Source organism: Chryseobacterium sp. 22458, from assembly GCF_052044975.1.
GTDB lineage: Bacteria > Bacteroidota > Bacteroidia > Flavobacteriales > Weeksellaceae > Chryseobacterium.
Genome location: NZ_JBQEOA010000001.1, coordinates 326,854 through 384,524, shown reverse-complemented (window position 1 = coordinate 384,524; position 57,671 = coordinate 326,854). Strand labels below are relative to the sequence as shown.

Sequence of the window (57,671 nt, the reverse complement as noted above, 5' to 3'; positions counted from 1 at the left end):
TTTTCCAATTCTTTGCGGTTCCTACTTGTACAGGAACATATCTGTAAGACTTGGTTCCGTCTCCCAATTGCCCATCGGTGTTAACGCCCCATGCCCATAGTGTTCCGTCTGTTTTCAATCCTACCGAATGGTCTCCTCTTGTGATCAGAGTTTGCCAGCATCCGGTAAAAGGTGTAGCCTGTACATCAATCACATTTCCAAAAACAGGTCCCCAAACACCCGTATTGTCTTTGATACGGACATTAAATACATGCAAACCGTTAGCCGGCAGAGCAATTCCTGAATCAGTCAGCTGCTCAAAAGAGCTGTCAAAACTGGCGTCAGCAGCCAGTAAAACGGTTCCATTTCCTTCTCCCGGATCAGTATCCCAAAAATATTCCGCCTGAGAAATAGTTATTAGTGGAGATGCTGAAGTCTGCTGAATATTAATAACATTGGTAAAAACAGGGCCCCAAACTCCCATATTATCTTTGATCCGGATATTGAATTTATGCAACCCGCTACCCGGTGTGGAAACTCCTGTTTTACTGAGCTGTTCAATCACATTGTCAAAAGTTCCATCAACAGCCAGTACAGGGGTTCCGTTTCCTGTTCCCGGATCCGTGTCCCAAAAATATTCTGCCTGAGCAACAGCAATCACCATAGAAGACTGATTGGACTGAACATCAATGACATTGCTGAAAACCGGACCCCAAACTCCTGTATTGTCTTTGATACGGATATTAAATTTGTGAAGACCTGTACCTGGTGTGGCAATTCCTGTTTTATTGAGCTGTTCAAAAACGCTGTCAAAATTTCCATCAGAAGCCAGCACTGGATTTCCGTTTCCTGTTCCCGGATCGGTATCCCAAAAATATTCTGCCTGAGCAACAGCAATCACCATAGAAGGCTGATCGGACTGAACATCAATGACATTGCTGAAAACCGGGCCCCAAACTCCTGTATTGTCTTTGATACGGATATTAAATTTGTGAAGACCTGTACCTGGTGTGGCAACCCCGGTTTTAGTGAGTTGTTCAATCACATTGTCGAAAGTACCATCAACAGCCAGTACAGGGGTTCCGTTTCCTGTTCCCGGATCGGTATCCCAAAAATATTCAGCCTGGCTTATCAATACCTGTGCCGGGCACAGCATTGCCATAAGCAAAGCAATAATACTATAGATATAATTTTTCATAAGTTATATCATTTGGAATTACTTAGAAAAACCAGATGCGTTGATATTAAAAGTTCCGCTGGTGATGGATCTTGGAGTTGACAGATAGTTGACCCTAGGTCTGTTGCCATTGCTTGCCGGCCAATAATTATACCAGTTGTTGGATCCTCCGCCATTTCCGGCATCGTTCCTTGTTAAATCCAAATCTGTATATTTTATATCAGGATTTCCGGCATTTACATTCATCCCGGTTACAACATACGTTAAGGTATCGAATACCAGACTCATTGATCCGGAATTGTCACTTTGAGTCATGTTACCTTCTGTTACGAAAGTGTTGGTAAACACATTGTAGTTAGCAGCTATGCTGACACTATTGCTTTTATTTTGAATACAGGCATTGGTTCCTCCCACTACAAAAGAAGAAGCATTGTTCATAATGGCAATACTTCCCGGGTTTGTATTATTTGTCCCCAGGTTCACATAAAACGGAGCCGTATCTGCAGCAACAGGATTATAGACGGTATTGTTTATGATTTCGTTAGCGCTTCCCGGTTTAATATTATAAACATAAATCCCGGCGCAGAAATTATTGTTAAATTTAAAATTATAATTGGCTTGTGAATTGGATATAAACGAGTTGGATATATTACCATACACCTCAATGTCTGATCCTATAGGGCTGTTATCCTGTGTAGCTACCACAGCAATACTCTGGGCTTTATTGGCGGTACATCTTCCATGAGAGAACTTCAGGTTTCCACTGATTGTACAACCGGAAATGTTGGTTGTGAAATTGACTTTATCTGTTAAAACATTATGCAGGTCACAGTTCACAATATTAAGGAAAGTTCTTCCCGTACCTATTGGAAAAGTAGCCTCTACATTATAGCTGCCATAATTTCCTGAGCTCAGGTTACTGATCGTCACCGTTCTTCCTGTTGCCGGATTGATGCTCACATTTCCCTGAATGATATATTTTGTATAACTGGTTTCGGAAACAAGAGTCAGTGATTTGTTGATAATCAGATTTTCTATATAAGCCTCTCCGTTTGCTTTGGGCTGAATGATGATACGATCGCCATCTGAAGCCGCTGTAATTGCTGTGCTTACGGTAGGATAAGCGCCGCCTGCTCCCCCGTTTCTAACATATAAATCGGCTGCAAAAGCCATGGTACCTGATAAGCCTGTGAAGGCCATGATGAGTAGTTTCTTTTTCATAATAGTAAAAAATTAATGAGTTTAATGTGAATTATATTATTTGGTTTCTGAATAATCAGCTTACTTCTATTTTTTCATACATCCCTTTTATTGTAAACAAAGGATTATGGTAAAAGTATTCTCGTGGACAATAGTAATGCCGCATTATAACTGACAGTATAAAGCTTCCCCAGGCTTCAATAAAATCATTTTTCACCCAGGATTGAAAATAAAATCCCGGCAGTAACTTTTCATACCGGATATTCTTTGCCTCTGATGGCCGGAAATCATCCGATACCCCTTATAATGTTCTATAAGACTGGTAGCTTTAAAGGAAATTTTGAGAATTACTGTTGTTAAATTACCGGAAACAATTTAGCTCCGAGGTATTTGTAAAGATAAATACTGTGTCGTATTGTTTGTTTTCATGGTTTAATGAGTTTTGAAGTTTGGTTTTTAGTTTTTAGTTTTTTATTGAAAACAACATAATCAGTGATAATGGTTTTATGTTGTTGATTGCAAAAGTATATTTTTATTATGGATCATCAAATAGTGTTTGAAAAATAATAAGACTATCGTCTGACTTTTCTTCCAAAAGATAAAAAATCCTATTTTTTTAGAGATAATTTATTTAACATTGTAAAAAAATACCATGAAAAACTCAAAACTGATTATAGCAGCTGCTGTGATGCTATTCTCAACAATGAATGTAACGGCACAAAAAAAGAAACCGGCAGGTTCTGTAAAACGCCTGCCATTAGAAATGCCTAAAGATGCCCAGGTACAGGTAATGAACGGAGGTGATAAAGCCCTGAGTGATCTTTACAGCATCGGTGATCGGGTTGAACTTAAATTTGATGCCAGCTACCTTAATGCAGATATATATATTACTGAAGGTGGCACCCCAAAATTAATGTATAAAGCAAAATTTGATGAATCAGGTCTTGACGCAAAATTAAATGCAAAAATCAATACCTATAAAGTATACAGCTTAGACCGCAAAACCCTTTTATTCATTTACGAAACAGAAGCAACAGCCAGCAGCTTAATAAAAATGATCGCTTTATCGCCTGCAAAAACCTCAACCATTCTTGATTTTTCCCAGGTATTCGGACCTGATGAATATACTATCGGTAAATCAGAAACGTTTGAGAAGTTTCCTATTTTCTTGTATTATTCAGTATTTGATGCACCTAAAAAATAAGGGTAAAAAAAATTGTAATTTCAGGTTCAAAGAAGCTGTTCAAAAATGGCAGTTTCTTTGAACTCTCTTCCTGATATGTAAAAATTATTAAAAATTCCTATGAAAAAAGATGAAATAGCCAGACAAAAGTTATTTGACGGACATGAAGAAAAATGCTTACAAGAAGTTTTTGAAATTAAAAATCTAAAAATAAAATTAACTGATTTCTACAATAGCCCGCTAACAGCTTTAAAAAAGGAAACAGATAATACCAATTTTGACATCCTCATTAAAGAGAGTAAATTCAATCTGATCAACAGTTTTACTGAAAAATATATTTCTGAAGATGGATTGGAAATTCATTACCTGAAAAACAATGACATGATCTTCCTGTTTTCATACGGAGAATATCAACCGGGAAGGTATATGCTTTTTTTAGAAAGTATCTGGTATTACAACTTATCATGAAATGAAAATACATCTGTCCCGGCGCTCCATATCTCAATTAAGATCAGATCACCGTTCAGAAATGCTGCTATTTCCAGGAGTTCATTTCATACTGCAACGCATTTATTCTCATGTCTTCTATCCTTCCTTCAAGAGCTTCAATACCTCTGTGCAGATAGTCTTCCTTCTCAGATACGTTTAATGTATAAAGGACATCAAATCCCAGTTTTGACCAGATAACCGGAACAGACAGCTGGATATTATCATCATGCTCGAACACATAATATTCCCATTCTTTTTTTTCAAGGATTTTTTTGTCATTTACCCTATCAATAATGACTTCCAGCCTGTTGGAGGGGATCCCTAAAAAATCAAAAGTGATATAAAATTTTTCATTTCTGGGAACTCTGAATGAGATTCCTTTGAAAGATAAAATCAGTTCACTTTCCTCTTCAAAAATCCTTGCAGGTAACTCAAAGCGTTGCCTCTCATCGGGAAGCAGTATATTCTCAGGAGCCTGTTCAGCATTATATGCAGGTGATAAAAAAGCTCTTTCGCAGGCTTGTATTTCCTCATCTTTTGTATTGAAGAGTCTAATGCCGTTCCTGGCCAGTCTGCCGGTATCATTGGAAAAGTAAAATCTCCGTTCCCCTCCACTGTGGTTGGTTATTTCCAGACAGAGTATAAAACGGTTCGCTTCAAGATGATAGGAAATATCATGTTTCATATTTTTAGCATTCATTATAACCTTATTTTGCATTGTGAATTCAATAAAGGATAATATTGGGTTTCAAAGACACAGCATTACAACAGATAAATAGTTTTATGCGTCAGTATTTGTAAATGTACGCATTGCTGATGTAAAATAGAGCGACTATACATAATTTTACACCGTTGTCATTCTGAAGAAGGAAGAATCTCATATAAAGCCAGGTTCTTCATTTCACTGTTACATTAGGAATGGCAGAGTCATAATAATAAGATGGCAGCATTAATGTAAAATTGTATGTAATTCCCTAAAATAATTCATTTAAGAACAGGAAATAAAAGGTCTGCCGATCATTTTTAATAAAATCGTTTTAAAGCTTCCCTATTGAGTTACAATCCGAGGCGGATTAAAAAAAAAATCAGAATAGAACATTTTCTATTCTGATTGATATTGGTTAACAAGCCGATTCTTATCAGAACCTGTTATGAGTTTTCTGAAAAGGTCATATCGTTTTCAGTCACTACTTTTTCATTATGATCTTTCACATAAACAGGGACACCTCCCACCCAGGTTTCCAGTACCGGAATGTTTCGCATTTTCATATATTGTGAAGACTGAGTCTGTAATGAAAGAGGATCCTGCTTCAGTATCACGAAGTCAGCAAAGAGACCTTTATCCAGTGAGCCTACCCACTTATCTGCATAGCATTGCCATGCTGCATCATAAGTAACAGCAGTTAAAGCCTGCTCCGGTGTAAGGCATTCAGCACTGTTTAAAACTTCAATATTTGCCGTATTCTTTTCCATGATCCGGGTAACCGATTGCTCCATCATTCTCAAAGGACCTAGCGGGCTTACCTCGATGTCACTATGAAGCGTAATTCTCATACCGGCGGCAAGTGTTGAGCCGCAAAGATCAAGCATTTGTGCCTTTTCACCGAATATGACATTCTTAAATGCGTATCCCCAGTAGCCTACGTGCCCGATAAGAAAACTTGGTGAAACTCCCATTTGCAGCATATTGGTAATTTGTCCTGCTGTGAGAAGTGAACAATGTTCTATACGGTTACGAAGCTCAGGACCTTTGTAGTGTGCAAGAGTACGCTGATAAGCATTGATGGCAAACGTTACCGCCTGATCACCGTTGGCATGAATCATGAGCGGCCAGCCTTTTTTAGCTACTGCAGTATTGATTAATGTATTATAGCTAGGGGGAATCGTATGAGCGGGAATACCTGCCTGTGGAAAGTTAAATACTCCTGTATTATTGGCAGGATTACAAAGATAAGGAGCACTCTGATACCCGGTAAGTCCTTGATTTGAGCCGTCGGATACTATTTTAATATGCCCATGATATACAGGCTTATAGTCTTCAGGCTCTTTATAATGTCCCATCTGGTCTACCTCTTCCTGGCTGGAGCAGATATAAGCTCCTCCTGTTCTCACCCGCTCCTGATGAGTTGCAAAATATTGGGTTAAAAGGGTGTCCGAACCTTTATTCAATCCTGCATCATACATAAAGGTAACTCCTCTTGAATTGGCCAGTTTATAAAGTTCGGTAAGATAAATATTAATCCGCAGACTCATTTCTATGATCTGCAGTTTTACCACCTTCAGCGCAGGCATCATCTGTAAACCTTCCTGTAGCTGGCCATTTGTTTCTTTGATATAGTTCTCAACTGAATTGTATTGCTCCTTTACTTTTTCATTATGATTGAATACATACTCAAATGCCTTGGTATTGAGATAAAGTGTATGCATTGATGCACTCAGCACCATTACAGGTTTTTCAGCATTGATATTGTCAAGTACCGTATTGTTAATAGTTATCAGTTCTTTTTTACCATTTATTTCTTCAAAAGGCATTAATGATGGGTCAAGGCCTCTTCCTAAAATAACATTCCAGTCTTTAGAAGCTCCGTTGATTTTTGAACCGACAAAATCCAAATCGTATACCGGCCGTAAAACCTGTCCTTCAAAAGGGCTCACATCTACCCACTCATGCATCATTGCCGTAGGAATCATATGAACATGGGGTTCAATAAGCCCTGGAAGCAAAGTTTGACTCTGGGTTAATTCTTTTTTATCAAATCCCGGATGATTCTCCTTCATATAGGTTTTCACATCATCTTTTTTGCCTGTGATAACAACTTTACCATCGGCAATTCCAATGGCTTCAACCTTTTCTGTTGATCCACCAATCATAGGCCTGATATTATCTCCGCTGATCATCAGAGTTTGTGGTTTTTCGTGAGTCGCTTTTCCGGAAGCGGGGTTTATTTTCGCCAGATTTTCTGCACTGAAAAGTTCGTCTTTAAGAATTTTTAAAACTGGATTGTCACAAGAGCAATGGGTGCATCCATGCGTGTGGTGGTGTAAATTTTTCATAGGAACAATTGGGTTTAGTGGATTTATGTTTAATTCTATTGATTATTTAAGGATGATGATCTTAATGCGCATGAAAAAACAAGTCTATTGCATATAAGACTTATGACATAATTAAAATTTAAAAGAAATATTTTTAGAATATTATTTCAAATTAAATATTTGATTATGAATAAATTTCATTTGTTTTCATGTTTTAGTTTATTTTATAAAATTAAGAAAAATATTCTCTCAAAATTCATTTTTTTCACCGAATGTTGATTAATTTTTTCTATCTGAAATTTTAATTCACGGTTGCAAAAGTTTATTTTTTAGTATTTGAAACCTTTTCTTGTTCTTTTATAGTTAAAAAACGAAAAAGAAATCATCGTGATAATGAAGGACACCTTTCTGATCTATTTCTTTCAAAATAAGAGATTAAATATCATTTTCAGAGCCTTTAAATGACTAAATTAGCCATGAATTAAAATGCGTTAAGGTTTTTATGAAAAATATATTCTGTCTATTGCTTCTTTCCGCTGTACAGCCTGTACTGGCACAAACTAAATTAGAAAAAGCAATCACCAATCTTGAGGATAATTACGAACAGGAAAAAGTATACTTACTTACCGATAAATCACAATATGCTGCGGGTGACAAAATCTGGTTTAAAAGCTTTGTATTTAATGGCTACAACCGTTCTCCTTTATCTACCACCCTGTTTGTAGAATTGTACGGTTCTGATAAAAAGCTGATCGACTGGAAAACGGTACTACTGAGCAATGGTGAAGGCAGCGGAGATTTTCAGCTGAAAGAAGATCTTCCTGAACAGGTTTATTTTGTAAGGGCTTACACGCCTTATATGACCAATTTTAGTGAAGATTTTCAGATCGTCAAAACAATTCCGGTCTATAACCCGTCTTCTTCAGAATCATTAGTGATCTCCAAAAGTTCCGACTGGTCTGCAAAAGCTTTTCCCGAAGGCGGAACTTTCATTACCGGCATCCCTACTAAGTTTGCCGTAAGGTTATCAAGCGAAAATTCTTTGCCGGAAAACTGGACCGGAAAAATAGTAGATGCCCAAAACCCCAATGTTTCTATCACTACGTTTAAATCTTTTGATAGAAATGTGGGAGCTTTTACAATAACTCCTGCTTCCGGAAAAAAATACCAGGCTGTTATTCAGGACAATACAGGCAAAAGCAAAACGATAGATCTGCCGCAAGCTACAGACACCGGTCTCCATCTGGATGTGAACAGCTCTAAAGAAGGAATACATTATACTTTAAAAGGAGCTAATCTGAAACAGCAGCTTCAGAATTATAAAATTGTAGGAACCATCAACAATCATCTTGCCTACAAAGCCAACATCAAACAGCTTACCAACGAAGCGTCCAGTCTTATTCCTGTGAAAGTAAGCAATGGTGCTAACGGTATTTTACAATTAGCCATTTTTGATGATCAGGATAATCTGGTAGCGCAAAGACTGTGTTTTATAAAACCCGATGATTTAAAAATTGAAAAAGCAGAAATTATAGGCCAGAGTATAAAACCTACACCAAGATCTTTCAACAGTATAGATCTTTCCCCGGAGTCTTATTTTAAAAATTATACCGTAGTGGTAAGTGAAGATGACGGAAGCAATAAGCCAGAGGAAGAGAATATCCTGAGCGGGCTCTGGTTAACTGGAGATTTTACCACAAAAATAGACCGTCCGGCACAATATTTTTCTAAAAATACCAATAGTGAAGCGCTGGACGCCCTGCTTATTTCTGAAAGCTGGAAGAGATTTGACTGGAATTCTGTGCTCAGCGGGGCAGCCCCAACTATAAAAACCGAATCTCCCAAGTTTCTTTCTTACAGGGTAAAGCCTATTAAAAATAATGCCCTGCTCATCAACACCAATGTCAATTTATTGTTGAAGTTAGGTAAGAATGAACCTGCTTTCAATCAGTTTAAAACCGATCAGAACGGATACATCTATTTAAACAACCTCAGCAATGATGAGCCTTTGGAAGTTTCAGTATTTGTTAATTCAGAAACCAATAAAGAAACCAATGCCGGTAATCTCTTCGTTACGATAGAACCATTGGTGAATCCCACACCATTTACAGGCAATTTGCCCGGTACAGATTATAAACTGGTAAAAGCCAGTGGAAGCAAAACGGTGCCTGCAACAATTTCCAAAGCTATCAACACTCAAAAAAACATAAAAAAAGCAGAGGGTGCCGATATACAGATTGAACAGGTGAAGTTAACCGGGAAAAAGAAAGATCCAAAAGCAGAACTGGATAAGGAGCTATCCACCGGAATGTTCAGTTCCGGCAATTCTACTGTATTTGACTTCGTGAATGAGGATCAGCATGTATCGGGATCTTCCAATATATTGGACTGGCTTCAGGGAAGGGCTGCCGGATTATCCTTCCAAAGAAACAATTCGGGGGTAAATGTACCTTATATCCGTGGAAAACAAGCTAAACTCTATCTGGATGAGGTACTTACCGACCCTTCGATGATTGCCAATCTCCCTGTGATTAATATTGCTATGGTAAAAATTATCAAAGGATCAGGATTAATAGGTGATGCAGTAGCTGTCTATACATTAAAAGGAGATATGAAATCTAAAAATAGGGAAAAACCGACTCAGAATACCAATAATTCATCTGTTATAAAAGGCTATGACAGACCTTCGGAATTCATTGTTGAAATGATAGATGACGATTCTCCGGCGAAAATTGAAAGTGACACCCGGGAAACCCTGTACTGGAATCCTAATTTATTTGACAGTGATTATGTTCCGCCAAGAATTAAATTCTTCAACAATGACAGTGCGAAACAATATAAGGTGAAAATCATAAGTTTCGATGAGGATGATCATATTCTTTATCAGAATGAGATTTTCAAATGATATTTTCTCCATAACAAAGCCTTTCAGAAAGACTGAAAGGCTTTGTTATTTTTTTATGTCTCTATCCGATTTAAAAAGAAATAGATTCACTCCTTCACATTGTCTGGTTTCAGAATATAATATCTTTGATCAAACGATCTGTTCCGGATTAATGTATTCTGGAATTTGAAAATATTTTAAAATCATCTTATAGTTATCCTGTGCAGTCAGGCAAGTATCTAACAGATACCCTCTGATATTTTTCCATTCTTGTAATCCTCTGTAATAGAAAAGCTTTAACTCCTCATCAATGATAAAAGGAACAACATTATTAGCTAAACATTCCTTGAACATAATCAGCCTTCCTACACGTCCGTTTCCATCCTGAAAAGGGTGTATGATCTCAAAATTGTAATGAAATTCAATAATGTCTTCAATTGTTTTGTTTTTAATAATATTGTAGTCACGCAGGATCTCTTGCATTCTGTTTTTTACCTCATGAGGAGCTGTAGTTTCATTTCCTCCTACTTCATTGGGAAGCTTCTTATATTCACCCACATTAAACCAGTCTTTTGCACTATCCGATGTCCCGGATTTTAATAAAAGATGTAATTCTCTAATCAATGACTCTGTTAATTTCGATTTTGCTTTATCAATGATCATATCAATAGCTCTAAAATGGTTAGCAGTTTCGATAATATCATCAACATTAATACTTTCTTTAGACGCTCCAATGGTATTTGTTTCAAAAATAAATCTTGTCTGATCATGAGATAACTTACTTCCTTCAATTCTGTTAGAATTATAGGTTAATTCAATTTGAGTCTTATGATAAATACCACCTTTAAGTTTCATATCCTTTTCTTCCTTTAGTTTGTTCAACAAAGGGTTATTGCTAAATTTCTTTTTGTTCTCCTTCATAGGAGGTAATGCATCTTCCGGAATATTCCAGGTTTTACCAGTTAAAAAAGTACCTTTTAGCACTCCTTTAGCACAGTAATTCCTTACTGTCCTTTGAGGGATATTCCATTTCTTAGAAAACTCGGCTACTGATATATAATTCATAAATAGAAACGCCGCTACCGGCAAAAAAAAGATTATTCAACTAAGTAAATATAGCAATTTTTGCCGATAAAGGCAATATAATACGATCTTAAATGTTAAATTACCATCATACAATTCATTTAGAAAATCATTTTTTATTCATCAGCCGGCCACCACTTTATACGTTCAGTTCCTGGAGATCAATTAAGTTTTTTTAAAGTAAATAATGATATTCACATTTGCGTTGAAAATTTTGATACATTCATATCAGAAAATAAATTATGAAAAAATCTCTTCCTATTGTCCTGTTTTTTCATTCAGCAACAATCGGTTTGTATGCACAACAAACGGTTCATAAGAATAATTACACTTTCGAAATACAAAATACAGAGGGAGATCTGAATAAAGACCAACTCAAAGACAAAGTAGTGATAGAAATGGATGTAAAGGATGAAACCAGACCGCTGAGGGTACAAATATTCCTCTCGCAGCCTGATAAAAAGCTACAGCTTGCAGTTTCTTCCACCCAACTCATTGAAAGCGAATATCCGATTGATAAAAAAGGAAAACATAATGGTAATCCTCTCCCGATGTTTATCATTGAGGAAGGCAACTTAAAAATGCTTACTGATATTAACGACCGGAAAAGCTGTTATGAGTTCAGATACCATCAAAATAATTTCGAACTGATTAAAATTTCCCGGGTATATTGGAACGGAAAAAATACAACCTTTGAAACTGAAATCGATTTATTGGCACAGACTCAGTTAAATTTTGAGCAGGAATTAGGCTCAGATGAGATCTTCAATAAAAGGACAAAAAAGATCAGAATCACTCCATTACCCAAAATTCAGGATCTGAGTTTTTCCGATTTGGAAAAATATTAAAACCTGTAGGACAACAAAAGCCTCCCATATCACAGGGGAGGCAGAAAGTGTAAATTTTAGAAATATGAATTTTTCAAGTTTCCAAATATAATACAGGTGCTATTAAATATTTATGATCCTGATCACAAAAGAATCCTAGGAAACCGGGGAGAAAATTGTATTTATCTACTACAGATTAAATATAGAATCATGCTACGGAAAACCGTAAGGGTTGCTTTTGAATTGTTGTTATCTTCGAATAAATAAATTTTATAACATGAACCTACAACAATTGCAACAATTAAGAGATTCTATTCAAAAATATCGGAATAATCCTGCATTAAATAATGCCGAAGAACATGTCACACACATGCAGAAAAGTAATAGCCAGGAATACAATTTAATTAATGGAAGCTTTGTTTTAACCGAAATCAATAATAGCAGGCAAGCTTCTGAAGATCTATTAATTCAATTTGAAGACTTAATTACTCAACTAGAAAATATTTTGAAACAAAATCCGTAAAACAAAATCCCCCTCTTTATTAAACGAGGGGTTTATTTCGCAAAAAACAGATCAGCTTCCGCCTTTCTTCTTCTGATCAGCCCATTTAAAGTTTTTCCGCCGGCGGTAATGTATTTCCTTGTAAACCAGCTCCGGATCTCTGCCTCACCTGCTTTTTTATTGATCAAAGAAAATAAACCGTCTGATCCTCCGGTATTATAGGTGTGTGATACAAGAGCGTCAAACTGATTCTGGGTCAGTGGTATTTTCACTTTGGCATTCACTATTTTTTCATAAGTGGGTAAAACCGCTGAGAATAACTCTACTCCTTTTTCCCTGGTGATCGCGGGATCTTTCATGGTTACTTTCTTTCCGCCCGGATAATAGGTGTTTCCATATCCGATTGTGGGAATTCCTGCTGAGTCCAGATAAGGATGGGCACTGAAGCCTTCAAATGATATGATCAGATTGATTCCTTTTTGTGATGTTTTCATTTCTTAAAATATGTATAGGTGAAAAAGAGAAGGATTAAAGTAATTCCCATGATGGTAATAAAAACCCAGGCTGCAGCATCTAATCCATTCAGTTTTATATTTTTTGTTTCTTCAGAGATTTTAGCATCCACTTCTTTGATGGTTTCTTTGGAAACAGATTGCTGAGCAGAATCCTGAATCATGTTTACAGATTCGTCTTTTTTAATTTCCTGCTTCCTGTAGTCGCCTTTTGTGTAACGGTTACTGATTGAATATTCCGCAGTTCCTTTGATAGAAATACTTTGAACGGTGTCGCCGCCTACCACCTGATGAAAAGTAAATGGATTGGATACATCGGATTTTCCCTGTATGAACAGATCCCCGGATATTTCATCCTTATTTTCCGATACCAATACCTCATCGGTTTTACCCTCAACTGACTGTATGTTCCGGAAGCCTGAAGAATCAACTTCTACTTTTTCCTTTTCTTTTGTATTTTCTTTGTATGTGGTGGTAATTTTATGTTTACTCCGGCAACCCATCATGAGACTGCTGAATACTATTAATAACAGAATTTTTGCTTTCATCGGTTTATTTTTGAGATTGAAGAATGATCAGATTGTACAGGAAAGGAAAGTTAAAAGTTGATCATACCTTCAGACTTTCCTTCTCCTGCTTCAACCATTTATATATTTGCTTGTTTTTACAACAGACGCTGCAAGAAACAGGGGTTTGAATCTGAGCAGTTACATGAATATTTTATCTTCTTTTACAAATTCTTTTTTGATGCTTTCGAGTAGCATATCCGGATTTACTTTGTAACCGGAGTCTTTAGATGCAATTGTTTTTAAGCTGACATCCTGAATGATATTCATGATATTGGAGCCGGTGAGCTCGTATCGTTTCGCAATCTGGTCCAAATCAATATTTTCAAGTTGTAATTGTTCCGGGAGATTTTGCTGCCAGATACGCAGACGCTCTTCATGCTTTGGATTATTGAATTGTATGCAGCTATGAAAGCGTCGCGTAAAGGCTTTATCCATATTATTTTTAAAATTGGAGGCCAGAATGATGAGTCCTGAGAATGTTTCTATCCGTTGCAGCAGATAAGAAACTTCCTGATTGGCATATTTGTCATGGGCATCTTTTACAGAGGTTCGTTTTCCGAAGATTGCATCTGCCTCATCAAAAAATAAAATCCAGTTTTTATTTTCTGCTTTGTCAAATAGTTTGGCCAGTTGTTTTTCTGTTTCGCCAATGTATTTGGAGATCAGCATAGAGACATCCACTCTGAAAACAGGTCGTTTGGTATATTTCCCTAAAAGGCTGGCTGCAAGAGTTTTTCCGGTTCCCGGTTCCCCATAAAACAATACTCTGAAGCCCGGCTTAAGTTTTTTCTGCATGCCCCAGTCTTCCATAAGAATATGGCTGCTGTTGTACCATGCTTCAATACTCTGAAGCTCATCTAATGTGGCCTGGGGAAGGATTAAATCTGACCACGCTCTGCCGGTCTGTATCTGCTCTGCCGGAAAGTCGTTGCTCATTTTCGGTAATAATTCCAATCCAAAGATGATCTTATTAAAAGCTTCGTGATCAACATTGATCTGGCTGTTGACTGATGTATGCTCGTGGGCTGATAAAACAAGAATATCTTCTTTTATCAGAACCGAATCCGGACTGAGATGATTCAATGCTGCCAATCGTTCTGAGATGCTGTCACCTCCTAAAATATACTGCACAGCCTGAATGGTTGGATTAAAGAGCCTACCGTTATCACTGGTTGAACAAAAATCAAACAGCTCATTACCGGGAAACTCCAGATAAAGGCGTTTGAGCAATAACGGGTCTAATCTTGGCATCAAAGCCATTAAAAGAACAACAACTTCATGATGGGTAAGCCCTTTCTCTGAAATATAGTTTCCTAATTGAAAGCCTTCATGGTCATTAGTATTAAATTCAGGGGCTCCTATATTAAAATCTTCCGAAGAATTGTTGATACGCCATGTAATAACCTCTTCTAAATGAGTGAATAGTTTTTGTAATTGTTTCGCCTCCATTGATTTTTTAGTCTTTTTTATTTTGGAAATAGTTTATACCGTATCTTAAAGACAGGTTTATTGTATTTTGTAATTTGTTTAAAGAAACCTCAGCCGGAAAGTGACTCACGTTTAGATTTGCCATAGCAATTGATTGAGGGAAAGTCATCCCTTCACAAGAGTCTTTGTTTTAAAGAATTGATCTAAGTTTGAAAAGAGAACAGCAGATCTGCGGGGCCTGCTATCCTATTCCTGGTATAGCTGATTTCCGGGCTCCAATCGGCTGATGGTTTAGAGTTCAAAATTGATATTTTTTCAGTTGATATGAAAGTTTTTCACCTTCCCTGTCCTGTAGTTGCAGCAGATCTTATTTTTGGTTTTCAATGATTATATTATGTTTTTAAAGTCCGAAACTCATTTTTTTATAAAGAGTTTCTGCTTTTCTATTCTGTAGCAGAGGTATTGGTACAAATTTTTAAGATTTCACCTTTTATTGTTCAGCGATATAGTAATCACATTCGATTCTGATATTACGGCATCTATCTGCATTACCTCCCGGAATATTCACATTTTTGAACCCTGGACTCAGCCAATTAGTCGCTAAAAGCTCTCCTGTATCATCATTATACAGCCTGCATTCAATACGTTTATCATATCCTGTAAGGTCAGCCTTAAAATTAAAGGTCAGGTAATCTCCTAAATTATAATGCTCAGTAACGATGTTTTGATCTGTATATTCGTGGGACCAATAGCCTGCATATATCATATACTCAACAGAGACTGACGTCTTATTAACCAACCTGATATTTGTATTAATAATTTCTGCTTTTTCTCTTACGCTAACTTTTTGTATTTCTATCGTAAGCCACTTCCTCTTAAGTGCTCCCATCTCAAAACCATCAGGAATTGTAGGGAGGTTATTTCCAAAAAGCCTTGACAGCATGTAGGTATAATCTCCATCTGTCTGGTAACGGAAATAATAGTATTCATTTTCGCCTAAGTTTTTCGCTGAAAATTCTTTTGTTGTAATGGTATAAGGTGGCTTACCATAAAAATATTGCCTTATGATGTCTGAATTATTTAATCCCACATCAATGATCTGATCTTCTTCATCCTGTGATCTCACAACGATTGGAAAATATTCTTCTGCAGGTATATAATTTATATAGGCAAGAAACCCGTTCCTTATGGTATTCAAAGTATTGGCAAGCGTTATTGTTTCCTTAGTGGTAAGGCCGTCCTGCTTATGTTTTAAAGAATCTATCAAATCCGAAAATTGATTCTGCGTCGGATATTTTCCGGTTTCAAAATAGGTTTTGAGCTGGTCTCTGGTAATTAGTTTATGTTCGTCCATAATGCTTTATTGATTATGCTTCTCGGCATAATTATTTTTGGTTTTCAATGGTTACTTATATGATATTTTTTAAGTTCAGCGCCATCTTTATCGGAAAAACTTTCTGTTCTTTCTATTGGGCTGGTGCAGTAATCTTTGTTTCTAAGAATTGGGGAATTTCAACAATTTTTTATTTCAGGAATTTTAAATCTTTTAAAGTAGTTGTCTTTCAGATACTTTTTAATGGATATAATCACATTCGATTCTTATATTTCTGATTCCTTTTATTTCATTCCCGCCAATCATCTCATAGTTTTGCCCCGCTTCCAAATTTACTGTCGTTAAGAGTCTGTTATGATCTGTATCATAGATATTGCATGCTACAGGCCGTTCTATTCCCCGAAGGTCAGCTTTGAAATAAAGATTTAAAGAATCCCATGCATCATAATGATCTGTAACAATGTCTTCCAAGGTAAAAGGATGTCCCCAGTAATTTGCCTGTACGCCGTATTGAACAGGTAACGGGGTTTTATTAAAAAACTTAATTGCTGTATTGACAATGTTCAGTTTTTGCCCCATATCTTGTCTGTATATTTGTAGCATCAGCCTTTTACCTTTCAGTATACCAAATACAAATCCCTCAGGAATCTTTGGCAGTGAATTCCCGATCAATCTGGCAACTGTAGAACTGTCTTCCAGACCGAACGATATATGATAGTATTCGGTTTCCCCCAAACCTTCTGCCGGGAGTTCTTTTGCTTTAATGAGGTAAGGTGCTTTCCCAAAGAAATATTGTTTTTTATCATTATAGGAGAAATCTTCTATGATGAGTTCCTGGTCTTCTTCATCCGCCGGGCTTATGGTGAACTGAAACCTTGCACCGTTAAGATTGGATGTGTGATAGGATACATAGGCGTTATTGATAAATACCCAGTTCAAACTATTGGCAATGATTACCGCATCTTTATTGGTAACGAGATCTTCTTTGAGTTTAAAGGAATCTATCAGATTAGAAAATTGGTTTTGTGTAGGGTGTTTTCCGGTTTCAAAATAGGTTTTCAGCTCTTCTCTTTTGTCTAATTTATTTTCTTCCATATTCTTTACGGTTTATTTTTTAATTTTTATTTTTTAGTTCAATGAAATGGATGTCTGTTTTAAAAATTGAAACTTATTTTTGTATTCCCGTGAACATTTTTTAATCTCCATCTGGCAGGTATAGTAACCTTTATTGGTTTAAACAGGATAATGTGATCCTTCAATTTCAATGTCAAAATTCATTCTTTTTTTGCTTCGGGGAAAGTTTTTGGACATCACGATTCTGTAGTTGCAGCAACGTTTTATTTCAGGAAATGAATGATGGGCTGTACAAATTTCAATGCCCAAAATTCATATTTTTTTTGTTTCTGTGAAAGTTTTTAGACTTCACTATTCTGTAGTTGCAGTGCTTCTATTTTCCGGAATAATCAGAACCATCACAGCTCGTCTGCCTGTTGGATAAAAAAAAGGCCCGGATTATACAATCCAAGCCTTTTACTATATGTTTTAACAGTTAGTTTCTTTTCCGTAAAGCAGATGATCAGTCCATTTTAAAGAAGAAATATACGACTGCTGCCCATTCTTTTTTCACATCCCTGGCATAGCCAATGGTGGAATGACTGCTGTTTTCTACCGTCCCGTCATCTTTGATGTAACCAATGGTGGAATGACTGCTGTTTTCTACCGTACCGTCATCTTTCACATACCCAACTGTAGAACGGCTTTTATCTTCGATTGTTCCGTCACTTTTGATATAACCAATAGTGCTGTGGCTTTTATTTTCGATAGTACCATCACTTTTAATATATCCCACTGTAGAATGGCTGCTGTTTTCTATGGTTCCGTCGCTTTTGATATATCCTTTGGTACTGTGACTTCCGGATTCTATAGTCTGTGCAGTTGCAAAAGAAATGCTGAAGAGAAGGGAGCTAAGGAATAGTATTTTTTTCATGTTTAAGATTTTAATGGGTTATTAATTTTAATTTATTTAAGATTCAAAAGTATTGATTATTCTTTTATATTATACAATTAAAATAAAAACTGTAATTTATATTTGTGGAAGTGTGAATTTTATTGAAGAAAAGTTTAAAATTTGTCTTTATACTGATTATAAAATTCTAATTGATCTATTAAAACCTCATTAATCTCTGTCCAGCTATGCTTCTCGGATAAATCAATAGCTGCTTTCCATGCATCCATATTGGGGCTCCCAAAATTTACTCCATTCCAATATCCTGCACTGACTAAAGCATCCCAAGCCATAACAGGATCGTTTAATTCTTCATCTATAGCTTTAGCAGCTTCTATATGAGCATCTCCATTATAAGACTTTGAGAATTTAGTTATTCTCTCTAATGGCAAAAATAATGGATGCTCTTGTATTTTTTCCGGAAATTGATAAATTCTATCAGAATTCGCAAAACCAATTGTAGTAGTAATTTGTGAATCACTATTAGCACTATATTCCGGTAGAATATCTAAGACATACCTCATTGCATCAAAACCATGTGCCTGAATAAAACTTTGCCAGTAAAAATTAGATTTTTTTTGTTCATTCAAGTCAAATAAAGAATCTGAATAAGCTCTTTGAGATAAAGCATTATAAGCTCTGGTGTTCCAGATGCCATAATCTTTTATTTCAAAATCTGGAAGGTAAGATTCTTCTTCCATCATCAATTGCATCAATGTAACGTATCCTCTCTGCTGTGGAGTATCATAATAATGATTCCAAAAATCTAAGTATATGTTAGGGTAAAATTCAGAAGGATTTTTTAGATATTTCAATTTATCCTCATTATGCAGATATTCTTTTAAGAACTTCAAAGAATCTAAACTATTGGTATATTCTCTAAACGGTAATGAAAGTTCCTCCAATAATTGCCAATCATCTAAAATGTATTGGACAAATTCAGAAGTATCCAACATTCTTAACTGTCCAAAAGATAAAAAATTAGCTAAGTTATTTGAAAACAAATAATGGTCCCAACGGTTTCTTAAATAAACAGGAGAATCTAGCAATTTTTTATTTGGTGTTAATTTAATAGCATAGCTATCATACCTTTCAAAAGAAAAAGGTGCTACATACCATTGTCCTATCTCTAAGATCTTGGTATAAATTTTAACTTCTTCCTGATGACTAAACTCAACGCCTAAAATTGTATCTAATCTTTCTTTACCCTCATACAATTCTTTTAAATCCTGGTGTATTTTGTTTAGTTTCATAAGTTAATTTTTTAACAATATTATTTTCCCTTATTTGTTTTGCAATTGATTCCAATTTATTTAAATGCTTTTTTCAGCTTCTTCTATATTATATACAATTCTACTATCTTCGTTTATTAAAGGACTAAAAATATCTTTGTACTTGTTAAAAGAATCTTTGTCATAATGAACAATAACCGGAAACAACTGACTTGCCTGATAGTATCTTTTATTTTCTAAGGCAGCCTGTATTGCCTGTTCTGTTTCTTTTAAAAGCGGTCTGCAATTCTTCTTTAAGAGAAAATCTTTCAGGTTGGATTCAAAAAATTTATCACCATATATATTCAAAAAGTGTTTAATATACGGATAAAGCTCCTGTTCGGTCTTTCCATTAAATGTAGCAATATATAAGGCATTTGTAATTACATCATATACATTATCTTCATTATGGAGTCTATGGGGCTCAAAATTTTCTTTTTCATCCCATTTTTCAGAAATGAACCGATCAAGTTGTTCAAATCCTTCCGGTATTGCCCACGCCAATAAAATAAGCATGACCTGATAAGCAATATATGGGTCGTCATTGTGAAGAAGCAATTTTAATTGTTCAACTCTGTCCGGATCAATATTTTCAAGGAGTTGTACTTCCTTTAAATCATATCCTTCGTTTCCTTCTTCGTTATAGTGATAAAGGAGTTCGTGTATTGGGTTATTCATTTTATTAATTTTTGTTACTTGTTTACTATACAAGAAATTCGACTTAATATTTTAGTATCATTTAACGTAAAATATTATTTGTAGTCCATTAATGCCAAATTATGATACTACTATAAAATATTTAGTGTGTAAATCACAATTGTTAATTAAAGTCATATCAAATAAAAAAATCATTTTAATTAAGTGAAAGTAATTTAAATTAAGATTTGAAATTTATGTAGAAAATACTATTGTCATTAAAAAAATTATCCAGCTCCTCAAAAGAACTAAAATTATGTACTTCATCTTTTGAATATGAAGATTCATCATATTGTAAGCCTTTGGGACATTCTTCCCAAGTTAAAATAATCTCATCATTATATAACCATATCTTTACTATGCCTGTATTTTCATTTCGTTCATTCTCATCGTAAATATAGTGGCATGTCTGGCCAGATTGAATTTTGGATATAAATTTTTCTTTATTCATTTTCTTTATTTTATGTTAAATAATCTTTTAGCCTTTTGATTAGGAATTTCTTACAGGCTGTTCATGCATTCTGTCAGGAACCGTCTGCTCTTCAAAAGGAAGTTGATTCATGTTGCGGCTTGGCGGCGTTGCAGTCTTTTTCCTGAAAGGGTTTTCTGCTGCCGCACGATTACATCGTGTGGTTTAATCTTTCCAATTTTCTAAAAATATCCAACCAACCTATCGACAGCAAACTTTATGAAATATAATTCTTCAGGATTGTGGAACTTGTAATTATATCTATCAATTATGTTTATAAAGATAAAAAACTTTTGAGAAGGAATTGAAGTAAAAGCCACACGATATAATCGTGCGGTAGCGAGGAGAAGCATCATTATTTTAAGATAAGAATATATTATAAAAAACCTCATTCTTATTACAAGATATGAGGTTCAAACTTTAGTTCAATATTCTTTTAACTTTCTGAAACAATAAAAGATTTTATATTATTGGTTTTAAAAAACTTATCAAGAAATACATTGTATTCTTCTAGCTTTTTATCATCCAAAACAGTTGTTATTTCTTTATTTTCTATGATAGACATTGCCCATTGATAGGCATTCTCCTCTAATGCATGTTCTATATTTATATTCTCAGCATCACTTATCTCCTCAATTACAGGAATATTAAGTCTACGGATAATATCTGTGTAAACGCCTGACGAAGGAAGAGCATTTAGACGGGTTATAAGAGAATATTCAGTATCATTAAATTTAATCTGTTGTTTAAAAAAATCTTTTACCAAAGCAGATATAAATTCATAATATTTCTTTCTTAAAAATAAACTTTTAACTTCTTCTTTATTAGTGAAAATATAGGTTTCTTCATTGATCCCATCAATTATTAAGGATACAATATCATTCTCTTTTTTATACTTTTTAACCCACTCCATGAGTTCTTCATCATTTTTTCCTTTTATTAGGGAATTAACTGTCCAATTATTTTCAATAATACAAATTGCCCAGTACCATGGATATTCTATTGTAAATTTGTAGACATCATGATAATCCTCAAGGTTATTTAGTGCATTCACAAAATTTTTATGAAACTCATTGTCCGGTAATGGCTCTTCAAAAAAAACTGTAATTAAATCGCACACGTATTTATAGAACTTTCCTCTAAGAAATGTACATTCATTATCAAATTCGTCTTTGTATATGTATATATCTTTCATTTTACTTATTTTATTATATATTTATTCAAAACATCTACTCCTTTCTGGCTGGTAAAAGCTATCTGAATTTCCATTGGCTTTTTTATATGTTCAGCATCTTGCCAATGAAATCCTTTTTCTTTAAGCTGTACAGGGTTTTTCAATTTTGGACCTACAACAATATCATAATCATGCTTTAAAGTTCCTTTTCTTGCTTCGGTTACAAATTTAGCCCATTCTTCATTAGCTTCCTTAAATATCTTAATATTTAATTTACCCAATTCCCCGTCTGGTATTTTAAAATGAGCTATATCTGTTAAAGCATCTTTAAATCTTTTATTATATTTTATTGTATCTTTTAAGCTTTCACTGGTATAGAAGGCTCCTGTACCTTCAGAATTGAAATCTAAATCAATCCTGCTTTTTGATAAATCAACACCTCCGTCTCTGATATTATCAATACTTTCTTTAACCCCTCCATGATAAAAGTCTTTAAATTCTTCATGATCAGCAGCTGGTAACTCCATTTTATCTTTAGTTGTTTCAACTTTAACATCATTATTTATTTTTCCATTACTTTCCTGTAAAGGCTGTTCATGCATTCTGTCAGGAACCGTCTGCTCTTCAAAAGGAAGTTGATTCATGTTGCGGCTTGGCGGCGTTGCAGTCTTTTTCCTGAAAGGTTCCACCACCCATTCCTGTGCTTTTTTATAAGCTGCCTGAAAACGTTGAGACGCTTTGATCCATGTCTCTTTTTTGAAAACAGATGTGATTCTTCTAGGGATAGAAACAATTTGTGCTTTTAAACCATTTCTTGCGGTAATGAACATTCGTTTACCAAAAGTTTTCGGATTTCTTTTTGCCAGACCTTTTATGGATGCTCCGCCTTTTTTAGAGGCTTTACCTCCTATCATTGCCAAAATAGCCATACCTGAATTAGCAATATCACTTTTTAATTCACCAGAATTTTTGAATAAAACGTCAGCCGTTTTTGCCGTATGTACATCATAAATATTTTTAATTCCGTTGAGTATATTCAATCCTAATGTGATGGCACCAATCCAGAATGTTATGGTTCCCATTGTTATGGTAGCTGCTCCCAGCCAGGCAGCTAATGGCGCCAGACCACCCAGAGTGAAAATTGATCCTACAGCGGCGGCTAGTGTTAAAACACCCAATATCCCTGTAATGACACCGGCTATGATAAGTACTTTATTGGCTATTCCGGCAGCTTTCTGCAGAATCATTCCTACCGGATCTTGCGAGAATCCTTTCCAGCTTGTCAAATCGTCCCAAATACCACTGATAGAGCCGGAAATAGCTTCATACCACGCTTTAGGGCTAAAGATGGATTCAATAAATTTCCCTACATCGGTCCAGCTGATGTTTGTAATATCATTCCAAATATCTGAAAACGCAATAGAAATAGACATCCACAATCTTTTTAGCCCTGTAATTCTGTTCAGATTTTTGGTCACCAAGTTTAATGGTTTTTGTAAAGCATCTTTACGCTTGTTGTTAAAGACCTCTATTTGAGAATTTCTGATACTTTCAACATTCTGACTGATCAAGCTTTGATGTTCTGATTGATCACTATCATAATTAGCATTTACTTCTTCAAATTTATCTCTTAATAAATTCCGTTGGCCTGGGCTTAATTGTCTTAGGAAAACTATTTGTTCATCTTCTGTTTTTAATTGGGTAAAGTCAACTAATAAACGCTCTGCCTCATTCAGTTCTTTAGGGGTTTGCTGAATTTTGTCTTTTTCTTTTTGTATTAAACTATTTCGCCCTTCAACAGTGGCCATATTGGCATAATAAGCATTTTGAGTTTTTATGATCTCATGCTCAATAACATACGAATCTAATAACAATGCATTGGCTTCCTGATTTAATTTCTTACTTTCCGATTCTGCCTGTTTTAGTCTTGGGGTAAGTTTTCCCAGCTCCTTTTTGGCTTCTATGTTCTTTTTAGTATCTGCCGCCAGTTTAGCTTTTGATTTTTGTACCGAGGCTCTGGAAGAGGTTATTTCGCTCTTTATTCTTGTATTTTTTCCTTTAGCCTGTTGGGCTTCCTGAGATAATTTCCGGGTTGTATTTCCTGCCTGAGATACTGCCTGGTTTATGGTACCGGCATTGGTATTTAATTCACTTAATTTTTTGGTAAGTTTTCCGGAATCAGCATTTTTGGGATCCTGGTGTTTTTGTGATCCACCCAGTAAACTTTTAGCTTCTTTATCTAAATCGCTTGCTTTGGTCTTATTTTTATCATATTCCTGCTGGTATATTCCTACCTCCTGTTCTACCTTTTGCTGTCTTTTTAATGAGGTATCCAACCCCTTTTCCAATTTATGGATCAGAGCTTCTTTACGATCTATACTATCTTCTGATTTCTGCAAATCATCATCTGACTTCTGAATTTCTCTTTCAACCTCTTTAATTTTATTTTTCAGTGTTTTAGCGGCTTCATTTTGAGATTTTACCTGGTTCCTGGCTTCTACTCCCTGATCCCTAAACTCCTGTGCAGCCGCAACAAGCCCCACTATATTGATGGTAGTTTGTGCATCCGGAGCTATTTCAGCCTGCTCGCTATCAACAGCCTTATCCATTCTTGGAGTAACAACAGATTGTATTTCATCCGGTATGGCAACTTTTGTTTCCTCTTCTCCTTTAGTTTTTGAATTTAATTTTTTGTTGACAGTTTTTTTGCCTTCTGCAGCCTTTTCTGAGCGGGGTTTTTCATTTTTATTTGCAACCTTTTTAGGGCTATTGCTATTAACTTCGGATGAGATGGGTTTAATTGGGGCAGTTTTAATCTCAACTGCTTTCTCTTTTGGCTTCTCCTCTATAACAGGTTTTGATGCTTCAGATTTGCTGTCAGTCTTTTGTAAGGTCTCTTTTTCTCTCTCCCTTGTTGTTTTTACAGGATCTTCCTGATTTTTTACTATTTGATGAGCAGCCGGTTTCTGAACTGTTTTGCTCTGATAAGTTCCGGATTTAAGATCATGGTAATCCCGTGCCTGATTGGGGCTTAGGGTCATCATATAGTTTTTTTCAATTTTTTTGGTATCCGGATGGTTGATATCTCCGGTTGCTGACAAACTCTCCTGAAGTTTGCCATACATGATTTCCGAGCCCTTCCCATGAATTGTTTGAGAGCTATGAGCAGAGGCCATGATATTATTAAGACCGATCCGGTTGCTTTCAGGGTTTGCTGATCCAGCCCTATCAGTCGAGTTCTCAGACTTTTTTGTCTGTACACTGATCTCTTCTACTCCAGGCAGAGAGGCAATCACCTGTTCTTTCGGCTTGGGCTTTTGGCCTGGGCTAAGGTGGGCTTTGCTGTTTTTGTCTACAGTTGCTGCTTTCATTAACTTAATTTTTTAATTTCACATTGTTTGGAAGGCATACAAAGCGCAACTGTATAGAGTGCGCTTTACATACCTGTTGGTCTGCAGAACAAGACCGTGAATAGTGGATTCTGAATTTGAGTAACCTAGAAGTGACGGCCAGCCTGTGATGAGAAACACGTAATGCCAGGTCACTTCTAGTTTTTGCTCACTTGTTTACTTCGTTTTCTGGTTTTTAACTTTTTTGAATGATGGATCGTATGCTGCACTGACTGAAGCATACGGATAAGTCAGCTCTATCCTCTAAATTCATTGATTAACTCCACATTTTCCTTAGCTATTTTCCTATTTTCAAAAAGGATTACAGCTATTGTTTTCATATCTTTTTAATTGCTTGGTTATTGGTTGATATCCTCTTTTTTTTCTTCTTCTTCTTCGGCAGGTAGTCTGCCTGAGCCGGTTCCATATCGGTTTTCTATTAAAAGGTTCACTGCTTTATCAATCCAGTTTGGCAGATTGTTAGTGATCATTTTCAGGAATTTATCATACCCGTACCCCAGTACAAAGAGTACTCCTGTTGAATACCATTTGTCATGCAGCTCGGCTCTGTTCATTAGATAACTCATTGTAAAACCTACGATGACTACAATTACCAATGTGATAAAGTGTTCCCAGGGTTGTTTTTTTTCTTTGTTTTGTATGGAGACCAGCACCCTTAACAATCCTCCTGAAAATGCTATTGCAGTTCCGATTAACAGGGCTTTTATACTATCCAGATTCATTCTTTGCTATATATTATTTATTAAAATTTTTGATTTTATTACAGTTTCTATGAAGTCTCATTATTCCTGATCCAGCATATACATTGCATCTAAAAACCTTTTGCTTTTCCGGATGTTTCCATTTTCATTCAGATAGGCCAGTTCTTCAATAAGATCATTGATATCTCTGCGGGGTTTTTGCAGTTTCTCTTTATCTTTTTTCTTTTTTTTCTTTTCTTTCTTTTTCATGGTTTCTAAAGTTTTTAATAGTCAGTTGTTTTTTAATTTTTTGAAATTGTTTTTCTCATCATTCAGGTTCAGGTCGTTTCTTTTTTTAAGATCGATCGGTCAATTCAAAGAACCGGAACTGAGAGCAAAAACGGTTTTCACTTGGTATGTTTAGCTATAAATTTACATTTGAGAAACAGGTAAGGACAGCCTTTTGATTCATCGGATTGATGGCGGTTATCGGTAGTACAATAACCTGGAATTCCTTTTCTATCTTTAGAAAAAATAATTTCAAATCTGATTCATCTGTGCCTTCAGCTCTAAACGGCTGTATTGATAAGGTTCGGCGTATTATTATTTTACAGGTAAGACTGAACTTTGTATAAGTTTTCGCAAACTAGCTCTGAAGAAGAATGTTATAGATTGTTCTTTCGGACAAAAACAACATTTCTGTCAGCTCAGTTACAATGACTTTCATCTGTTTATCCTGATTACGTTTTACGTATTCAATGACAAAATCTTTTCTTTTTTCTACTAATTCTTTACTACGTTTCATTTTGGTTAAAAGTTTTTATGGTTTAAAAGTTTTTTTTCTTCATCAGACAGGTGTTTATATTTCCTATTTGTCCCATTTCATTGGGGCCCGTAAGAAACCTTGAAGACTTTTTGAAGCCTTTGAACAGATGCCTGGTCACATTATTTAATTTTTGATTTCCGGAAAACTGATATCCGGTATGCTCTCATGAAATCATCCTTCAGCTTTTTTTCTAAATTTTCTTTTCTGCAAACAACTCTATTATGCTTATAAGGTTTTACATTTTATAAACAGTTACATAGCAGTCTTTACTTTTCGTAATTATTTGTACAAGAACACAACATTCTATTTTGGTCTCATATTGCTTTTAACAATGGTTTGCTCCAAAATTTTGTTTGTCCTACAGGAGGTGTTAATACTGATAACTATAATTAACCGGTATTTTATATGCTAACAGTAGTTTTTATTTCAAGAAAACAAAGAGCTAAACGGCTGCTCCATTTTACATCAATCAAAAATAAACGCATTTTTATCATTAATCAGACGATACAAAAACGCACATATATCATTATTAAAAAACATAAAAAGCGCATTTTTTACATATATATAAATTATGAAAGATCTTTCTGTTCTCATTAGCTTCGGATAAAACAAAAAACAAAAATTCAGCATTTAAATACTATAAGCACAAAACAACAGCTTTTAACTTTTTTAATTACAGCTTATTATAAAAAAAATTATCTTTTTTAAACAATAATTAAATAGTAAACTATCAATATAATTTTGTACATTTGTACCGTTCTGTCTTAATGACGAAACAAATATACGAACATTGTTCGTTTTTCAAAACAAAAAGCGAACAATTTGTTTATTTTTTTTCATAAACAACTATAAACCTATCAAAATGAACTATTTAGAATTCAAAGAAATCAGGAAGAAACTCAACATGAAGCAGGCTGATATCGCAAAATCTATAGGAGTAGGAACAAGAGCCGTACAATATTGGGAAAAAGGCGAACGAAAAATACCGGAAACAACGGCTTACTTTGTAACCAATTTGCTGCAGGAGCAACAAAAAAAGCTCAATGATGACAGCGCATCCCCTGTTGTTTTTTCTGATCTGAAGATCATGAATGTACCGCTTGCGAATCAATATGCCCAAGCCGGCTATCTGAGCAGGTTTGCAGATGAAGAATACATCGAAAGCCTACCCACCATTCCTTTTACCGACGATGTAGAGCACCGTGGTGAATATATGTGTTTTGAAGTGAAAGGAGACAGTATGGACAACGGATCCTACGAAAGCTATCTGGAAGGCGATATTATCTTATGCCGGAACATCAGACAGGATTACTGGATGAGTAAACTGCATTATGACAAATGGGATTTCGTTATCGTTCACAAAGAAAAGGGAATTCTAGTAAAACGGATCATCAATCATGATGTGGAGAACGGTATCATCACCCTTCATTCTCTCAACGAATATTATGAGGATATGGAAATCCACCTGAAAGATGTTGCCAAACTGTTCAATATTATCAGTACCAGACGTAAAAACAACAGAAGATAACTGCCTGAGTGAATAAAATCCTCAATTTCTTGAGGATTTTATTGGGGCAATTTATGTGATCATAGTTAAGGTATTCTAATAATAACACTTCTCCTCTTCAACACCCCCTATTTCAGCAATTTCTGGCTGTACACGATAAATAAAACTTGGATTAAACTCAGAATCAGACCTTAGGAATGTAATCCATCTGATTCCACTCTTTTTCAAATCTTCCGGAGCATTTTGCTCCAATTCTCTTATATTTTCCGGTATTGCAGGCTTACCATTAGTCAGATAAATTGTGCCACCCACACCTGGTGGAGAGGGCTTCACAACCACTTTCAACAGCCAGGCAGGGAAAATCCCATGACAAAGAGAATTTATATCCCGCACAGAATTGGCAGACAAGCAGTAAGCTTCTACACCCCATACTCCTGAGTCAAATCGAATAAAATTCGACCAACCCGAAATTCCATCTGACAGACAATATTTTCTTATTCTTATGTATAAAGTAGTTTTATCAGGAATATTTCCATTTCTCATGTCAATATTTTCAAATTGGGTATAATCTTTATCACTAAAGCCCACCTTTGAATAAATAATATATTGCTCTTCAAAGCTTGGATCTGTTGCTATCTGATATTCCAATGTCGCAAGATTACCAGTATTAATAACCTCGTAATTCATTACAATCTGACCGTTTTCCTCCACTTTTACGTCATAGACCTTCGGAGTTTCACAAGAGCTGCATCTCCCAACGATCAAAGTAGCATTTTCTGTATCAGCAACACCGTTCACCTTTAATCCAACCTCTAAATTATAAGTACCTGAAGTCTGAATATTAGGCAGTTTTATTGAATCAGGATTCTGAAGTAAAGCATTCGTTATATCAAAGATATCTTCATTTAAGGAGTCTGGCGGATATTTATATTTCACATAAGCATCTGTTATTGTCCCGGAAGATCGATATCCTATTTTAAATGAAACATCACATTTTTCCATTATAGTATGTTTTATTGTTATTGTTTATTTTTTTAGTACTAAGGGATGTTATAATTATTTTAAAAATAAAAAACACCCCTTTACATTATGGTTGCACTATTACTTCTACTGTAGCAATTGCAAAGGCATCACTTTCAGCATCCTTGACCAAAAGCTGGAATATATATTTTCCTTCACTTATGTCTTTGATGGTGAGAGAATTTGTGTTAACATTCTCAAGTATTACATCCGGACCGAATATTTTACTCCAGAAATACAGAAGATGATCTGCTCCACGGCCCCATCCTTTTATTCCTAATTCTCTGGTACGTAAGTCACCATTAGATAGAACATAGTTTTGATTCCTGCCTGCATCAGCCTCGATAGTGCGCAGCTCAACATTACAGCAGTTTTTATTAGGGAAGCTAATACTTTCTATCACAACATACGTAGGTTTGTACCACTCACTTATCGGTATTTTTTGAGTACATCCGTCTAGCTTCACTTCTATTCCTATCACCGGAATGTTCTTTGGATCCAGATTAGAGTAATTGTAACTGATCTTACCATCTGTAAGAGGCATGACAGTATACTGTCCAGTACCCAGGAAATCCCAGCCGTAAGTATATTCAGTAAAGTATGGCCCCGAAACTTCAATGGTTACAGTTGCATCTGTTGAACCGTTACCTGAATAATCAACAGTATAATTGACATTGACTGTAGGTGGTGGAAGAACCTTAATACTGCAATTAGTTTGTTTATTGTTTACTGTAAAAGTAATGTTTTGACCATATAAATTTGAGCCCACTGCACCAGGATTAAAGGAATAAACGCCGTTACTGGATAGAGTAACACTAGACTCAGCACCAGCCTGAGCTTTTACCACTCCAGTTGAAGGGAATACATTAAAATCTATAGAACCGGCTCTAGAGCAAATAACCTTACTTGGCAAACTTAATGAAACCGGAACGTCATACCAACTCCTAATTAATATCTCTTGCTTACATACACCACCGCTCACTCTCACTCCTATCACAGGGATATTGTTTAGATTCAGATTGGTGTAATTGTGACTGATCTTACCATTTACAAGAGGCTTGGCAGTATATTGTCCAGTACCCTGGAAATCCCATTCGTAAAGATAATGCTCATAGTAATCTCCGGACATATCAATGTTTATTGTTGCATCCGTTGAACCGTTAGCTGGATAATCAACAGTATAGTTAACACTAACTTTAGGTGGCGGAACCACTTTAATACGACAATTAGTCGGTTGTCCGTCTACCTTAAATGTAATGTATTGACCAAACAAATTAGGGTTTACTCCATTTGGATTGAAATAAAAAGTACCGTTGCTGGAGATTATAACCTGATCATGATTATCAATAATATTGGCACCAACATAAGCTACTATAGGGCCGCCGGCAGGAATTACTTCAGTAAAACGTATAGCATCGTCCCCGAAACAAATAATATCTGTTGGCAAACTTAATCGAGCCGGAACTTTGTACCAATCTCTTATAATAATATCCTGAGTACATCCGTTACCACTCACATTCACTTTTATTACCGGAATATTTTTCGGATTAAGATCGTATAACGTATAGCTCACCTTTCCATCTGTACCCGGGTTTAGAGTAATCAAACCTCCATCATCCCAGAAGTCCCATTGGTAAATATAGTCTGTAAAACTTGTTCCGGAAATTTTAAAGTTTACGGTTGTTGCATTTGAACCATCGCTTGGATAATCAACTGAAACAACATCTATTGTAACATCCGGCTGTACAACCACCTTGACACTGCAGCTGGTTGGTTTTCCGTTTACAGTAAAGGAAATTTCCTGACCTATCAAAGATGGGCTTATCACCTCCGGATTAAAGAAGTATTGTCCATTGATTAATTCCACTCCTCCATTTAAATGATCAGCAACGCTAGCTTTTACCACGCCGCTCACAGGAAGTACAGTAAAAGGTACCGCCCCTGCTTTAGAACAAATAACATTACTTGGTAAGCTTAATTTAACTTCAGTTTTTGGAGTACAACAGATGTATGGAAGCGAAAAATCTGCGATAACTTTTGGATTTCTGATAGAATCATAAACTATTAAAAAAGATCCTCCTTTTTCAACTCCATGTCTGTGCTCTAATCCCGGATGTTTATCTACATAATCATTGAAATAAGCTATTGAAAGATCTTTATTGCCTACGAGTTCCTCTAATGACAGTGCCACAATATCAAACCCAAGTTGTTCCTTATCTCTGATTTGCTTTATCTGTTCAAAAGCCTTTTGGAAATCCATGCCCTGATGGCCTTCTATATTGTAAAAAGAACTTTTATCTATCCTAAAATCTACAGGCCCCTGTACACCGGATTCCGGATGCAAGAACGCCAGTTCATATCTTATATTGTCTCCAATTGACCTGTTACTTGTCTTATCAAAATTCCAGGATTTTAAAAATCCTTCTGTAACTTCATAGTAAAAAGGAATCGCTTTATTACCCAGGGGATTTAGTTTTTGCGATGAAGTAATTTTAATCGGTTTTTTATTCTCCGAATATTTAAAATTCAATGCCTGCTGATTAAAACGGCTGACTAATTCTTTGAGCTTTTGTGTTGTTTTTTCATCATCTAAAACAGGCGAATTATAAAACTGATGCCTTGTGGAATCCAATTGAGTATCCGATATTAATTTTCCAAGCATGATATGTTTAGGAAAAGAAGCAAAATCCGGAAAATTTCTGGTAAAAGCTTTGGGAAGTAGTTTTATAATTTCAGAATAAGTATCCATCAGATCTTTTGATACATCATACGCATACTGAAACCCGGCATCCAGAGCAAGACATTTTTCTACCTTCTCTTTGAATATCTGATAAGGATAAATAATTGGAAATCCCATGATCTGAGAAATTGTCTGGATTTTTTCAAAAACAACCTGGCCAAAACCATATTTCGTTAAAGCTTCAGAATACAGTTTTTTCAGATCGGCAGTTGTATACCGGGTTTCAACACCGCTTTCTGAAATAAGCCTGCTCAGAATAACCCTTTGTGGTTCAACAGGACCCAATATACCATCTGAGAACAGAGGATGCGGCTGAATACGGTCTTTTCTGCTTCGTATGGCTGCACCGGTTATAGGGTCAATGACCAGACGTTCATCTCCAAGGATATGAATGATTCCCTGGGCTGTAGTTACTAATACTTTAAGGTTTCTGATCTGCAGTACTCCATGATTATCACAGTCAACACCTCTACAAGGTTTAACATCTTTTTCATAATCTTCCAGATAGAGTAACAGATATTTGTCATTTAAATTTGAAAGATTGGCAATGGGCTGAAAATCAGACGGTGCTTCCTGAGCTGTTGCCAGTTCCCAAAGCTCAATTTGTTGGTCCCCTTCATAAAATGACGGGTATCTTATTTTGAAATTATCATATGCTTTAAAGTGGGTAAAGCTTTTGTATTCAAGATCTACAGTTTTTAAATCACTCACGTACAGATCTTCACTCACCTTATTGGTTTTATTCAAGGTTAGTAAATCCCCGTCGGTTGTAAGTGCTGCACCCTGAGAAAGGTCTATGCTGCTGAGCAGTCTGTTTTTGTAAATAAGTTTCGGTTTGAGACCGCAGACAATACCTACTCCCTGCAGCAGTACTCTGGACAAACGGTCCTGATCTTCAAAAAAGTTCAGGAATTCATTGAACTGATCCGGATCTTCTATGTACTGTCCTTTGCTGAATTTGCGGTATTGGATTGATATATTACTTAATTTATTATTCATTATTATTAATTTTTTAATGATGTATTAAGGTTTTTTCATAATCTTCTCAGGCAGATGGCCTGCCCGAGAAGTTACTTATGCTAATTATTATTACGAGGGCAAATACCTGAAACCCTCCATGCTGTACCATTCAGAGGAGCATAAACCGTAACTTTAGCAAATCTTGGAGTAGGAGTATTTTTATTGAAAGTTAACTGACCCGATCCATTCGATGGATTAGCAGTATGGATATCTGACGGGCTAACGCCTGCATTTATTAAAGATCCATTAAAGCTGCTTGATCCCACAAAGCCACTATCCCATTTCTGACCATTCCATTCAATGACAAATCTGTCCGGAACACTGATTGCATCATAATTAATACCTGCAATACCTGTATCTGTTCCAAAATCGATATTATACTCATAAGCTCCGGAATTTCCATTGTAATTAAAATTATCACTACAAGGCACAAGCTGTAAACCACTTAATTCAACATTCAAAGGAACCTGTGTACTACAGCCTGTATTTTCAGCAATAACATTAAGGGTTGCATGATATGTGGTATTTTCATTTGGTGTTATTGAGAACAGGTGTGCAACCATTCCATTGGCATCAGGAACCGCATTACTTGTATGACCATCACCAAAATTCCATTGGTAAGCAGTGATCTGGCCAGATCCTGTATTTGTTACTCTAAAATTAACAACAGCCTGATTATTAGCATAATCATAAATAGGGCTATCCATAGTTAAAGTAATGCTTGGCTGAGGATGTACAACCATTTGCACTTCTACAGGATCACCATTAACGGTAAAGGTAATGGTCTGTCCGAAATAAGAAGTATTAACTAAACCAGGATCAAAGAAGTTTTGACCTCCCGACTGTGTAACGGCAGGTATTGGAGTTCCATTTACAAATGCTTTTACTTCACCGTTCAGCGGAACAATTGTCATAGGAATCGGAGCATCTTTCTGACATAGTTTGTTCTTAGGTAATGAAAGGAATACAGGATCCTTTTTAGAACAGCACAGGTAAGGCAACGAGAAATCTGCCAGCACCTTGGTTTTTGCTTCCGATTCGTAAATCATAGCAAAGGTTCCGCCCGGTTCTACCCCAGATACGTGTTCCAATCCGGATTTACGCTCCAGGAATTCACTTAAAAGTTCACTTATAACATCATCTTTTTTAGGATCCTGTTTTACTACGGTAACTCCTTCAGATGATCCTTCTTTTGCAAATTCAGCCTGGTTCAGCAATCTTAATTGCTCATCCAGTTTAGAGATGTTCAGCAGCGTATTCTGTGAATTAGCTGTACGGTTGCTTACATCACTGGAAATAGATATCAATTGTTTTCTTAGCTCATCTATGGATACTGTTTTTTCTCTTACCGGCGGTTCGCCACCAGGTTTTTCACCTTTATTCAGAACCAATGCAATGACATCAAATGCCAATCCGTACTGTGTTTTGAGATCGTTGATATTTTGTAAGGCTGTTTTATAAGGCATTCCCAGATGGCCCTCAATTCTATAGAAATCATTGTTGTCAATATTATAATTCAATGGATTCTGAATAAAATCCTCTCCTGCCAGATTGGCTGTATGATAACTTAAATTGTAAGCCTGCCTGTCGGTTTTTGACTTTTCAAAGTTCCATTGAGCCAGTAAAGGTCTGTCTACATTATAGTAATAAGGTATTGCTTTATTCCCCAATCTTACATTCAGATTGGAAGGCGTAATTTTAATACGTCCGATATACGACTGGAATCCGTTGATTTTCTGCACAAAACGATTGGCAAGCATTACAACTCTTTCATAATTCTCATCATCATTGGTTGTCACCGGTGAATTATAAAAACCATGACGTAAAGGAGTGTATTGTCCTAATTCCAACTGTGCTCCTACCGGTCCCAACATGAGGTGTTTAGGGAATGAAGTTATATCCGGACAGCATTCTGCATTCAGATGCAGGATCAGTCCTTTTATTTCGTTGTAGGTATCAATCAAATCTTTTAGCAGATCATACCTGTATTGATAGTCTTCTAAGACTGGAGAGGTATTGGACAATAAAAAGTTCAATTTATCGAACAGGGTCTGCCCTCCCAGATTGACACTTACGTTAAAAGTATCCGCAATGGAGCTGAAACCCTGGCTTAATTCTGCAACAGCAGTAATTGCTTCCTTAAATTTTGTTTTTAACTGATCTGCTGTTTTAACTTCCGTATCCAGGATAACTCTTCTGGTCTCCAGGTTAGGCAGGCTGTCAAAGAGCTTCTCATAGGTGTCATGAAGTTTAAAAATCGTGTCTTTAGCATCACCTCTTGTGATAAGATCGGAAACAGATGCTGAATCTGCCAAAAGAACCTTAAGATTAGATACCTGTTCTGCTCCGTTATTATCACAATCAGCATCCTGGCAAGGGTTCTCATCATTGGAGTAGCTTTCCAGGTAGAGGATGACTATTTTGTTATTTAAAGTGGTACTGATATCACTTACCAGTTTAAAGCTGCCCGCATCAATACCTGCAGCTATTGCTTCATTATACTCCTGTGTCGTATATAATTCCAGAAGAGGTATTTGCTGCCCTCCGATACGAAAATGCTCATATCTTACTTCATCAATATAATCTCTGTAATATCTGTAATTTTTAGATGCGAAATCTATAGTAGCTTCTGCTGGTGAACTTCCTTTCTGACGCAGTGTTATCAGGTCTCCATCTGTAGTTACTCCGGCTCCCTGTGTAATTCTGATCGTATCAAAGGGAAGCTCAAGATCCACTCCTCCGGGTCTGGAAATTTTTTCTGCGGAAGTGGGTGCTACTTCAAGTTCTATATATTTTGCCTGAAAACCGCATACTATTCCCACGCCACTCAGCCTGGTTCTTGATAGTCTGTCCTGATCTTCGAAATAGTCAATAAATTCGTTTAATTGCCCTTCTGTTAACGCCTGATTGTCGTTGAACTTCCTATATTGGGTTGTTACATGGTCTAATTTAGTATTCATTATTTTTTGATTTTTGATAAGTTTGATTGTCCTAAAATGATTTTTCCGTCCAGAATGTCATTATCAGCTGCATCGCAGTCCAGAAGTCTTCCCGGTCGATAAATATTATTTAAATGGGCAAGAGCAGCCAATAAATCTGTAATGCTGTTTCCCAGATTGGCAATATTGTTTCTTGATTTATCTGAAAGGTACTTTTTAAAGGCTACTTCAAATTCTGACAAGTCATTTTGAGCGGTTTGCTGCTCACTCAAACGATCTCCTACCCAGCAGATTTTTGCTAAAACATGCGCAGGAATTTCCTGTCTGATCACTGTTTCGGCATAGCGTCTGAAATCAGGATCCTGGAAACGGTAGGCAAACCCGGGAAGAACAACGCTTACTCTGTAGGAATAAGGGTCAAAAACTTCTGTTTCACAACCTTCACAAGAATCCATAAAAGCTTCCGAATATTGAATCGGGCCTGTTGGAGACTCTTTTTCTTCAAGGTCATACATGATTCTGAAAGAACCTTCTATAGACATACATCCAATGCCGCCCATCAGTTTATAGTCTTTAACCGTTGGCTTCAGTAATAAATGCTCAACAAGGAAAATACCTTCTTCCGTAAATTCATATTTGAAATAATTCACTGTTTTTTCAATTCCTTCCTTCAGATCTTTCAGCGTTGAATAAGGATTGGTTTTTTTGTGAACGGCAATGACATTTTGCTGAGCGGTATCATCTATAATTTCAAAATAATAGTTCCCTCCCTGTGAAACCCGGATTTTTATATTTCCAATTAAACAGAAATCATTTTCACAATTTTTTAATTTCTCCAATATCATTTCAGGCTTTTCCTCATCTAGTTTGCCTAAGGCATTTTCAAGGTCTTCTTGATCGATCTGAATGGTCTGATAAATTGCTTCATTCAGATTTTTGGTAGCAATATGTTCAGTGGTATAGGTATTTACAGATGACAGGACAATATTGCTATCTTTGTCTTTGATCTTCCAGGTAAAACTTTTTTTACCATTGTCTACTGTTTCAATGATAGATACGGGTGATTGGGATAAGTTTCTCTGGGTATAATTTTTAATTCCCAGCAGGCGGGCAATTCTTTTCTGCACCCCTGAAATATTGCCGGTATTCCAGATATCCGATTCTCTAATCAGGGTATAATTGTACCCCAGGCCTCTGTCTTTACTTAGCGAGGTATATTCTTTCAGGAAATTTTCTTTATTGCTTAATACAATTTCATCGCTGGATTTTCCATACAATGATTTCATCAGGAAAGTATAATCACTGAATGTTTCTGCAAAACGGGAAATCAAGTGATCTAAAACTTCATTTCTACGTTCCACACTGTTATCCAATTCTTTATATAATGAATCTGTAAGCAGATCATCATCGTCTGTAGCATACCTGGAAACCAACTGGTCAAAGCCTTTGATATTTTTAAGGGCCTGTGTAAAGAAGGTTCTTTTCAGGCCACCGTTGATGCTCAATACTTCTTTTACTTTTTCAAGATGTTTGAAGTAGCCTGCAAGGATCTGATCAAAAAACAGCAAATATCCCTGTAATTGTTTTGCCAGCGCTTCTCTCTCGGGAGTCTGATTTCCTATGATGCCTGATACTCCTACTCCGTAGGTATCCGGAAATTCATTTAGAATCGTAGCATAGTTTCCGATATCGTATGAAGTTCCCTGTGGTAAAGGCAGTTCTTTATTCTGCCTTGCATCATCTCTAAGCAGCTCTTCTTCTTTTTTAAGTGTTTCCAGGTATTCCTGAACCTTTTTATCATTGATATTGAGAGGAAGGGAACCTTTGCTGTAGCTGAATGAACTTAGCTCACAGAGTTCCGGCTTTCTGCCTTTCTCAATGCATAGCAGCCAATCATTGGTTTGCTTAACCACATTATCACAGCCTGCAATAGAAATTTCATGAATTTCTTTCACACCGTCAATTTTCATGATCTCACTGATGATATCGGAAAGACGCACTTCTCTTCTTAACTGACTGGCTTTAAGCTCTTCAGTATCGATAAAACCGTTGTTCAGAAGTGGCCCGTCAAAGATCTGATCTGTACTCAGCCCTTTATCAAGCATCTGTTCCAGCGAATAAAAATGAACCTCCGGAGACAGGTAATTATTGACTGTTTTTAATACTTTGGCGTGTACGAGTTCTTCATCAGCTTTGTTTACAAGACCGATACGGGCACATACAGCCACTTTCTGGGTTTCTACCTGTTTGATTTCTGCCAGATCTTCACAAAGGCTTCTATTGGCATGGTAGCGGTCCAGGATTTGAATATTGACATTAGATTTGTCGCAGCCGCTTCCTTCAGCATCAATATCTTCGGCATAATCTACATACAGATCATAGAGTCCTTTTACATTAAAGCTTTCTGTTTTGTCACCAATAGGTTTAAAGTCTAATTTTCCGGTTTTACAGTCAACATATAATTTTTCGGTTTTAGGTATCAGCCAACAGTTACGGATGGGTCTTGTATGACTTCCTGCCATACTGATATCTATAAACAATTTTCTATAGTCCAGTTCGTTTAAGGGCCTTGAAGGTAAAATCTCTGTAGCCTTCAGAAACTGTGTATGAATATCTTTTTTCGCATCTTTGGATGCTAAGATATCTTCCATATTCAGGTTCATTCTCATCCCAAGATCTGTGATCGCATAGCTTAAGACTTCCAGGGTGGTGATACCAGGGTCATGAGAGTTGTAATCGGTCCAGAGTTTTCCTCCTAACTTTTCGATGTATTCAATACCTGTTCTGCGTAGAAAATGAAAATCTGTCTGATCCCCAGTTTCTATATTTTTTGATATACTAATATGTTTATTTTCTGACATGATTATGTTTTCTTCTATTTATTATTAAATACATACCTGATCTGTAATAGTGACCTTGTGCTGCTTGGCAGATACCAGAATTGATTTCGGATCCACTTCGATCAATGTTTTTTTCTGTATGACATTATTCACCAGTATTTTGATCTCATCCACGTAATCTACATAGTGCAGCTGCTCCAGATAATTAACCAGATGATTCACATTCAGCTCTACGTTGAAGTCGATATCTTTAGAGTCTGTAAATGCCCATGGTGATATATATTTTTTAATATCTTCGTCTAACTGCTGGGTATAGAATGTTTCGTCATACTGCTCAAAGAATTTAACTTTTGTTTCTACCTGGGCTTCCTTATAGTTAGGATTCACTACCTGAGCTTTTACATGCATGGTATTTAATTCATTTACATAATTCTGAATTTTATTCAGGCTGGCTCTGCTTACTCTGGGCTGATAGATATCAAAAGCATTTTTATTTTTAATATTCGGTACTACCATCAGGGTCACATGTCCTGGAGCCATATAGGACTTTTCTGAGGTGTGATTCAAGCATTTTACTTTAAAGACTTCCGGGAACTCCTGTAATACCAGCTGCTCATAATCCCATTGTGTAATTGCTCTGTGCTTATGTCTTAATCTCTCACTCACCCGTCTGTAAAACTCCAGATCTGCTTCTTTATATTTACCGTCGAAAGAGTTATACGGCTGGTTAACCGATTTTACCTGAGGAACTCTTGTGATCAGTTTAGCAATGGTTTTTGCTTCCAGTCCGTTATTCAGATGAGACAGGTCATTATCCTGATTCTGGAAGGTAGCTAAAACAGCCTGAGTATAGATTCCCTGAATTTTACATACTGCATCATAGCTTCTTTTTGACTTTGCCCTGATCCAGACCAATCCGTCTGTAAGCCTTGTATGGCTGGTATTGATATCTCGTGGAATTTTGAACTTTACAATTCCTGATTCCAGAAATTTTCTGGTTTCATTTTGCAGCATATCATCTGAAAGATCAACCCATGTATTCCCTGAAAGGATATGCCATTCTATAAATTCTTTTTCTTCGAAGGGGTCTACCAAAGGGTTTTCGCTTCCTTCCAGCATCTGGATCAATAGAGAAACCGTTGTTTTCGGCAGGGCTTCCAGACCAATGTATAACTCACCTCCATTCTGGTGTACAGGCACAATGCTTCCGGTTTCAGCGTCTTTTTCGTATTGTCCGAATACGTCTTCATGATACAGCTGTACGCCTTCTGTTTTTGAGGCTTCCCCGGCAGATTCTTCACTTAAGTAAGAGTATACACTTTCTGTTGCAGTATAATTAAGTTCAATATCTTCAGCAAAAGGGATGTAAGGCTCATTAGGAATCAGTTTTTTTCTGGTAGGATCGCTTGATAATGCCAGTGTATACAGTTTCGGGTATACATCCTGTAATGATGACTGTTTCAGTGTTACTCTGATCGCTCCTGCTGTTCCAGGTTTATTTCCTCCGTTATTTACAGAAAACAGGGTTTTATAAGCACCGTCCACCTGTTTAAATACATCAATATCCTGAGATTTGGTATTCCATATTTCTTTTTCCAGGAGTGCGGTATCTGCTTTAAAATAATGATCATCACTTACAATGGAAGGTCTTTCAGCTGCTTCAAATTCTTTTAAACTGATATTCTGATTGGGTCTGATGACGTATCCATCATATAATTCTTTTATAGAATCAGGCGCATTTTTCCAGTTGATCGTAATGTCTGCTTTTTTCCATTTTTTGGAAAACATTTCAGGAAACCTGATATAAAAGTTAGATCCTTTAACCGGCTGTGCAGTGAACGGATAATAAGGTTTTTCCGAATTCAATGCACCATTATCATTTTCAATCTGAACAGATTTTACTCCTTTTACATCAACTGATATTTCGATGTTTTTCAATGATTTTTCGGAAAGCGCTTCATACATATTATAATACTTTTCCCCTTCTATCATCAGCCTTACCACAGGAAGATCTGTCTGGAACGCTTCTGCATGCACTTCTTTATTGTATTTTACAACAGCAGGCAAGTCTTTAGGTAAGTTGAAAGAAAGTTCCAGTTGACTTTCTGTCCTGTCAGTACATTTCAGAGCAATTCCTGACAGCCATTCTTTTTCTCCGCTGCAAAGCACTTTGATATTATTTTCAATATCTTCTATTGAAAGTTCTTGGAGCTTCTGTGTTCCGTTTTTATGAAAAGTAATTTTAAGTGTTACTGTCCGGTCACCTTCTTTCAAATCGAATAATGATGACGCCACAGAAAATCCAAGCTTAGCTTTTGGAAGTTTTTTATAAATAGATTTATCTGAAGCTGTTTCAGCTGAGTTATAGCCAAACGGCCACCAATAGTTGCTTCCTTCCGGTAATTTTTCTCCCAGACCGTCTGCAGAATTGGCAATCTCAGCCATTCTAAGCTCTCCTTTTTCTACATCGTTCAGGAAACTTTTGATCTCCACTACTTTTGCCTGGTTGGCAATAAGCTCGTCTCCTGTTTTATAAATCCTTTTTTTTCCTTTTGAGTCTTTACCGCCATCCAGCAATGTTCCTCCCGGGATTTTTTCCTGAATTGCTTTTTTGGCCAATTCAAAGATCACATAGGCTTTGTCTGCTCTGGCATCATTTTTCTCAATCTGAAGAATTTCATTATAATAGAAATCCAAGTGCCTTTTCGTCAGATTATTGAAGGCTTTTTTCGAGAAATCCAATAGCTTCAAAAAGCAAACAAATAATGTCAGGTGAGGGGTCAGATTGCTATCCTGTTCAAACCCGGACATAAGATCTGTAACCTGTTTTTTCATACTTTTATACTCAACGCTTTCTCTACGTGGAATAGGATTGGCATCATCACCCAGGAAGAAGTTTCCCCAGTTCCCTTTCGATGTTTTATTATCACCTTTGTCAAAGTAGTTTACACGCTGAGCAAAATTATTTGCGAATAATAGCCAGTCAAACAAATCGAAATCGTGTAATTCAAGATTGCCAGGATCTAGTTCTGCTAAAAAGCGCTGCATTTGTGATTTTCCTTCACGATAATGTGAAAATGTATCTGTTTTTTTCATTTGTTTATATTTATCTTTCTATGGTCAGATGCAATACTTAGTGTAGTGTTTGGTAGTATTCAAAATGGCTACAGACATCCCGTAATTCATTATATTTCGGTAGCTTCTCCTTTGTAGAAAGGAAAAACAATATTGCTTCTTGTATTAGTATTTCTTACTTCGTAGTCAACTTGTATCAAAACTTCGCCTTCAAGCTCATCCCGGGTATCAATTTCAATACTTAAAATGTTTATTCTGGGTTCGTGATATAGAATAGCACGTTCCACGATTCCTTTCATTTGAGTGATTAACGTTAAGTCCAGGGGTTTAAAGAGCATTTCCTGCAGATCACATCCATAGTTTGGGAACATCACACGTTCACCGGGGCGTGTTGACAGCAAAATTTTAAGACTGTTATTGATGTCTTCCACATCTGTGGTCATTGCCAGCTTTCCTTCAGTCTCGTTAAACTCAGGCGGAAAACTCCAGCCTGTTCCTAAAAAATCTGTATTTATTTTCATACGTTATTTGTTATATTTAATGTTAAACATCCTGCATCTGTAACATAGAGTTCCAGTTATTCCAACCGTTTTTGTTATTGATGTTTTACGTTTCTATTTCAGGGAGATATGATCCGGATAAGATCAGAATCAGATCAATTTTCCTTCCTTGTTATCCGCCTATCAGAACAGTAGCTTCCCCTGCGGAGATTACACCTCCGTGAGCGGTAGAATCTCCCATTCTTGCGGCGGGTTTCCCACCGATCAGAACACTTGAAGATCCAGATGCAATGGTGTCTAACGGGCCTGTGCATACTGCCTTGTCTCCTACTCTCGCTGCGGGTTTCCCTCCGATGAGTACAGTAGGTTCTCCTGCCGGAATAATCGGTCCGCCTACATGGGGAACATTTCCCGTTACCATAGGACAGGTATGCATGTCTGTAATTCTTGCTGCCGGTTTCATGATTAATTAATTTTAACTTGAGATCCTTTTACAACTGTTACTGCTCCTGATTTAAGTTCGGAACCTGAGCTTCCTTCTGCTTTCAGCTGGGCACCGGCTTTTATATTGATATTGGTTCCTTCCATCTTGATGTCACCTTTTGCTTTAATCTTGATATCTTTCCCGCTTTCTATACTGATGCCGTCCTTATTAAGGGTGAGAACATTAGAATGCTCATCTTCTATTTTAATAAGATCTGCATCTTCGTCCAGAATCACTTTTTTACCTTTTGGAGTTTCAAGGGTGTACGAAATTTTGTCGTCATTAAAGATCATTTTCATTTCGCTACGGGTTACAAATCCTTTTTCGTGATTATCATCAGAAGCTGTGATAGGAGCCGGTTTTGTACTGCTGTTCAGCATTCCCAGCACAACAGCGTCATTGGGATCGTCATTAATGAATCCGATGATCACTTCATCACCGATCTCCGGTCTGAAAAATGATCCTCTGTTTTCTCCGGCATCAAGGGTGGCTATTCTTGCCCAGATTCCCTCTTCTTCGTTATTAATGATAGGTATCTGTACCAAAATCCGGTCTTCTCCGTCCGGATCAGATTCTAACTGAGATACGACTCCTACATGTAATCCGCTGATGGCAGGAATAATTCCTGAACCTGGCATTTCGCTTATATCATACGTTTCTGAGAACCATGTGGGAGAGAGTCCGAACTGAGCATCTACCAGCCAGTTTCCTTCGGCAATTTCATGACGCACACCTGTTACGTATATTTTCCCGTTAAACCGGTCTCCCACTCCCTCCAGCGTTAATAAATCTCCCGGCACCACAGGAATTCCCTGGAATCTTACTCTTCCTCTTATTTTGGCTAGCTGCTGGAAAGTAGCTTTGGCATCACCCCATTCCTGAAGTTCATCCTGAGTGAGGTTACCGCCATGTTTCAGCTGAAGGTCTTCAATTCCGAAAACATCTGCCAGGTCTCCTGATGAAAGATTTCCGTTGAGGTTAATGGCCGGATCCTGGGCTTCCACTTCAGTCAGTTCCTGATCGGTATAGCTCCATGTTTTGGCTGTAATTTTACTGAACTGGTCTCTGGCGTCAATTTCTCCGTCAAATTCATGCACTGACGATCCGTACACCACCGTTTCTACAGTATCACCACTAAAATCAGGCTTAGCTATCTTGATGGTTCCATTGTCAACAAAGCAGAGTTGGCCGTTTGCCTGTGCCCTTGTCAGCATAAAGTCCCAATCGGAAGCCTGATACTGTACCAATTCTTTATGGGAGCCTGTAGTAGCTTCCACATCGGCAGCTGCACCGCTATTCCCAATGAGTTCTTCAATAATATCACTGTCTTTACTGTCGTAGAAATATTTACTTTTTCTACCCAAGGTCATTTTCACAGCTTTATCTCTGCATTCTATAATGAGGTAGGAAGATCCGTTTCTGATTTTTATATTGTGCTTTACCACCACTCCTTTAAAAATGGTTTCTTCTTTAGAATGGTATCCGGCAGTAATTTCAATTTCTTTTCCGGGAATTAGCAGTTCTTCATTACTTAGCTTAAAATCCTGCTCCGGTACACTTCCGTCCAAAATAACGATGCGGGCATAAGGGATTCTGTTGACCTCTTTTTCTACGGCAATGCTTTTCACACCGTATTTACCCGGCAGTTCTGTACCTCCAGACATTATCTTATAGGTCGTTAAGTCCGGGTTTTTTGCTGTTTGTATATATCCGCTATTATTCATATTATGAGATTTTTTCTAATGGCGGAAAGAATAGCTCCTGCCCTGGAATTAATTGTCTGAAATTGACAAGACCGTTTATTTTAGCTACTTCCAGATAATATTTGGAATCTCCGTAAATTCTCTCGGTCATTAAGGGCAAGGTATCTCCTGCCTGTACTGTTCTTTTATGGGTAAGATCCGGAGAAGATGTTTTTACAGTTCTCTCTGCAAGTTCTTTACTGACAGCTCCTGCGAACTTAGCTTTACCTATTGCCCTAAGGGGTGTTCCATCATTATTAAATAGTTTGTAATCGATTGTAAACTCGGTAAGCACTCCTTTAAATTCAAATTCTCCCCAAATAATGATAACATTATACGGTTTATGAATAGAGCCATTATAATTTCCAGTAGCTACATAAAATTCAGCTAATTGATCTTCTACCGCTTTTTTACTGAAAGGGTTTCTTTTGCCTAAGCCTTCCTTTATTTTATTGATAAGTTTATTACCGGAGTTCACTTTTGTAACTCCTGTACCGTCAAATAAAAATTCTAACTGTAAGGATTGAGGAGATGCTTTGACATATTTGGGATCAGCTTCGCTTGTTCCAGGTTCTTGCGTCGTATTGTATTCATTTTTACGTGTAAAAGAAAAACCTGTCGGGTTAATGAGAGCTACAAAAGCACTGCTGCTAATCATTCTTCCGTATGTGGAATCTTCATAGGTTCCTATCCTTATTTTTTTTATTTCTCCGCCCATTATCTTTCTTTTTTACGTTTTTCAATGTTCACTATTTGCTCTACACTCTCACTGACTGACTGCATAATCTTTGCTTCATCCAGTGAAGTTGCAGTTGTCGTTGCAATTGTCTTCTCGTCCACATTTATTTTAATGTGAAGCTCTTTTATTTCTATTGGCATTTCGTTTATTTTTAATCAATTATAAATACACAAAATACTTACAATCAATGATTTAACATTTTTATTTAAAAAAATCCAAGCACATGAAGGGTGTGTTCAGTCCCGTTTGCAGACCAATCTGTTGTTTTTTTATGAAAAAAGATTTGGGTAAAAGTTATCTTTAAACTAACACACGCTTAAGTGCTTAGATTTGATTGAGAAATTACAAGCCCAGGCTTGCTAACGATGAGGGTATCGTGAAATATCTATATTTCAGTTCTATGGTTTCAATAGCAAGTTTGCTTTCTTCGGCGTTGAATTCTGAAACTTCCCATTTTACCGGGTATGCCCCAACGACATTCCAAACCATTAGAGGAGCTGTAGACTGAAGCCCGCCTGAAAGAGAAATGATCAGGTCTCTGGGTTCAAACTGGAAGTTTTCCATTGCATTTCTGCACCAGCTTATCAGTCCGGAACTTACGATCAGCCCACGCTTAAGAACTAAATTGGGATATTTGGGTCTCAAAGGAAGCTGGTGAGTAAACCTGTTTTCGCCTCCTTCGGCATATTCTTCAGTTCCGATTTCTGTGGATAAACCTGATATAGATTGAAATCTGGAATCAATACCCTCTGTTGTTGAAATCCCGTTAACAATAAAAGAGAAACTGGTTGGAGGATATAATAGAGCCATGATTAGTTATTTTCAATAGTTAATCCTTCGTGTGCAATTTCTAAGGTTTCAACGGCTACCTCATTCCCTTCAGCTTTCAGATCTGTTGACTGTAATTTAAGCGGGAAGGCATTTTTCACTTTCCAGGTTACTGCAGGTTCGCCGTTCTCATCTAAAAGTGAAATTGTAATAGATCTGCGTTCTACCGTATTCAGCTGAATTGTTTTGAACCACTCAAAATATTCGTTATCACTCTTGAAAGTTCCTCTTTTTAAAGTGATGTTGCTGAAGCTCATCAATCCAGGCATCTTAATTTTGCTGAAGTCAGGGCTTGCTCCATGTCTGTATTCAATCAGAGCTGTCTCTGCATTCAGACCCGTTACTTCCTGGAATCCTATTTTTTTCCCGCCCCAATCTACTTCAAAGGCAAACTTTACTAATGGATATGTACTCATAATTTTATTGATATTTAATTGTTAGTATTTATTTTATGCTTCCTGTAATTTGTGTGAAAAACGTAGCACAATAAACTCTGCAGGACGTACTGCTGCCATACCGATCTCGATATTCATTCTGCCTTCCAGAATATCCTGGGCAGACATCGTTTTGTGCAGACCTACGCTTACATAATAAGCTTCTTCAGGCTTGCTTCCTGCCAGGGCTCCGTCTCTCCACTGCTGATCAAGGAAGTTCTCAATCATGGTCTGTACACGAACCCATGTATTGGCGGTATTCGGTTCGAAGACAAAACGTTCTGTAGCTTTCTTCACAGATTCTTCCACCATGTTGAAGAAACGACGTACAGAGATATATCTCCACTCATTGCTGTTTCCGTCTAACGTTCTTGCTCCCCAAACCAATGTTCCTTTTCCCGTGAAGGTTCTGATCGCATTGATTGATTTTCCGGCTGTAGAATCTACGTTCATATTTTCCTGCTCTTCGTGAGAAATTTTCACTTTAGGAGCTACTACGAAATTAAGGCTCACATTAGCCGGAGATTTCCATACTCCTGAAGTACCATCTACTTTTGCGTACACTCCTGCCATTGCTGATGATGGAGTCATTACTACTTTTTTACCAGCAATTACTTTTAGAGCTACATTGTATACTTCTGAGTTTTTTGTTTTCAACCATGCCAGGTTATTTTCACCCGTTTGCATTGTAACAGTTACAAGAACTCCTGCAGAATTAATTTCTTTATAGCTATCGATTTTAACATCTTTATCATCAAAGCTATAGCTTAAAATGGTTTCTAATTTCGGATAATATGCTGCTCCGTATTTTAAACGCTCACCACTTTGCCCTACGCCAGGACCTGCAGCACCTTTAAATGACTCAACATTGTCAAGGACATCCATAATAACGAATCTGTCTTTCATTGATTCTGCCTGATCTAAAGCCAATTCATACACGTCATACGCATCTGCTGCAGTTAAAGATTCAGCATCCGGGAAAACAATAAGAGTTGGCTCATCTTCTTTTTCCAGAGTAGCAAGACCTTTTTCAAAATCAACTCTCTTTCCTTCCGTCGGGTAACCCTCTGCTGTTCCTGCAGAAACAATATAACAAGGTCCGCCACCGTTAGCAAAATACATTTGCATAGCATAATACATTTTGAAAGGGCTTAGCTTGGTGCTATCTACGTTGGCCGTTACAACAATATCTTCAATAGAGATAGAGATCGCTGTTTTTTCTTTGTTCGCTTTTCCAAAAATTGTTTCATATTCCAACATGGAAGAGATCCTTGTAGGCTCATTTTTTGGTCCTTTTTCCGTATATCCGATAAAAGCAGGGATAGCTGTTTCTACTTGCGCTACAGATGGTGGGAATTTCGCAGTTTCTTCTACGTAAACTCCAGGTGTTTTGTAATTCATTTGTTAAAAATTTAAAGTTAATATTAGTTATTTTCAATAGTTAATCCTTCGTGTGCAATTTCTAAGGTTTCAACGGCTACCTCATTCCCTTCAGCTTTCAGATCTGTTGACTGTAATTTAAGCGGGAAGGCATTTTTCACTTTCCAGGTTACTGCAGGTTCGCCGTTCTCATCTAAAAGTGAAATTGTAATAGATCTGCGTTCTACCGTATTCAGCTGAATTGTTTTGAACCACTCAAAATATTCGTTATCACTCTTGAAAGTTCCTCTTTTTAAAGTGATGTTGCTGAAGCTCATCAATCCAGGCATCTTAATTTTGCTGAAGTCAGGGCTTGCTCCATGTCTGTATTCAATCAGAGCTGTCTCTGCATTCAGACCCGTTACTTCCTGGAATCCTATTTTTTTCCCGCCCCAATCTACTTCAAAGGCAAACTTTACTAATGGATATGTACTCATAATTTTATTGATATTTAATTGTTAGTATTTATTTTATGCTTCCTGTAATTTGTGTGAAAAACGTAGCACAATAAACTCTGCAGGACGTACTGCTGCCATACCGATCTCGATATTCATTCTGCCTTCCAGAATATCCTGGGCAGACATCGTTTTGTGCAGACCTACGCTTACATAATAAGCTTCTTCAGGCTTGCTTCCTGCCAGGGCTCCGTCTCTCCACTGCTGATCAAGGAAGTTCTCAATCATGGTCTGTACACGAACCCATGTATTGGCGGTATTCGGTTCGAAGACAAAACGTTCTGTAGCTTTCTTCACAGATTCTTCCACCATGTTGAAGAAACGACGTACAGAGATATATCTCCACTCATTGCTGTTTCCGTCTAACGTTCTTGCTCCCCAAACCAATGTTCCTTTTCCTGCGAAGGTTCTGATTGCATTGATTGATTTTCCGGCTGTAGAATCTATATTCAGCATATCCTGATCTTTATTGGAAATTTTTACTGCCGGAGCATCTACAAGGTTAAATCCAAGGTTAGCCGGAGATTTCCATACTCCTGAAGTACCATCTACTTTTGCATACGCTCCTGCCATTGCTGATGATGGTGCCAGTACTACCTGCAGAGATTCAATTGCTTTTTTAGCCTGGTTATATAATTCAGAATTAGCAGATTTCAGGTCAGATAGTTTTGTCACGCCAGACGCACCGGTAACTACAACATCAGCCTCTTTGAAATCATAGCTTAAAACGGTTTTCAGTTTCGGGTAATAAGCAGCACCGTATTTTAAATGTAAAGAAGACACTTTGTCTCTGAAAGCTGCAGCATCTCCAAGAACATCCATAATGACAAATCTGTCTTTTAATGCTCCTGCCTGATCTAAAGCCTTATTGTACACTGTGTAGACTTCTCCGATAGCAGTCGTATTTCCTGCTCTGGAAGAAAGTTTATTTTTAACTGCAACAGTATCCGCTTCAATAGCTGAAGCTGTATCAGAGTCTGTTTCGTAAGCAGTCGCAATCTTCTGAGCAGCAGCTTTAACAGTAGCAACGGTAGCACCTGCAACAGCAGCAGCAGCTTTAACAGCAGCTACGATAATCTGACCGAGCTGAGCACTTGCAGCCTGTAAATAGTTAGGATTAGGAACATTAAACTCAGCAGCTTTAGCAGCAGCAGCGGTAACAGCAGCTTCTACAGTAGCACCTGCAACAGCCTCTGTAACAATGTTTGCAATACTTTTAAGTGAAGAAATAACAACCTTACTATTTAACGCTGTAGTACTAGCAGCAGAAGCAGCAGCAACATCATCGGCAGAAGGAACTAAACCTTGAAGATCCGGGAAAACGATCAGTGTAGGTTCATCTTCTCTTTTTAATAGTTCAAGACCATATAATAAAGTTCCTTGCGTTGTAGGAAGTCCTACGGTCACCGCACCTGTATAATCTCCTACAGAAACAATATAGCAAGGGCCACCGCCATTGGCAAAATACATTTGCATGGCATAATACATTTTAAAGTCGTTGACTTTAGTCTGCATTGCTGTTGCTGCACCATCTTTGAAGATTACAGCCAGAGTTTCGGGGTTTGCTTTACCAAAAACGTCTTCGTACTCCAGCATAGAAGAGATTCTTGTCGGTGCATTTTTGGGTCCTTTTTCCGTATATCCGATAAAAGCAGGAATCGCTGTTTCAACTTGCGCTACGGAAGGTGGAAAGTTTGCCTCTTCCTCCACGTAAACGCCAGGGGTTTTGTAATTCATTTGTTAAAAATTTTAAGTTAATATTAAGTATTCCACGAAGTAAAACTTCGGATTTTCATTTGTGATTGATTGATTTTTTACGCTTTTTGTAATTTGTGTGAGAATTTCAGCACAATAAATTCTGCCGGACGTACTAATGCAATTCTAATTGTAGTCTCCATCGTATGAGTATCTTTGATCCCGTTAATGATAACTTCGTAAGCTTCTTTCGGCTTATTTCCGGCTAATGCACCATCCATCCATTGCTGATGAAGAAAGTTTTCTATTGTATTTTTTGCCCTCAACCATGTATGTTCTGTATTGGGCCTTTTGATAAATTTTGCGAGCGCATCGTTTACAGACTGTCTGAGCATATCATAATAGCGGCGCACCTGTATGTACTTCCATGTATTATCTTTCTCATCTTTCTGATCCTGCCCGTCAACTGTTCTGGCTCCCCACACTAAAGTTCCTTTTCCTGTAAAAGTTCTGATTGCATTGATTGATTTTCCGGAAATATGAGCGTGCATAGCAGACTGTTCCTGATCAGAAATTTTTTCCGTAGGAGCCATTACATAATTAAGGCTTACATTGGCCGGAGCTTTCCACACTCCTCTTGTACTGTCTACTCTGCCATACACTCCTGCCATTGCTGATGACGGAGGCAGGGCCATTCTTAATGACTGTATTTCCTGTTTTATATGGTTGTACAATGCTGAATTAGATGACTCCAGATTCTTAAGGGTGATTCCGTTTGCAGACCCTTTCTCGTCTTTTACGCCCAGAATTGCCGTTTTTAATGCCTCAAACTCTCCGCTGAAGACAGGTTCGTCTTCATTTAAATCATCGGGATTAATAAAATCGTCTATAATTCCTTCATATATGGCATCCAATACTACTTCTGCCTCAACAATAGCTGCCGTTAAAGCATCTTTTCCGGTACCGGGATCAGCTGTTTCATGTATTTCTTCGGCAATGGCAACAGCCTGGCTCAGCAGATCGGCAAGTACATAAGCATTAGCAGACCTTATTGAGATTTCCTCACTTGCCAGTCTCTTTAATTCATCTAAGGCAGCGGTCTCTCTGGCATAAAAAACAGCACTATTCTGCCCGGATTCCTGCAGACCGGTATGTACGATAGCCGTATTTTCGTCAAAAGCATAATTCAAAACGGTTTTTAAATGGGGAAAATAGGCTGCAGCATGGCTGGTTAAGTTGACTTTTTTTCCAAAAGTATCAATGGTATTAAGATCAGCTGAAAGGGTTGTAGAATTTCCGTAATAGGTATCCAATAGGGCGAATCTGTTTTTTGATTCTATTCCTAATTTACCAATGACCTCATTATAGATTTCGTAAAAATCAGATTCATTGGCCAGAGAGACAGCGTCAGGCAATATAATAAGGATAGGTTCTTTGATGGCTTCAAGAATTCCAAGCCCCTGCTTCAGTGAGGACAGCAATACTTCTCCTGTTGAAGGATACTGGCCTACAGAAAAGATATAACACGGCCCTCCACCGTTCGCAAAATACATCTGAAGAGAGTAGTACATTAAAAATTTTGCCTGAGGAGCCACAAGAGTTGTTCCTTTCCCTTCTACATCTTTTAGCTGGATGTTTTCTTTTTTTGCATTTCCAAAAAGTAATTCATAATCCAGGAGAGAATTGATTTTTAGCGGCTTATTATTGCCGGCAGGTACAAGTTCAGTATATCCTATGAATACCGGTACAGCTGTTTCTATTAATGCAACGGAATGTGGAAGTGTAGCAATTTCTTCAACTGACACACCCGGTGTTGTTGGATTCGACATGTTTTTAAAAATTTAAGTTAAAGGTTATTAGTTTTTGTTTTTATTTTATGGTTGATTGATTTTAATATCTTTTATGTTAACATCTTTAATTAGTTTAACAGTAGTATCATTTTCCGCCACAATTTTTATTACACTGATTTTATATAATACAGAAGGCATTACCTTTCCGCCTAATAATCCCCAGACGTAACTTAGCTGCTCAAAGGGAACGGAGTGCAATTCTATCCTGAAACTGAAATCTTCAGTGCTATTAGTAGGGTGATGATAGGTCAATACATTATTTGCCTGAAATATTTCGATCACTTTTGAAATATTGGCCAAAGATTTAGCATAGGAAGATCTGTTTGCAGAAACCATTACATAAAGATTTAAATAAGCCGGAGTACTCTCCATTTTTATTTCATCCTGTGTTTGTGGTGTCAGATACCTGGAACTGTTTTTTAAGGTCGATTCTTCTTCAACGTTTACCAACGTAATGACTACTTTATTTTCAACGCCTGAAGTTTCACTGTCATGTTTTGAAATGTCATCCACAACCACAACGATTTCTCCCGGAACATCCTCAAATTCTCCTGAATTGTTCAGCTGATCATTTAAAACTGTTAATACTTTATTAATCATAATTTCTGTTCTTAATTATTATGGTGCAAACATACAATCACTGCCAACCAAAAGACAAATATTTTGAGGTATCAATACAGTCTTTGCAGTAAATAGGATTTTTGATTTTGTTAAAATTTTCAAAAAAACGCCCGTACAAAAAATTAATAATCAAACACTTAAACACACCCTTAAAAAACAAAAATTCAGAAGCTTGATTTTTCCGGTCCGGTAATGATTAAATTGAGATCTATAAATCAAATCGAATGATTTAATTAAAATCATTCTTTTTAAACATATGATCTTCCGATAAAAAACGGTTGTTCCCGGCAACTTTTAAAAGCAATATATACTTCTGATAATTCCATCCATTGATCCGTTGTTATTTGAAATATCAACTGGCAGGATGAATCATTTCTTGTATAGTTTTTTTAATCAAAACAGATCACTTTCCTGTCCTCACCATTTCTGAAAATTGTCGCCCTTTATCATCAGAAATTGATTTTGGCATTTACTGCAAAGACAGAACAGAGGGGTCTTATAATTCGTAAAATGGTTTTTCATCTTCTAATTTTGACCCCAATAATTTTAAAAACTTTAATCATATGAACATCAAGAGTCTATTTGGCAAGCGCAATGAAATCATTGGCGGCCATTTCAACGAATTACGTGCAAAACTGGGTGTGGCGAATCAAAATGAGGAAGCTATTTTCTCTTTAAGGGAAGAAATCTGTAACGCATGTCCTTTAAAAAACGGTAACAACTGCAACGCTGTAAAATGGATGGATCCTAATACCTTAGATGTTGCAGACGGGCCAAAAGATGGATATATCAGAGGTTGCGGGTGCAGATTAAGTGCCAAACAAAGATCAAAATTAAGCCTTTGTCCTGCAGGTTTCTGGGGGGGAGAATTCGATCAGAAATAAAGAAAATACCACTGCGGGTATTGTAAAAACTAAAATCTATTAAAGTGAATCAGGATCATATCATTCAGAAAGTTTTTGTTGAAATTACAGTCAACAATAAAGAAAAGGCATTGGGTATAAAGGAGGAAATTAACAACTTTTTGTCTATTGATGTTTTTCCGGAAATAGAAAAGTACATCAATACTTTAGAATACAATCTGGCTGGCCAGACGCTTCAAATTCCCCGTTTAGAATTGAATCTGGACGTAAAAAGCAGCTCGCTGAATGCTGAATTAAAAGATAAAATTGTTCAGCTTTTTCAGGAAGAGCTTTCAAAAATCTCGCAACATGGTTTAAGTTTAAATCAAGAGACAGAAAATGAATCTAAAGCTTATCTAATTGACCGGCAGGAAAAAGCGGTGCAAGCCTTCATCTTTTTTCTGGAAAAAGGATATATGCCGTGGTGGAACCCGGAACGAAAAGGGATCAGCCTTTTGGAACCAATGGTGTTCAGCTCTTTGATTTCAGCCAAAAGCTTCGAAAAAAATTTCATTCCTCTTCTGTCAAAGCAATATGTTCAGGATCGAATGATCAATCAGCTTTCAAACGAGCAGATTGCCCAGCTATGTCTGACAGTTTTAAAAAACAGGGAATTACAACTCAATTTAGAAGCGGAAGTGATCCGTCATCTGTCAACGCTGAGCCACAGCAACAAGCTTTTCATCTGGAGACTGGTTTTCAATGTATTGTCTGAATACCTGAAGCCATCCGGAATCAATAATCTGCAGGACTATCTTGCACACCAGATTTCAAAGACAGAAACAGCAGATAGGTCACAAACAAAAAGCAGCTACAAGAATCTGGAAACAGTATTTAAGCTATTTCCTTCTATTAAAGAAAATGAAATTGCTGAGCGCATCAAAAACAATACGCCAGATCATTCCGATAATACAAAGGGTTTGGTGGAAGCAATTGAGCTGAAAAATGAACTCGGCCGGGAAGATCCGGGTGAGAACGATGGACAATATATTCAAAATGCCGGGCTTATCCTGATCCATCCGTTCATCAAAACTTTTTTTGAACATTGTAATCTCCTGGACCCCCAAACCCATCAACTTCTTGATCCTGAACTGTGCGCCCATTTATTACATTATATCGCTACCGGAAATACCAATGCTCCAGAATATGATATGGTTTTTGAAAAGTTCTTATGCAATATTCCCCTGAATCAGAGTATCAACAGGCATATCAAACTTTCACGCAAGCACAGAGAACAGGCTAAAAATGTAATAGAGAGTGTTCAGCACAACTGGGCTCCGATGAGAAAATCATCCGTAGCATTACTACAAAATGAATTCTTCCAACGTTCAGGTAAATTGCTGATCACAGACTATAATTATACTCTTACCGTAGAACGGAAGACACAGGATATTTTACTTGATAAGCTTGCCTGGGGAATCGGTCTTGTAAAACTGCCGTGGAAGGAAAAATTCATATTTATAAACTGGTAAACTCCGGTTACTTTTTTAATATTCCAAGATTTATTTTACTTCAGAAAAACCACTCACTGCATCAATATTAATTCAAAATAAAATTATGAAATCTCTTACCAACCATGAACAGGAACCATTAATAAAAACACTTGCTCATGAAAAAACAGAAGTAACTGATCATTTATTTCAGACCGGCAATGTGAATCATCAGTCTTTAAATGAAGAAATGCAATGGCTGCAATGGCTGATTGAAATGCGATGCAGGGAATTGTTTTTAGAAGATGATCTAGAAGTACACATTGCTCACGAAGTGCCTGAGCCGTCAAAATTTGATGATGAATCACCTTATTCGGTTACGGTTAACACACTAGGTCTTACAGCTATAGACAGGGTAATTTTAGCATTGGGTATTGCTTCGGCTCATTATCCGTCTATACTGAAAACGTTTGTACAGATAGAAGAAAGCAGTAACGCATTTGCTATTGAAGCAGGGGGTGAATATAATAAGGTTAGCCGCAGTTTCAAACCTACTTTTCAGACTGCCCTTTTTCTGCTTGCAGGCAAAGATCTGTCATTATGGTCGCACTATAGCTCCGAACTGATCAGTGGCTGTATCCTTTTACAAAACGACATTATTTACAACCGTTCTTCAACTGAATTTATTCATGGGAAGATTGAACTGGATACTGCTTATCTCAACTATTTTTTATCAGGTCAGAAACCGCAATTAGACCATGGCAGTTATTTTCCCGGGAGACTTTACAAATCTGATCTTACAATGAATGATATTATTTTAGAAGAGAATGTGAGAGAGCAGATAAAACCTATCGGACACTATATCAAAGCGTTGGAAAACGGCTTTTTCAAAACCAGCGAGCACAGTTTTAAACCAGGCTTTATGGCTTTATTCTATGGGGCGCCGGGAACCGGAAAAACAATGCTGGCAGGAATTCTTGCCAATACATACGGGATAGATATGTATCATGTAGATCTTTCTCAGGTGGTCAGCAAATATATTGGTGAAACTGAGAAGAATCTTGAAATACTGTTCAACAGGCTGCAGGGTAAAAACTGCATGTTGTTTTTTGATGAGGCTGATGCTTTGTTTGGAAAACGTTCTGATGTAAAAGATGCCCATGACCGCTATGCCAACCAGGAGGTATCCTACCTATTGCAACGGATAGAAAAGTTTGATGGGCTAACAATTCTGGCTTCCAATTTCGAAAACAATATGGATGATGCTTTTAAACGCCGAATAGATATATCAGTGAATGTAATACGACCGACGGAACCCACCAGAGAAAGTCTATGGAAGCATTATCTCCCTAAAAATATAACGTTTGAAAGTGATGAACTATTAAAACATCTAACGAAAGAGTATTCTTATACCGGTGCTAATATCCGCAACATTATGAAGAATGTAATGATGGCTTTATACGATCGCAATGAAACTATTATTACGTATTCATTACTAAGCACTTATTTACTTATAGAAAACGAAAAGGCTTTTGGAAAAAACCAGTCACGCCTCAGCCCGTTTGTACAAAAAACAGAATAACTCCTTAGCACAAAATAATACACTCATCTAATAACCAAGAACATGAGCAGATATAACAAAACATTTGCGCCCAGGGCTGAAAAGTCTGAGGAGCAAACCATTGATGATAAAGAGGATGAAAAAAAAACTGAATCCATTACTGATCAGGACAGTAAAATATCCCTCGCCAAAACAGAAGTTACCCAAATAACATATGGCCCTTTCAGAAACAGGGCATTCCGTAAAATAGAAACAGGCTCAGCCAGAATGGAGCTTCTAGAGAGTGGGCCGCATGTATTGATTCTCAATCAGGCTCTGAATGCACTAGGACATAAAGTGCCTGATAACGAAGTTACTTTTAGAGATAAAACCCAGATAGCTCTCATCAATTTCCAACAAAAGAACGGGCTTACAGGCTCCGGAATTTTTGATAGGGAAACTTTATTGAAAATGAATGAAGCTCTGGAAAATTTACATAAAATGGAAGAAACATCTTCCCGGGAAAAAGAATCTCAAATACTTCCTGCTGCTGATCCACCGGATGAAAAAGTGCAGATAAGCGTAGGGGTTGTTCCCACGAATATCAAAAGTGATCAGGAATTTTTTGAATTTCTGGATATCCAGATTTTTGGACGAATTATAGATGCCAGATGGGATATTGGTAAAAATACCTATAAAACTTATATAGGGAAAGAAACTTCCTGCACTGTTAGCGTCTCCAGCCTAAAAAAACACTTAGGAATCACTGATCAACAGTGGGAAGCTATGTATAAGAGAAAAACTTCTGCCAAACCAAATGCTGCTGAATTAAGAAACTTCGTCAAAGGACATTTAAAAAACAGGGAAAAAGCCATACTGGAAGAAATAAATGCTATTAAAAAAGAAGCCGGAGCTTTATCTGAAGATAAAAAACAATTTATCAGAGATGCAAACAGCAAGATAGATTATATGCAAAACAGACGTATTCTTGATTTATTAAAGCAATTATCGGATGAAGAAATGGCTGACTATAAGAGTAAAGTTTCGAAAGAAACAACCGATCTGGCAGAGATTGAAGAATCACTTAAAGCGTATATTGAAAACAGAAACCTCCGAAATGAAGAGAAAAACAGCCGGGCAGGTTTACAAAATCAATTAACA

The 57,671-nt window shown here is 36.9% G+C and carries 46 protein-coding genes (2 of these 46 only partly in view); 10 read left to right on the top strand and 36 right to left on the bottom strand.

Annotation, left to right across the window (positions count from 1 at the left end):
• Positions 1-1,177: the 5' portion of an RCC1 domain-containing protein gene (locus ACTJJF_RS01620; protein ID WP_440698462.1), read on the bottom strand. The gene continues 2,546 nt to the left of window position 1, outside the view; the window shows 1,177 of its 3,723 coding nt (coding positions 1-1,177); it begins with the start codon at positions 1,175-1,177; its stop codon lies off the left edge, out of view.
• Positions 1,178-1,195: 18 nt separating this feature from the next.
• On the bottom strand, positions 1,196-2,377 hold the full coding sequence (locus ACTJJF_RS01615; protein WP_440698461.1) for a hypothetical protein: 1,182 nt from the start codon (positions 2,375-2,377) through the stop codon (positions 1,196-1,198).
• 631 nt (positions 2,378-3,008) lie between these two features.
• On the opposite strand from ACTJJF_RS01615, the gene ACTJJF_RS01610 reads away from it, so the two are divergent.
• Together ACTJJF_RS01610 and ACTJJF_RS01605 are read left to right on the top strand one after the other, a co-directional pair.
• The gene (locus tag ACTJJF_RS01610; RefSeq protein WP_440698460.1) at positions 3,009-3,560 is read left to right on the top strand and encodes a hypothetical protein; all 552 of its coding nucleotides are present in this window, start codon (positions 3,009-3,011) and stop codon (positions 3,558-3,560) included.
• A gap of 99 nt (positions 3,561-3,659) precedes the next feature.
• Positions 3,660-4,007 carry a hypothetical protein gene (locus ACTJJF_RS01605; RefSeq protein WP_440698459.1) on the top strand — a complete coding sequence of 116 codons (348 nt, stop codon included), beginning with the start codon at positions 3,660-3,662 and terminating at the stop codon, positions 4,005-4,007.
• Positions 4,008-4,074: 67 nt separating this feature from the next.
• Here ACTJJF_RS01605 and ACTJJF_RS01600 read toward each other — a convergent pair whose 3' ends face one another.
• Together ACTJJF_RS01600 and ACTJJF_RS01595 are read right to left on the bottom strand one after the other, a co-directional pair.
• Positions 4,075-4,713 (bottom strand): hypothetical protein, encoded by a 639-nt coding sequence (locus ACTJJF_RS01600; RefSeq protein ID WP_440698458.1) that lies wholly within the window; start codon positions 4,711-4,713, stop codon positions 4,075-4,077.
• Positions 4,714-5,177: 464 nt separating this feature from the next.
• A complete protein-coding gene (locus ACTJJF_RS01595) occupies positions 5,178-7,082 on the bottom strand; it encodes an amidohydrolase (RefSeq protein ID WP_440698457.1) in 1,905 nt (634 codons plus the stop codon).
• Positions 7,083-7,563: 481 nt separating this feature from the next.
• Between ACTJJF_RS01595 and ACTJJF_RS01590 the strand changes: the two genes are divergently transcribed.
• Entirely contained in the window at positions 7,564-9,966 is a 2,403-nt protein-coding gene (locus ACTJJF_RS01590) for a hypothetical protein (RefSeq protein WP_440698456.1), read from the top strand.
• Between the two features lie 129 nt (positions 9,967-10,095).
• Here the strand turns inward: ACTJJF_RS01590 and ACTJJF_RS01585 are convergent, their stop codons facing one another.
• On the bottom strand, positions 10,096-11,010 hold the full coding sequence (locus ACTJJF_RS01585) for a Fic family protein (RefSeq protein WP_312296749.1): 915 nt from the start codon (positions 11,008-11,010) through the stop codon (positions 10,096-10,098).
• Between the two features lie 260 nt (positions 11,011-11,270).
• Between ACTJJF_RS01585 and ACTJJF_RS01580 the strand changes: the two genes are divergently transcribed.
• Positions 11,271-11,876 carry a hypothetical protein gene (locus ACTJJF_RS01580; protein WP_440698455.1) on the top strand — a complete coding sequence of 202 codons (606 nt, stop codon included), beginning with the start codon at positions 11,271-11,273 and terminating at the stop codon, positions 11,874-11,876.
• A 256-nt stretch (positions 11,877-12,132) separates the two neighbouring features.
• Positions 12,133-12,378, top strand: coding sequence for a hypothetical protein (locus ACTJJF_RS01575; RefSeq protein ID WP_312296747.1), 246 nt, complete (start codon positions 12,133-12,135; stop codon positions 12,376-12,378).
• 32 nt (positions 12,379-12,410) lie between these two features.
• On the opposite strand, the gene ACTJJF_RS01570 is transcribed toward ACTJJF_RS01575, so the two are convergent.
• From ACTJJF_RS01570 to ACTJJF_RS01505, 14 genes are all read right to left on the bottom strand, one after another.
• Positions 12,411-12,851 carry a lysozyme gene (locus ACTJJF_RS01570; RefSeq protein WP_440698454.1) on the bottom strand — a complete coding sequence of 147 codons (441 nt, stop codon included), beginning with the start codon at positions 12,849-12,851 and terminating at the stop codon, positions 12,411-12,413.
• Positions 12,848-13,417 carry a hypothetical protein gene (locus ACTJJF_RS01565; RefSeq protein ID WP_440698453.1) on the bottom strand — a complete coding sequence of 190 codons (570 nt, stop codon included), beginning with the start codon at positions 13,415-13,417 and terminating at the stop codon, positions 12,848-12,850. The genes ACTJJF_RS01570 and ACTJJF_RS01565 overlap by 4 nt, the downstream gene beginning before the upstream one ends.
• 159 nt (positions 13,418-13,576) lie before the next feature.
• Positions 13,577-14,887 (bottom strand): ATP-binding protein, encoded by a 1,311-nt coding sequence (locus ACTJJF_RS01560; RefSeq protein ID WP_440698452.1) that lies wholly within the window; start codon positions 14,885-14,887, stop codon positions 13,577-13,579.
• A 469-nt stretch (positions 14,888-15,356) separates the two neighbouring features.
• Positions 15,357-16,220 (bottom strand): hypothetical protein, encoded by an 864-nt coding sequence (locus tag ACTJJF_RS01555; protein WP_440698451.1) that lies wholly within the window; start codon positions 16,218-16,220, stop codon positions 15,357-15,359.
• A gap of 219 nt (positions 16,221-16,439) precedes the next feature.
• Positions 16,440-17,294 (bottom strand): hypothetical protein, encoded by an 855-nt coding sequence (locus ACTJJF_RS01550; RefSeq protein ID WP_312296743.1) that lies wholly within the window; start codon positions 17,292-17,294, stop codon positions 16,440-16,442.
• Positions 17,295-17,775: 481 nt separating this feature from the next.
• Entirely contained in the window at positions 17,776-18,186 is a 411-nt protein-coding gene (locus ACTJJF_RS01545; RefSeq protein WP_440698450.1) for a 5-fold beta-flower protein, read from the bottom strand.
• 134 nt (positions 18,187-18,320) lie between these two features.
• Positions 18,321-19,457 carry a hypothetical protein gene (locus ACTJJF_RS01540; protein WP_440698449.1) on the bottom strand — a complete coding sequence of 379 codons (1,137 nt, stop codon included), beginning with the start codon at positions 19,455-19,457 and terminating at the stop codon, positions 18,321-18,323.
• 60 nt (positions 19,458-19,517) lie between these two features.
• A complete protein-coding gene (locus ACTJJF_RS01535; RefSeq protein ID WP_440698448.1) occupies positions 19,518-20,153 on the bottom strand; it encodes a hypothetical protein in 636 nt (211 codons plus the stop codon).
• Between the two features lie 199 nt (positions 20,154-20,352).
• The gene (locus tag ACTJJF_RS01530) at positions 20,353-20,622 is read right to left on the bottom strand and encodes a hypothetical protein (RefSeq protein ID WP_413959544.1); all 270 of its coding nucleotides are present in this window, start codon (positions 20,620-20,622) and stop codon (positions 20,353-20,355) included.
• 454 nt (positions 20,623-21,076) lie between these two features.
• Positions 21,077-21,835 (bottom strand): hypothetical protein, encoded by a 759-nt coding sequence (locus ACTJJF_RS01525; RefSeq protein WP_440698447.1) that lies wholly within the window; start codon positions 21,833-21,835, stop codon positions 21,077-21,079.
• Positions 21,836-21,840: 5 nt separating this feature from the next.
• Entirely contained in the window at positions 21,841-25,185 is a 3,345-nt protein-coding gene (locus tag ACTJJF_RS01520; protein ID WP_440698446.1) for a DUF3990 domain-containing protein, read from the bottom strand.
• Between the two features lie 377 nt (positions 25,186-25,562).
• Positions 25,563-25,946 (bottom strand): hypothetical protein, encoded by a 384-nt coding sequence (locus ACTJJF_RS01515; RefSeq protein ID WP_312296734.1) that lies wholly within the window; start codon positions 25,944-25,946, stop codon positions 25,563-25,565.
• A 60-nt stretch (positions 25,947-26,006) separates the two neighbouring features.
• A complete protein-coding gene (locus ACTJJF_RS01510) occupies positions 26,007-26,174 on the bottom strand; it encodes a hypothetical protein (RefSeq protein WP_165602509.1) in 168 nt (55 codons plus the stop codon).
• 376 nt (positions 26,175-26,550) lie between these two features.
• Complete coding sequence (locus ACTJJF_RS01505) at positions 26,551-26,709, bottom strand: hypothetical protein (protein ID WP_165602510.1); 159 nt, start codon at positions 26,707-26,709, stop codon at positions 26,551-26,553.
• Between the two features lie 883 nt (positions 26,710-27,592).
• On the opposite strand from ACTJJF_RS01505, the gene ACTJJF_RS01500 reads away from it, so the two are divergent.
• Positions 27,593-28,258, top strand: a complete 666-nt coding sequence (locus tag ACTJJF_RS01500; RefSeq protein ID WP_312296725.1) for a S24 family peptidase — start codon at positions 27,593-27,595, stop codon at positions 28,256-28,258.
• 75 nt (positions 28,259-28,333) lie between these two features.
• Here the strand turns inward: ACTJJF_RS01500 and ACTJJF_RS01495 are convergent, their stop codons facing one another.
• From ACTJJF_RS01495 to ACTJJF_RS01415, 17 genes are all read right to left on the bottom strand, one after another.
• Complete coding sequence (locus ACTJJF_RS01495; protein ID WP_440698445.1) at positions 28,334-29,239, bottom strand: hypothetical protein; 906 nt, start codon at positions 29,237-29,239, stop codon at positions 28,334-28,336.
• Positions 29,240-29,324: 85 nt separating this feature from the next.
• The gene (locus ACTJJF_RS01490) at positions 29,325-32,996 is read right to left on the bottom strand and encodes a PKD domain-containing protein (RefSeq protein WP_440698444.1); all 3,672 of its coding nucleotides are present in this window, start codon (positions 32,994-32,996) and stop codon (positions 29,325-29,327) included.
• An 80-nt stretch (positions 32,997-33,076) separates the two neighbouring features.
• The gene (locus ACTJJF_RS01485; protein WP_440698443.1) at positions 33,077-35,977 is read right to left on the bottom strand and encodes a PKD domain-containing protein; all 2,901 of its coding nucleotides are present in this window, start codon (positions 35,975-35,977) and stop codon (positions 33,077-33,079) included.
• On the bottom strand, positions 35,977-38,817 hold the full coding sequence (locus ACTJJF_RS01480) for a hypothetical protein (RefSeq protein WP_440698442.1): 2,841 nt from the start codon (positions 38,815-38,817) through the stop codon (positions 35,977-35,979). Before ACTJJF_RS01480 ends, ACTJJF_RS01485 begins: the two co-directional genes overlap by 1 nt.
• A gap of 24 nt (positions 38,818-38,841) precedes the next feature.
• Positions 38,842-41,892: a baseplate J/gp47 family protein gene (locus tag ACTJJF_RS01475; RefSeq protein ID WP_440698441.1), complete on the bottom strand. Its 3,051-nt coding sequence runs from the start codon at positions 41,890-41,892 to the stop codon at positions 38,842-38,844.
• A gap of 89 nt (positions 41,893-41,981) precedes the next feature.
• The gene (locus ACTJJF_RS01470) at positions 41,982-42,392 is read right to left on the bottom strand and encodes a GPW/gp25 family protein (protein WP_312296714.1); all 411 of its coding nucleotides are present in this window, start codon (positions 42,390-42,392) and stop codon (positions 41,982-41,984) included.
• 151 nt (positions 42,393-42,543) lie between these two features.
• On the bottom strand, positions 42,544-42,834 hold the full coding sequence (locus ACTJJF_RS01465) for a PAAR domain-containing protein (RefSeq protein ID WP_228400943.1): 291 nt from the start codon (positions 42,832-42,834) through the stop codon (positions 42,544-42,546).
• Positions 42,835-42,836: 2 nt separating this feature from the next.
• Complete coding sequence (vgrG, locus tag ACTJJF_RS01460; RefSeq protein ID WP_312296705.1) at positions 42,837-44,579, bottom strand: type VI secretion system tip protein VgrG; 1,743 nt, start codon at positions 44,577-44,579, stop codon at positions 42,837-42,839.
• A 1-nt stretch (position 44,580) separates the two neighbouring features.
• On the bottom strand, positions 44,581-45,315 hold the full coding sequence (locus ACTJJF_RS01455; RefSeq protein ID WP_312296703.1) for a CIS tube protein: 735 nt from the start codon (positions 45,313-45,315) through the stop codon (positions 44,581-44,583).
• On the bottom strand, positions 45,315-45,476 hold the full coding sequence (locus ACTJJF_RS01450) for a DUF5908 family protein (protein WP_312296701.1): 162 nt from the start codon (positions 45,474-45,476) through the stop codon (positions 45,315-45,317). The genes ACTJJF_RS01455 and ACTJJF_RS01450 overlap by 1 nt, the downstream gene beginning before the upstream one ends.
• A gap of 202 nt (positions 45,477-45,678) precedes the next feature.
• Positions 45,679-46,146, bottom strand: a complete 468-nt coding sequence (locus tag ACTJJF_RS01445) for a phage tail protein (RefSeq protein WP_065398512.1) — start codon at positions 46,144-46,146, stop codon at positions 45,679-45,681.
• Between the two features lie 2 nt (positions 46,147-46,148).
• Positions 46,149-46,580, bottom strand: coding sequence for a phage tail protein (locus ACTJJF_RS01440; protein WP_312296695.1), 432 nt, complete (start codon positions 46,578-46,580; stop codon positions 46,149-46,151).
• 33 nt (positions 46,581-46,613) lie between these two features.
• Entirely contained in the window at positions 46,614-47,999 is a 1,386-nt protein-coding gene (locus ACTJJF_RS01435; protein WP_440698440.1) for a phage tail sheath family protein, read from the bottom strand.
• Positions 48,000-48,022: 23 nt separating this feature from the next.
• Positions 48,023-48,454: a phage tail protein gene (locus ACTJJF_RS01430; RefSeq protein WP_312296695.1), complete on the bottom strand. Its 432-nt coding sequence runs from the start codon at positions 48,452-48,454 to the stop codon at positions 48,023-48,025.
• A gap of 33 nt (positions 48,455-48,487) precedes the next feature.
• Positions 48,488-50,209, bottom strand: coding sequence for a phage tail sheath family protein (locus tag ACTJJF_RS01425; protein ID WP_312296693.1), 1,722 nt, complete (start codon positions 50,207-50,209; stop codon positions 48,488-48,490).
• A 77-nt stretch (positions 50,210-50,286) separates the two neighbouring features.
• Positions 50,287-51,996 (bottom strand): phage tail sheath family protein, encoded by a 1,710-nt coding sequence (locus ACTJJF_RS01420; RefSeq protein ID WP_440698439.1) that lies wholly within the window; start codon positions 51,994-51,996, stop codon positions 50,287-50,289.
• 45 nt (positions 51,997-52,041) lie between these two features.
• Positions 52,042-52,617, bottom strand: a complete 576-nt coding sequence (locus ACTJJF_RS01415; protein ID WP_440698438.1) for a DUF4255 domain-containing protein — start codon at positions 52,615-52,617, stop codon at positions 52,042-52,044.
• 584 nt (positions 52,618-53,201) lie between these two features.
• On the opposite strand from ACTJJF_RS01415, the gene ACTJJF_RS01410 reads away from it, so the two are divergent.
• The 4 genes from ACTJJF_RS01410 to ACTJJF_RS01395 all read left to right on the top strand — a co-directional run.
• A complete protein-coding gene (locus ACTJJF_RS01410; protein ID WP_312296689.1) occupies positions 53,202-53,522 on the top strand; it encodes a hypothetical protein in 321 nt (106 codons plus the stop codon).
• Between the two features lie 44 nt (positions 53,523-53,566).
• Positions 53,567-55,012 (top strand): contractile injection system tape measure protein, encoded by a 1,446-nt coding sequence (locus ACTJJF_RS01405; RefSeq protein ID WP_440698437.1) that lies wholly within the window; start codon positions 53,567-53,569, stop codon positions 55,010-55,012.
• 85 nt (positions 55,013-55,097) lie between these two features.
• Positions 55,098-56,552 (top strand): ATP-binding protein, encoded by a 1,455-nt coding sequence (locus tag ACTJJF_RS01400; protein ID WP_440698436.1) that lies wholly within the window; start codon positions 55,098-55,100, stop codon positions 56,550-56,552.
• A 42-nt stretch (positions 56,553-56,594) separates the two neighbouring features.
• Positions 56,595-57,671: the 5' portion of a peptidoglycan-binding domain-containing protein gene (locus ACTJJF_RS01395; RefSeq protein WP_440698435.1), read on the top strand. It continues 2,139 nt past the right edge of the window; the window shows 1,077 of its 3,216 coding nt (coding positions 1-1,077); its start codon is at positions 56,595-56,597; its stop codon lies off the right edge, out of view.

Excerpts from the sequence above, each read along its gene's own strand:
- ACTJJF_RS01450 (WP_312296701.1), bottom strand. The coding sequence starts at position 45,476 with ATGCCAATAGAAATAAAAGAGCTTCACATTAAAATAAATGTGGACGAG.
- ACTJJF_RS01585 (WP_312296749.1), bottom strand. The coding sequence starts at position 11,010 with ATGAATTATATATCAGTAGCCGAGTTTTCTAAGAAATGGAATATCCCT.
- ACTJJF_RS01530 (WP_413959544.1), bottom strand. The coding sequence starts at position 20,622 with ATGAATAAAGAAAAATTTATATCCAAAATTCAATCTGGCCAGACATGC.
- ACTJJF_RS01605 (WP_440698459.1), top strand. The coding sequence starts at position 3,660 with ATGAAAAAAGATGAAATAGCCAGACAAAAGTTATTTGACGGACATGAA.
- ACTJJF_RS01545 (WP_440698450.1), bottom strand. The coding sequence starts at position 18,186 with ATGAAAAAAATACTATTCCTTAGCTCCCTTCTCTTCAGCATTTCTTTT.
- ACTJJF_RS01550 (WP_312296743.1), bottom strand. The coding sequence starts at position 17,294 with ATGGAAGAAAATAAATTAGACAAAAGAGAAGAGCTGAAAACCTATTTT.
- ACTJJF_RS01470 (WP_312296714.1), bottom strand. The coding sequence starts at position 42,392 with ATGAAAATAAATACAGATTTTTTAGGAACAGGCTGGAGTTTTCCGCCT.
- ACTJJF_RS01520 (WP_440698446.1), bottom strand. The coding sequence starts at position 25,185 with ATGAAAGCAGCAACTGTAGACAAAAACAGCAAAGCCCACCTTAGCCCA.
- ACTJJF_RS01500 (WP_312296725.1), top strand. The coding sequence starts at position 27,593 with ATGAACTATTTAGAATTCAAAGAAATCAGGAAGAAACTCAACATGAAG.
- ACTJJF_RS01435 (WP_440698440.1), bottom strand. The coding sequence starts at position 47,999 with ATGAATTACAAAACACCTGGAGTTTACGTAGAAGAAACTGCGAAATTC.
- ACTJJF_RS01495 (WP_440698445.1), bottom strand. The coding sequence starts at position 29,239 with ATGGAAAAATGTGATGTTTCATTTAAAATAGGATATCGATCTTCCGGG.
- ACTJJF_RS01580 (WP_440698455.1), top strand. The coding sequence starts at position 11,271 with ATGAAAAAATCTCTTCCTATTGTCCTGTTTTTTCATTCAGCAACAATC.
- ACTJJF_RS01480 (WP_440698442.1), bottom strand. The coding sequence starts at position 38,817 with ATGTCAGAAAATAAACATATTAGTATATCAAAAAATATAGAAACTGGG.
- ACTJJF_RS01425 (WP_312296693.1), bottom strand. The coding sequence starts at position 50,209 with ATGAATTACAAAACCCCTGGCGTTTACGTGGAGGAAGAGGCAAACTTT.
- ACTJJF_RS01525 (WP_440698447.1), bottom strand. The coding sequence starts at position 21,835 with ATGAAAGATATATACATATACAAAGACGAATTTGATAATGAATGTACA.
- ACTJJF_RS01420 (WP_440698439.1), bottom strand. The coding sequence starts at position 51,996 with ATGTCGAATCCAACAACACCGGGTGTGTCAGTTGAAGAAATTGCTACA.
- ACTJJF_RS01505 (WP_165602510.1), bottom strand. The coding sequence starts at position 26,709 with ATGAAACGTAGTAAAGAATTAGTAGAAAAAAGAAAAGATTTTGTCATT.
- ACTJJF_RS01565 (WP_440698453.1), bottom strand. The coding sequence starts at position 13,417 with ATGAAAGCAAAAATTCTGTTATTAATAGTATTCAGCAGTCTCATGATG.
- ACTJJF_RS01515 (WP_312296734.1), bottom strand. The coding sequence starts at position 25,946 with ATGAATCTGGATAGTATAAAAGCCCTGTTAATCGGAACTGCAATAGCA.
- ACTJJF_RS01430 (WP_312296695.1), bottom strand. The coding sequence starts at position 48,454 with ATGAGTACATATCCATTAGTAAAGTTTGCCTTTGAAGTAGATTGGGGC.
- ACTJJF_RS01440 (WP_312296695.1), bottom strand. The coding sequence starts at position 46,580 with ATGAGTACATATCCATTAGTAAAGTTTGCCTTTGAAGTAGATTGGGGC.
- ACTJJF_RS01445 (WP_065398512.1), bottom strand. The coding sequence starts at position 46,146 with ATGGCTCTATTATATCCTCCAACCAGTTTCTCTTTTATTGTTAACGGG.
- ACTJJF_RS01575 (WP_312296747.1), top strand. The coding sequence starts at position 12,133 with ATGAACCTACAACAATTGCAACAATTAAGAGATTCTATTCAAAAATAT.
- ACTJJF_RS01465 (WP_228400943.1), bottom strand. The coding sequence starts at position 42,834 with ATGAAACCGGCAGCAAGAATTACAGACATGCATACCTGTCCTATGGTA.
- vgrG (WP_312296705.1), bottom strand. The coding sequence starts at position 44,579 with ATGAATAATAGCGGATATATACAAACAGCAAAAAACCCGGACTTAACG.
- ACTJJF_RS01490 (WP_440698444.1), bottom strand. The coding sequence starts at position 32,996 with ATGAATAATAAATTAAGTAATATATCAATCCAATACCGCAAATTCAGC.
- ACTJJF_RS01535 (WP_440698448.1), bottom strand. The coding sequence starts at position 20,153 with ATGAATAACCCAATACACGAACTCCTTTATCACTATAACGAAGAAGGA.
- ACTJJF_RS01540 (WP_440698449.1), bottom strand. The coding sequence starts at position 19,457 with ATGAAACTAAACAAAATACACCAGGATTTAAAAGAATTGTATGAGGGT.
- ACTJJF_RS01400 (WP_440698436.1), top strand. The coding sequence starts at position 55,098 with ATGAAATCTCTTACCAACCATGAACAGGAACCATTAATAAAAACACTT.
- ACTJJF_RS01510 (WP_165602509.1), bottom strand. The coding sequence starts at position 26,174 with ATGAAAAAGAAAGAAAAGAAAAAAAAGAAAAAAGATAAAGAGAAACTG.
- ACTJJF_RS01555 (WP_440698451.1), bottom strand. The coding sequence starts at position 16,220 with ATGGACGAACATAAACTAATTACCAGAGACCAGCTCAAAACCTATTTT.
- ACTJJF_RS01410 (WP_312296689.1), top strand. The coding sequence starts at position 53,202 with ATGAACATCAAGAGTCTATTTGGCAAGCGCAATGAAATCATTGGCGGC.
- ACTJJF_RS01415 (WP_440698438.1), bottom strand. The coding sequence starts at position 52,617 with ATGATTAATAAAGTATTAACAGTTTTAAATGATCAGCTGAACAATTCA.
- ACTJJF_RS01560 (WP_440698452.1), bottom strand. The coding sequence starts at position 14,887 with ATGGAGGCGAAACAATTACAAAAACTATTCACTCATTTAGAAGAGGTT.
- ACTJJF_RS01485 (WP_440698443.1), bottom strand. The coding sequence starts at position 35,977 with ATGAATACTAAATTAGACCATGTAACAACCCAATATAGGAAGTTCAAC.
- ACTJJF_RS01590 (WP_440698456.1), top strand. The coding sequence starts at position 7,564 with ATGAAAAATATATTCTGTCTATTGCTTCTTTCCGCTGTACAGCCTGTA.
- ACTJJF_RS01610 (WP_440698460.1), top strand. The coding sequence starts at position 3,009 with ATGAAAAACTCAAAACTGATTATAGCAGCTGCTGTGATGCTATTCTCA.
- ACTJJF_RS01600 (WP_440698458.1), bottom strand. The coding sequence starts at position 4,713 with ATGAAACATGATATTTCCTATCATCTTGAAGCGAACCGTTTTATACTC.
- ACTJJF_RS01475 (WP_440698441.1), bottom strand. The coding sequence starts at position 41,892 with ATGAAAAAAACAGATACATTTTCACATTATCGTGAAGGAAAATCACAA.
- ACTJJF_RS01455 (WP_312296703.1), bottom strand. The coding sequence starts at position 45,315 with ATGGGCGGAGAAATAAAAAAAATAAGGATAGGAACCTATGAAGATTCC.
- ACTJJF_RS01570 (WP_440698454.1), bottom strand. The coding sequence starts at position 12,851 with ATGAAAACATCACAAAAAGGAATCAATCTGATCATATCATTTGAAGGC.
- ACTJJF_RS01615 (WP_440698461.1), bottom strand. The coding sequence starts at position 2,377 with ATGAAAAAGAAACTACTCATCATGGCCTTCACAGGCTTATCAGGTACC.
- ACTJJF_RS01595 (WP_440698457.1), bottom strand. The coding sequence starts at position 7,082 with ATGAAAAATTTACACCACCACACGCATGGATGCACCCATTGCTCTTGT.